Here is a 57,671-nt window from a genome sequence, read left to right on the forward strand (position 1 = left end):
ATCCGGTTCTGGCTATTGAGCTTATTTTGGAACTAAAGCCTCAATTGGTATTTCTTGACATAGCAATGCCGCAGATGAATGGCTTTGAAGTATTAGCTAAAATACCGGAACCTCATTTTGAAATCATTTTTATTACCGCATTCGATAATTATGCCATTGATGCCATAAAGCATTGCGCCATAGGATATATTGTAAAACCCGTGGACAACGAAGAGCTTATTGTGGCTGTAAATAATGCGATGAAAAACATTGAGGCCAAAAGTGCACTTCAAAAAAATCAGCTACTTGTAGAAAATCTGAATCAAACCCATAAAAAGAAAATTGTCGTTCCGACACAGAGCGGCATGGAGTTTATAAGGATTGAAGATATTCTGTACTGCGAAGGCATAAAAGGCTATACCAAAATAAATCTTGTAAACAAGGCTTCTTTGCTAAGTTCACAAAGCATTGGCAATTTTAATAAAATGCTGGAGCGGCATGAGTTTTATCTGATTCATAAATCCTTTCTTGTGAATCTCAATGCTGTGGAAAGCTATCTCAATGAAGGCTATCTGATATTGATTAACAAAGAAAAGATTCCCGTTTCACGCAATCGCAAAACAGAGTTATTAAGTGTTCTGAAGATGGATTAGAATCAGCTTTTATAATTATTCAGCATCTTTATATACAGTTCCCGCCAGCCTTTGCTGGCTTTATCCGTACCCAGAATATAATTATGCCAAATGCTGATAAAAGTTCCATTCACTTTTTTTACAGCGTGCCATAAGCGTTCCCACTCCTGCCAGGCGTTTTCCGGATTTTGTTTCAGATAGAATTTATTGGTTGCTTCCATAAATGCAAAAGGGTGTACGCGCAAAGAAGTTACATTTTCTTCCTTCAGGTTATACCACAAAAACGGATTGGAAGTTCCTGCCCGGAAACCATTGCAGGAAGCATATCCCATAGAATAATCCTCCTGAATACCCTGTGAGATAAGATTCTCATACGTCTCCGGCAAAGAAAATTTTATATAATGCTGGCGGCTTTGTATAATTGGTTTTTGAATATTGCTTTCCAATATTTCAATCTCAGATTTTAATATTCCGGCATTTTTATGCGAACCATAAGAAGGATGAATGCCAACGCTATAATGTTTCCCCAATCTTTTCATCAAATCCTGCATTGCTTCTGAATCAGGATTTGCATTTTTATCAAAAGCGCCTGGTTGCCCCAACAGCATGAAATAGATAGGGTGCAGCTGATATTTTTCGTGAATGTTGTCAAGCCATTCAAAGCAATCAAACGGATCTTTGCTTTTGCCTGCATTTACCGCTATTCTTTCATTTACATCTGCCCATTTTAATAATATTATATCTTTGAAAAGACCACCTGAATGGCGTTTTGAACCTTTATGCAAATATTTCCAGGCAATGTCTATATCATAAGTCGGTATAAATTGAAATTCCTTTTTACGTAAATGCAATTGAAATTGTTGTTCCAGTATTTTTCCGAAATGAAAAATCCATTCATCTGCCACAGGCTGTTGTAAAAAAGAATATTGGGCAGCTACAGACTGTTCCCGCTTATATCTTCCGTGCCTGTCCTTTTCGCTTGGAAGATACTCTTCGTAACGGCTTAATAAATAAAAGGCAGCGGCAAAAATGTCGAACGGAACTTTGGCGCCGGGTTGGGTATAAAAAAGAATGGTGCTGTGTTTCCAGCGATTAATAGAAAGGCTTTGAGGAATGATGTCCGTTTCTTTTAAAATAGAATGCGGAATAATGTGAAGATCTTCCTTTCCTCGCTTATCAGAACTGTAATTGATTTTCGCCCCTTCAAAATCATTCCAATAACTCAAATCTGTTGTCAGTCCGAATGCAATACCAAGTTGTTCTCCGAAAATCCAATTCAGGATATACCGGAGGCGAGGGGAATCAAAATCGGAGTAAAGCAGTAATTCAGGTTTCAAAACTAAAAAGTTCGATAAGAGCCCAAAGATAAGGTTCTGCTTAATATAATAACCTGACATGCCATTGCCTCCTGAAGCGAGCATTTTTGACAATAAGTTTTTATCTTTGCCCAAATTCATGCCGAAATGAAGCAGATAACTACTATCTTATCGACATGCATCGCATTGATGTTTTTAGGTTCATGTGCTGCGCAAAAGACCACCGGTTCAACAGCAAGTAAAAGTAAAACCCCTCAGTTTATTGACGGGATAACACTGGAAGGTGGCAGCAATAATGTAAGACTTACACAAGGTAAACAGCTATATACAAACAATAAGAAGGCTAATAACGATGCTCCCGACATGGAAACGGCGGAGCAGAAGTCAACTGCCTTTAAAAAGATAAGTGAAGGTAAAAAGCATAATATCTCACTTTATTCTTTTATTGAAGACTGGTATGGCACGCCTTATCGTTTTGGCGGAGATAACAGGTTTGGTATTGATTGTTCTGCTTTCACGCGACAGCTTTATAACGACGTTTATAATCTTCCCATTGTCCGTACATCCATTGAGCAATTCACCCAGGTAGAACGTATTGCCACATCAGAATTAAAAGAAGGTGATTTGGTTTTCTTTAAAATACACAGCAAGCGCATTTCGCACGTAGGTGTTTACTTATATGACGGTAAATTTGTACATGCCTCCGTTAGTCAGGGAGTGGTAATCAGTGACCTTGGCGATGCTTACTGGACGCGCTATTACGCAGGTGGCGGGAGAATGAATCATATCTGAAATGAGGAAGAAAGTTTCAAAAATTAGTACCTAAATTTTTGTTGTAATAAAAAAAGACATTACCTTTGCAATCCCAAAGCGGGAAACAGTTCTTTTAATCAATGCAGAAGTAGCTCAGCTGGTAGAGCACAACCTTGCCAAGGTTGGGGTCGCGCGTTCGAATCGCGTCTTCTGCTCACGGAAATTCCAAGCCTTTATGGGTTTGGATTTTTTTTACCTTTTATCATTTTCTTTGAAAATGGTGGATGCCCTGGTGGTGAAATTGGTAGACACGCAGGACTTAAAATCCTGTTTGCAGCAATGCAAGTGCGGGTTCAAGTCCCGCCTGGGGCACACAGAAAAAGGATACAATTTTGTATTCTTTTTCTTTTACCGAAGTTCTTGAAATACAATGCAGAAGTAGCTCAGCTGGTAGAGCACAACCTTGCCAAGGTTGGGGTCGCGCGTTCGAATCGCGTCTTCTGCTCAGACAAAAACCGCATTCAAAAAGAGTGCGGTTTTTTTATTGGATCGAACATCGGTCGAACACTTTCGAATTTAATGTTTTTAAGAACTGAAAATCCTCGTATCACCGGTTGTATCCCGGCTCACACCACCTAACAGTCAAGCCTTTCAGCGATTCAAGCTGAAAGGCTTTTTTCATTCATGCTGATTATAAGTTGAGCAAATTGGCTTTTTTATTCAATATCAGACACAACAATCGGATAGAATTCAATGAAATAACTTTCATATTGAGAAACTAAATGCCTATAAAATAAAATGTATTACATTGTGACAAATATTAATTGTAATTGGGAACAATGCCCAAACACAAAAGAGAAAGCTCAAATTAAAATGAATAGATTGTTTAAAAGAGCTTAAACATTTGCCACATTAAGCACACAAAAGCAGATATAAAGTAATAATACGTTTATGAAAGAAAGAATTCTATTTGTTGTTACATCTAAAAATAACATGGGCGATCTTGCCTTATGCCTTAATTGGATAAAGGACCTTGGCAGGGAAGAATATCATTTTGGATTTGTTTTTGATGCGGAATTCACTAAATACATCAGCGAAGAGGATAGTTATTATATTTTTGAAAAGAGCAAAAATGTCAAGCAAACCATCCTGGATGCAGTTGTTCAATTTTCTGCGGATGCAATCATTTTTGGCACGAATAGTTTTTGGAACTTACCCGGATATACAGGTTGTAAATTCGGCCAATTTATATTGGATGAAGATGATGTAACCATTCCTGTGATGTCATTTGATCCTTTTGAAAGCGGATTTACGCATATAATGCCGCAAACGGGCAGCATTATTTCTTTTTCTGCCGTTCCCGATTGGGTTTACGCGTTGAGATATATGTCCATTGAGCAGCTATCAGCCAATGCACGTCATTTCTACTCTGAGTCCATTTACAATAAATCAACACTTATGGATCCTGCTCAAACTATGTTGAAATGGAAAAGTAAGCCCGGAGCCAAGACAATTTTCTACCCGCTTTCCAAAGATCGTTTCAACTCTATAGAAGTACTCTACCCTGACTATTTCAAATACCTTGCAACAATATTTAATGAATTAGCTGCCGATAACGTACAAATTGTTACGATTTTACCAAGAAAGATTCAGGAATGGCAAAGCCTGAGTAATGTGACAATTCTACCCGCTATGTCATATTCTGAGTTTTTGAGTATGATTAGTTACTCAGATCTGTATCTGACAGATTCGTATATCTCCTGCATTGTAGACGCTATTCAATTGGAAACACCCGCACTGCTTCTTATGAATTCGGAAGAAACCCTTCCTTCATCGGAAATCTCTTTTCTTAAAGGAAAAGTTTTTCCTTTTTGGGTATGGCCATATGGCATGCGACGCGTATGCATGCAACTGGAAAGGCTTTTTGAACTAAAAGAATGTTATGAAAAAGTTGAGATTCTAAACCGGAATGCAGTGCTTCATTCCATCCGTGATTTGCTTTTCAATGAACAGAAACAGAGCGAGCTGATTGGAAGCTGTAGCAAATGGAAAAATAAAAGAAAAGAAATGCTTCCTGCACCGAAATCTGTCATTAAAAATATTATGGATAATCACTTTCGCTTTGTAAGCGATAAGAAAACGTTGAAAAATAATTATTAAAAATTATGTTCTATGTAAAAACTTATATAGATATTTGTTGAAGCGGGTATTGACTTACTAATCCAATATTTAACCTGATTCCTGTTTATTCCGCGTTGGCTTCTTTATTAACCACGTTTTATATCCGTCGTGATGAATTGCATTGCAATTTGAAATAAAACTATAATTCAAATATGATGGACTTGCCGGTAAACGAGTGTATTCACCAGACATTGAGCGACACTGATAAGCTTATCATTGATCTCGAAGTTACTTCGCGATGCAATGCCACATGTGGTTTTTGTCCCCGTTCCGTAATGCCTGATACAAAATCATTCATTTCAATAAATACTGTTGAGAAGCTAGCGGCGAATATTATGGAAGGCCCTCAGCGACAGGTTGTGCTATGTGGTATCGGAGAATCATTATTACATCCTCATATTGATCAAATTGTAGCAATACTGTCTGCCGCAAATGCCGTAGTTGCCATGACCAGTAATGGTGCTTTAATGACGGAGAAAAAATTCAGGCAATTACTAAACGCCGGACTTAAAACAATCAACTTCAGCATCAATGCTGCAACGGCACCCATGCATGAAGTTATAATGGGAATGAAAAATTTCGACAAAGTTATCGCTAACGTTAAAAGTGCACTTCAAATAAAAAAGGATATAAACGCAGATGTTAAAATAAATATCAGTTTCGTTGCATGTGAGCAAAACATACATGAAACGGAAGCATTTGTAGAGAAGTGGCGAAATAGTTCTGTAGATCAGATATGGTTACATCCTGTAAATAACAGAGCCGGCTTGCTTGTATCCGGAATGAATCCGGTAAAAATAGATTCTTTCGCTACAAAGTATCTACACGATAAGCGCATAATCGTAGATCTTTTCAGGTATTCAGACGAAATGTACAACATCTGTAAAATTGCTAAAAATTTAGCATTCATTTCCGCTGACGGTACCATGCGGTTGTGTGCTATGGATTATCAAAGAGTTACTTCTTACGGCAATATTAATAATGAAAGTTTGCAGCAGCTTCAATTTGAAAAATTGTCGGGTTTTTTAAAAGGAGACTATAATAAACTTTGCAAAGATTGTGACTTCTGTCCGTCCGATTTGAAAAACAAGTTAAACCATAGTACAAAAGAAGAGAGTTATAGTTTGTAAAAAGCAGGCATGAAGAACCCAATCCGGATTGCAAAACCTGCTTCCATAGGCAATTGCACATGCCGTGGTTTGCTTATCGTGGCTATTTAATTTTTGGAACAAAACACTTGTACAATTGATGAAAGAACCATATAATCATGTTGAAGAATTCAGGCACCGGTTATTTCAATGGGTAGAGGAACAAGTTCAATTTGCTGATACGGGAAAAAGCAATCTGCCTGTTGTTTCTGTCGAAATCCCGGTTTTTAAAGGAGACTGGCTCATACCATGTATAGAATCAGTGCTTCAACAAACGGTAAACCGATGGGTTTTGTACCTTGTCTGGGATGAAGGTGATGCTTTGTCTCACCACATTCTTCAGATAATACATCAGCTAAACCATCCAAGACTTAAAGCATTTTTTAAGAAAAACCAGGGCATAGCGCGCTCGCGCCACTTCTTAAGTAGTATTGCAACTGAAGATTACATTATTCCGCTTGATGATGATGATGTGCTGGATGCGGCAATTGTAGAAGACCTTACCGGGGAAGCTGTCTTAAAGCCCTGGGCAAGTATTATAAGAGCAAGGCGCAGATTTATAGATGAGAATGGCGGTTTGGTAGATATGCAGGATTGGTTCCCTTTCGAACACAGGAAGTATCAGCAAGGGATGGTGACGGACATTTATAACCATTGCCAACCTACTTTGCTTAGCCGAAAGGCATATAAAGAAACAAGCGGATGGGAAGGTTTTTCTGATTTTTACTATGCGGGCGAAGATTGTGATATTTATTTAAAACTGGAAGAAAAAGGCGCTATTGAGCTATATGACAAGGTTTTGTATTACTACAGGCTCAATTCAAAACGCACCAGCCATTCACTGCGGCCGGAGGGCGCATACGAAATGTGGAGACGCCTCGCCGATAAATCAATTGCGCGAATGGGGTTACCGTTAACGCGAGTCAATATTCAGCCGCCCTTTATTTACGAGCGTAAATCATTGCCTGTTTATACGAAGGATATGATTGATTTCGTAATACCCTTTGTGGAAACAGACGAGAAAGAATCCGGCGATTGCAAAAATGCCCTTAACCGATGTGTCGATTCTCTGAAAAGAATAGGCATAAGCGAAGATGCTATTCATGTAGTTAATAAAAGAAATTCATACTCCGCAAATCGTAATTATGGTTATAGTCTTACAAAGCAACCATTGATTTGTTTTATGGATAGTAAAACGGAGATCATCCAAGAAGCATCTATTGAAGAAATGCTTTCTTTAATGACATCGCATAATGCCGACCTTATCGGTCCAAGAATGATAACTGCTACCAACAACATTTTCAGTGCCGATCCTTATTTTAATGAAAGTCAGTGGCCAATACCTCGCGGCGTTCACGAAAATGATGATGGCAGGTATCAGTATGCCTGTGAAGTGACATGGTTACCCTCCGCTTTTTTAATAGTAAAAAGTGAAGTAATGAAATCCATAAACGGATTTGATGAAACCTATGAGAGTAGCCCGATTGAGGATGCTGACTTCTGCATTAAAGCACGGGCAAGGAATTTTAAATGCATTTATGCCGGTACAACAAGTGTACGAAATCACAATAATGAAAGAAATGATTGCTTGGAGGAAAATTTTAAACGGTTCATTCTTAGATGGGGATCCCGTAAAGAATTGTTCCGGCAGATTAAATCAGAGAGCTTATCAGAGAGCCTGTTGTAAGAGAATATTATGGAAATATCTTCACGAATAGTTGAAGATGTTTTGTCTGACAATGTGAAGCAATATATAGTTCCGGTGCTTTACAGATCAGCCGTCTTGTCGCAAGTAGATATAAAAAACTTATTATGAATCTTGATCTTCCTGTTACAGCTGTTAAGTCGGTTGCTTCTCTTTGGAATGCAAAATTGAAGAGTAAAATAATGGGTACCAATCACGAATTTTATTCAATGATGATCGAAGACAGGCCGGCAATAATGCGACTTACGCCTGTTCATCACAGGAATCTGGAGGCAGTAACAGGGGAAATAAAATTTTTGCTCTATTTACAGGAAAAGGCACCTGTAGTAAAAGTTATAAAATCGCTTGAAAACAAGCTTTCCGTACAGCTGCAGATAAACGGGCAGCAATTAATTGTTTGTGTGTTTGAAATGATTGGCGGGGTTCCTTTATGTAAAGATGAAATGTGGAAAGCCGGGCAAATTCAGCTATGGGGAGAAACTATGGGTTCTTTACACAATCTCAGTCAGCAATATAATACCGGAGATCAATATTACCGCACATTAAACGGGAATGTATTATTGGATCTGGCAGAAGTGCTGCAAATAAAAGAAGTTCACGTTATAGAATCGGTTAAAGAAAAATGGAGCCAAATACAGTCGTGGCCAATCGCAGAAAGCGACAGGGGCATTATACACGGCGATCTTACAAGGTCAAATATTCATCTTTTAGATAATAAGCTGTATGTATTTGATTTTGACAATTGCATGCTGGCGCCTTATTTGTATGACATCGCTATAAGCTTTCATGTAACCCTCCTTAGCTTGGCTGATCAGGATGACTATCAAAAACGCAGCGAACATTTCATACAAAATTTTATGAAAGGCTATAAAAGTCAATGTAAGAGAACTATAGATGCCAAGCTGCTAATCCTTCTTATGGAATACTACAATCTCTTTTTGTATTTCTTATTAAGCGGGAACGACGAGCATCCATACAAGGAATACGTATTGAGTAACATGAAAAATGGCGTTTTAACTGGCTTTAATTTGCAAAAACTGGTAAACTAAATTGAGTTTAAAATGAGAATTGTATCTGCCGGCGGCGACTTTCTGATCGATGAGTCCGGCTTCAAATATTTTGATCTTTGCATGGGATATGGCTCCGTTTGCCTGGGGCATAATTATCCCCCTGTGATCAATGAGCAATTAAAACAACTGCAAACTTATGCTTCACCTGGATTTATTGAGTCTGATATATACGTACAGGCAAAACATCTGTTGGAAAAACATATTCAGGGCTACCATGTACATGGTTTCTATCCTTCCGGCGCAAATGCAGTAGAAATTGCCGTAAAGCTGGCTATGCAATCGAAAGGGTTACCCAAAATCATCAGCTTTGCCAAAAGCATGCATGGCAAGACAATATTTGCCAATAAGCTTGGTTTCGAATCTTATTTGCAGGATGACGATCAAATAATCAGGATTCCCTTTTTGGGTGAAAAAACAGAGCATGATGTATTGAAAAGCTGCGAAGCCCATATGCAATCAGGAAATGTAGCGGCTATTATTATAGAGCCTATTCAGATGAGTGGCGGCGGCTTTAAAGGACATCCGCAGTTTTACCGCAATTTAGAACAATTGGCTGTGCGATTTGGCGTGATTCAGATATATGATGAAATCCTTACGGGATTTTACCGGACAGGGTCACCCTTTTTCTTCAAAACGCAAGGCGTAAAGCCCGATATTGTTTTGGCCGGAAAAGCTATTGGCAGCGGCTTTCCGGTGTCGGCAGTTATGATTGAAAAAACATTTGTCATTTCTGATAAGTTTCGCGGAGGCGGCACATTCTTTAATCATCCGATGGCCTGTGCATCGATCGTTGCAACTATTAATGCCTGTGAACAACTTGATCTTGCTGCACGTACCCATGAAATTGAACTATGTATATTAAAGCATTTACCGGCTCAACATTTGTCCGGCCAGGGCGCTTTATGGAATATTGATCTGGGATCGGTAAGTAATGCAAACGCAGCTGTAAAAGAACTCCTTGCCAACAAAATTATTGTCACTTATTATGATAAATACATCCGGTTTTTCCCCAGCTTCCGGGTTGATCTCTCCCATTTGATAAAAGCTTGCCAAATAGTTAAACGATACTTATGACTATATGTGTTGGAAATACTTCTTTGCAGCGCTTCCTGCCTGAACATACAGATTTACTTTATGACTTGAGCAATCGTCCGGAAGTACGTAAGGGTATGAGTAAAAGTGCTGAAATTCCTTATGAAAGCCATGTTTCCTGGGTTAAAGAGAACCTGATTGAGGGAAACAATGTGCATCTTTTTTTGGTAATTAAAGAAAATCAGGCGCTGGGAGCGGCACTGATTAAAAATATCACACAAGACTCAGCAGAACTCGGTATAATAGTAGGCGACAGCATTGCTGCGGAAAGGATGTTCCTGACCAGCAAATTGCTCGCGGGAATTTTATTCTACACCTTCTATGAAATGAAGTTACAATATCTGAATATACGAATCCTGCTTGAAAACAGTAAATCTATTGCTACAGCTAAAAAAATTGGTGCAGCGTTTCAGGTGCAGGATGAAACCTACAATCATTTTTTATTAGAAAAAACAAAGTATGAAAACTTTCCCTTGAACAAACTGCTTCTTAAGCGCTACCAGCCATTTATGCATAGCAACCTGAACGGATAAAGGCACTCCTTAAAAGCTGCAAATTGGTAATGCATTTAGGGTGAAAGTGGATAGTCATTATATATATGATATTTTTTTCTTCCTTGTCAAAAAACAGGTATAAATACGTGTTTTATTGCTGAACTTTATTATTAATATTGTACCCATCTATTTATTCAAATATTCAAACCAAAAATTATGTCATAGAAATAACCGATGGGGTTTTTCGGATTAATTCTATGATAAATTTTGAAGTCGTCTTGCAGGTTAGCCCTTATGAATTAGAAAATCAATCGTGGCCATTAGCGTATAAATTTTGCTGAGTTTATTGACAGTATCCAATAAAACTCCTTAAAAACCAATTGAATAAGATTTTTAACCAAATCTTATAGAGCTTTTTTTGTCTTTATATTTTTTTAAAAAATAATATTTTATAATTATTCTTAAAAAATATATTTTTTAAAGAAAACTAATATCTTTGTTTCCATTGTTAACCACCAATAACCAACCTTTATGGGACAATTTCAGGATTTATTAAACGCAGTGATAAGCGCAAATTTATCTAACATTAACAGTGCCGCTACTTCGGCAATTCTCTCCAGGGGCCTAGACCCGATGCAGAATGTCACCTCCGGATCGCAGACGATAGGCAGTATCAATTTAGGTATCTGTACTGCCGAGGCCGTAGCAAGTTACGTACTGGAACACCTGACCGGACTTTCAAGCTTCCATATCAATTCGCTGGTTGTTACTTCTGCAAACGCAAGCCCCGATGGAAGTTCCGTTAATGGTGCAATACAATTAGATGCTGTGTTATCGTCCAATATTGGCATCCAGGTGGGTGGCAACTTCAAGGCGGGGTGCCTGTATTTCACTCCATCTGTAGGACTTAGCGGCAACGTTTCCGTTTCCGGTGTTTCCATAAGCGCAACAGGTGATTTTAATGCCACATTGGGAACTCAGCTTTGTCTGACTTCTATGGATGTGATGAACCCCAATTTAAACTATAATAACGTCAATATAAATATCGACGGTCTGGGAATTTTAAATGAACTGTTAGGCCCACTCGAAGACTTTATACTTGGCCTGGTTAAAGGACAGATAATCAGCCTGATAGAAAGTTCCATAACGCCGCCAATTAATAGTGCAATCAGCGGTGCGCTTCCACTATGTACCAGTTTAAGCTAAGATGCATCAATGAAAATATTTATTGATTCAAATGATGCGAGCACATCGGAGATAGGTGCATTTTACAAATTGCCTTGCCTCATTGCAAATGAACACTATTTGGAAATTGAATTAGAACAACAATTAAAATCCAGGTGGTGTTGGGTGTCTTTAGCATGTGCCATTGCAAAGTATTATGAAACAATGAATGTACAACAAGCTCATTTAGCAGATGAACTTGTAAAAAACACAGATACAGGATACGAAATTTATTCCCTTGAAGACCGGCAGGAAAAGAATGTAAATTTCAAACTTGATGTTGCATTGAAATATATCGGCTGCTTCAGTCATTGGTCGGCAGGAAAGCCAAATTTTGACAGGCTTAAGTTTGAAATAAATCAGGGGAGGCCATTATGCGCTCGTCTGGAGTGGCTCAAAGGCGGGGCGCATTACGTTATGATAAAAGGTTATGATTGGGAAAAAGGTACCTTGTTGATAGACGATCCCTTACATGGTTCAGATAGAATAGCTTTTGAAAATTTTCCGGAAAAATACCGGGTATCAGGAGCAATTTGGACAGAAACCTATTGGACAAATATACAAACTATTAAATAGCAATTAAATTAATTTAACATGGCAAATTTTGATGTTGCGGTTGGTTTAACCCAAAGCGGATTAAACTCAACCCTAGCGAGCTTGTTTGGTAACTCAACAGCTCAGAGTAAAATATTTACTCAAAGTTTTTCGCAAACGGTAAGTGGTATACCGGTTGATATAACTTTAAAGATTGACAGTGCTCCGACAATAGCACTTTCTCCACCCTCTACCACTTATTGGCAACAGTCCTATAATGCACAGGGACAAAACCAAACCGGCAATCCCCCATCAGGAAACGTTTTCCAGTTATTGATTTCCAGTTTGAGTGTCAGCGGCACTGTATCAGGCGTGGCTGTATCCGGAAGCACTTCGTTTCAGGTGTACGCACAAGTCTCGTTATCAAACAACAAGCTTTCTTTTGATGCCCTGTCAGTTTGGTTAGATGAAAGCACCTGGAATAAAATGGGATTAACCACCCTTATTGTCAATGCAATTATTATTCCATATGGATTGAATACAGCCAACAACCTTCTTAGCGCGATTTCAATTCCGCAAATCCCTTCTTTTTTGGGTGTTAGTTTTCAGGACCCGATACTTGGCATCACCAATGCTAATGAACTGGTGGTTGCCACTTCTATGACAACCAGTTCAGCAACAAGCCTGGACAGCTATACACCTCCGACGGGACTTGACATTTTTATGCAAGCGGATCTTGACGTGACGAATGCCGTATTGGCGGGGGCAATCAAAAATTATCCTTTTGATGAGTCCACCAAAAGCGGAGGTAGTGCGGCTTATGCAAGTGCGGAAATAAAAGGAACCGTACAGAGCGTTACTGCAAGTATTTCATCCGGAACTACAAATGCAAACATCAGCATTGCAAACATCAGCGGTTATGGAGAACTGGGAGGGACAGCTACGGCAATTGCTAAAACTGTGTTGTGTCCTATAGGCACGGCTATTGATGCCATTTCAAATCCAAGTGATTGGGATAAGATTGTTTCAAGTTTTTCAATAACCTATTCGCCCAATCCTCTTCCCGTACCATTTACATTAAATGTTAACGCTGACGGCGACGTACTTTTAAGTATTGGACAGCTAAGCACCGTAACACTTATTTTTTCACCGCAATGGAGTGGGGTGATCGGTTCAGCATTAGCAGCTGCAGCTGCCGGTTTTGCTGACCTTGTTACTTCAATTTTTAAGGAAAAAGTAGTGAACCCTTTCATCAGCAAGTTTGCGCAAAACATTAATATCTGGTCCAATCCATCAGTAAGTACGCAAGTTGAAGGTATAACTATAACCATTAGCGCAAATACCGGAACAGCCCTTGCAACACAAGGTGACAACTATATTGTAGAAGGCTTTACCGTTTCATTTTCTTAATATAAACATTATAAATTTTATGAAAAATAATAAAAAAGTTAACTGGCAAGCTCTTGAAACCGAAATGCTCAACGGTATCAGGAATAAACAAAATCAGGTATCATTAAAAGACACTCCTTTTTATCCGTTGGCTTTTCATACTGAAATGCCCGAAAATATTGGCTTTGACAATGGCCATGTGTCTTTCCGTTTCCACGATTTTAATATTAACGGACTTGATACACTGGAATTGAATACTGAGTTGTGCAAAACAGATAAAAATAAACTGCGCGTTGCGCTGCGCTGGAAGGACATTTCACTGAAAGCTAAATATGAAGTAAAAGCAACCTATGCCAGCAGGATTAATATTGATACCGGCGGCAACATGCAGGAATTGGATGAAAGTTATGCAAAAGCAGCGGGTGCAGACGGCACAGATAATGGAGTTACCCCGCTTTCGCCTGATGAGATCGATACAATGGTAACACAAGCAAGAGCACAAAAAGATCCCATCAATGGAACATATCATGGGCCTACATTGATGGCTTCCTATTATAAGAATAACGAATCTTATAACACGGTTTTCTGTACCAGCGCAAGATTAAGAGGCCTTTGGAGTAATGGCGGCGTAACGACTCAAATGTCCCGCGATACAAGCAGTGCCTTAAGTAGCAACGCCCCGGTAAATAATAATACTTATTCTAACGGCCTGGATTATAATCATAATTCTTTTCAACAACAGGTAAATGTATCAATAGCACTGTATGTTCTGGCAAATGCATCCCCTAAGGGATCTCCGCAATACCAGCAATATATGACTGCAGCAGGCGATTCTTCCAATTTTTCATCAACTATTCAGACAAACCTTGGCGACAATTCGGCGAATATTCCAACAATGACCGGAACGGACGTTTACAGCACTTTAAACGACAAAACCAAAACTCCGCAGGTAACTAACATGAAGGAGTTTATCAACAGTATGGACCAGGCCAATGGAGATGCAAGCACCAGTGCAGGCGCTGATGAAGAAGCTACGAAGAATGGCTGGAAAATTTTGAGTGAGCAGGAAAGAAGAGATATCAGAGAGCGTATATTTCTGTTTCGCGAAGAATTGATGGCAGACAAAAACACGCATTTCGATCTTTTATGGTCCGGCGATTGCCATACAGAGCTTAAAGGCGCTGAGGCAACAATGACCATAACTTATAATGAGGAAAAAGCAGCCTGGAAAATCACGGAGTCGGATGTTAAATTCCCCGCATTTGCCGTGGAAGTAGATGACTCTATGTGGACGGGCAAAGTTGCTGAAATTGTAAGAGAGCGTCTTGCAAGCATGCATTTTGTAAAAAGCCTGCTGCAAAGCAAGATTCAATCAGGTATTCAAAAAGTAACGGAGAAAGTGATGCTTCATACGCTGGCTACTCCCGGTATTGCACAATAATTAGAAAAACACTTACTGAAAATTGAAAGACTCGCTTTACGAAATCGACGAGCCAAGAGGCCAATGGCTTTATGCCGGAGAAAAATGGAAAGAAAATCCCTTAACGCGGATATATGATAAGTTGGTCGGCAACGATATGGAGAATTTTGAAGCTGCCCTGGCGTTAGCTTTGAAACCACAGGCAAAGTATTTAACAGATACCGAGCTTCAGCTATATGCGCGGGGAAAAAAAATCAGACCAATGATGCTGCTGCTTTCCTCCAGGCTATTTCTTGGCGATGGAGAATTAACGGACAAAGTTGCTAAGGCTTGCGCTTCGCTGGAAATGCTGCATGTTGCCACATTGATACACGACGATATTATTGACGATGCTTTATTAAGACGCGGATTAATGTCAGTGAACGCAAAAAGAGGTACCAATACCGCGATCCTCGTTGGCGACATGCAGTTTGTCCAGGCAATAAGAACCTTTGTTGATGCCATAGACACCCAAAGTGAAATGGGGTTGGTAAAGGTGGTACTGGACACGGCATTTAACATCTGTGCCGGAGAACTGGATGAATTGGAAACAGACCCCAACTGGAGTTATGAGGCTTTGCGGCAACGGTATTTTGAGGTAATTGAACGAAAAACTGCCATCATGTTTGGAATGGCTTGCGAAACCGGAATGTCCCTGGCAAAAGCAGGAAAAACCGAAACCAGGCGTATCGGTTTTTACGGCAGAAGGGTTGGCCGAGCCTTCCAGATTATGGATGATCTGTTTGATTTTTTACAGGACGAAAAAGACTCCGGCAAACAGGTGGGGGTTGACCTCATAAAGCGCCGGGCAACTTTGCCTATTATATATGCAATGGAAGAGCTGGGGGCGGAACACAGTGTCAGCAGAATTATGAGAGGCGAAATACCTGCCCCGATCGATCTGAGTGATGAAATCGATGCAATTATGTCAACTCAGGCCATTGAAAGGTCGTATGCAGACGCCAGACATGAAGCCTTAGACGCTTTGGAATATTTAAAACATTTTAAAAAGAATGCCTACAGAGATGCTTTGGAGGAGATAGCAATGTACACCGTTGACCGCAAAATTTAACCCTTTAAAAAGAAAGCCATGGCTGGTAATTCAAATTTATTTCAATTCATATTCACTACAATCTGCTCTTCCGCAAATAATCCGAAGAGTAACTTTTTTCTGCCTACTGTTTTAGCAGGCATTCAGAGTGGTGGTTCGTCCATTATTCCATTAAAAGAAAAAAACTGGGATATCGGAACATTAACCGGAAGCAATGGTAGCTTTATTGCCCAGCAGATAGCAAATTCGTATTCGCAGATTTCGGTACCTGACCCGAATCAGGAAGCAATACCGTTACCTTCCAACCCCAATCCTACCTTGAATCTGCAGGATCCCGATAATGTGAACATGGTTACCATTAACGGGTTGGAGAATGCATATGTACAGAGTTTTCAGAATTATAATTATAATGATTCGACAGGCTGTATAACTGCCGATATTGTTATGAATTTCAATTACTGGACAAACAATCCGGGAGGCTTGCAGCCCGGGCAGAAAGTTACCCCTTTATCGATTGACACACCATTTGTCCTGACACAAAATTTATGTATAGCTAACCTTTCTGCTCCTACAACCTGTGCTGACCCCAATGCAAGTCCGGTTATTGTACAAGGCGTGGGAGATTTTCAGGCGGGCATCAGTTCTTTGCAGTTCACTGCTTCTATACAAATTTCAGTGTTGAATAACAGAGCAGGGCTGAATTGTCAGGTTACTAACATAAATCTTGTTACCACGGGCTCAGGGGCGCCTCAATTTCAGAATATAAATGTTCAGTTAACAAATTCAGATCCTGCCCTGAGCGGAATAATTAATAATCTGATTACTTCCGCTCTTTCTTCTTCTGATGCAAGCGGCGCTATATTTTCACAAATGCAGCAATCACTCAATACGTCAGGAAACCTTGGTGCATTGTCTGATACGCTGACAAGTCAGATTGCAAGTTTCCTGAATGACCATATGTCGCCGGTAGTGGGCCAGTTGCCTTCCGATAGCGGCCAGCAGGCAGACAATCTGGTGGATCTGTACCTTTTCGACCGTGTGCGTTATTCATTGAATGATTCTACAAGCGGATGGTATGTGCAAACCTTGTTGCAGCAATACCAGAATCCACCGCTTAATCCGTTCAAGCCGAGTGACATTAGTTTGGGAAGCTTTGATTTGTTTGCAGGCTTAACATTGTCGAATGTAACATTGTCAAATATTGTAGTAAACGGATTCCCGAATGCCACTGTTCCGGCAGCCACCATGATATTAGCACCGCCTAACATGAGTTTTGCTATTCTGCTTGGTTCATTAGGGTCCGGTACCAATGCTTCCGCAACATTTTCAGCCAGTTATTCCGGCGGCGCAGGGCAGTTGAATTTTGGTTTAACGGTTGCTATAAACTCCGTTTCCCTTACCTCTACCGTTGCTCCTACAGGTTCCACCGTAAGCCAGTTGAATATTCCGTTCAATTCAATCGTGTTCGCTATTCCTCAGCCTTCAGCTATGGTCATAACACTGGACGATCAGTCCGGCCTGGCCCCTGCTGTACAAAATGTGCTCAATTCACCATCCGTTCAGACTATAATCGTTAATGCCATAAACTCGCAACTGACGGGACACCTTGGCGATATTGGTAATGAAGTTACCAGCATCATTCAGAATCTGGTAAACCAGACCATAGGTTAGTTCTATTGTTTTTTTAAGAATCTTTATTTAAAGTATTATAAAACATTATATCAATGAATATTGATACATGGAAAGCTAATGCTAAGGCACAGAAGGGCGTCCTTGTTGTTTGGGTGGATCAGAGTACGGATTCAGCCCTTAAGGCAATTAATAGCAACGGCGTTTGTTTTGCAATGGCCCGTGATTTTACGTTGAGTTTTCAGGCAGGCGGCACCGCTCCCTTTTATTTTATAAATGGTATTCGTGATGCGGATGTAGCTTCAGGAGGGACAAACAGAATTCCGGCTAAATATATAGCCGACCAGCAATTGTACAAGGCTGAAAATGCATCCTATAATAATACGGTCAAGGTGCTTCGCGCAGAAAGCAAAACGGCTACAAAAGAAGGAAAAGCAGCCATTTTAAAGCAATTAAAAGACATATTGCAGGCCTGGAGAGGTATCTGGTACGGAAAAACAATGAAGTCCTTTGATGAAGCAACAGAGGATATTATTATCTCGGCTTTTGATGATTTTCTGTATCCTAAAATGGACACGCTGGTTCAGCAAAACGGCCCGTCCTATTTTATTGTTTCGATGTCTAAAAAGGGAGGAGGGCATGCTATTGCTTTTGGCCTCCGTCCCGATTTAAGTACGGATACATTTTCGGGTATTTATGAATATTTTGATGCTAATCTGGGCTCATTTACATTTCCTACATTTCAAAATCTTAAAGATTTCTTTGATACGAATGTTCTTTCACTATATATAGATTACAGCAAATTTACCATGGCTTCATTTGTAGCTACCAATAATGACAGGCATATTCCTTAACCCGGATAATAGTTTGCATGTGCACTTTTTGGAATGTGCACATATTGACGTGTTTTTGTATCAAAGCATAATAAGAAAATAGTTATTGTATTTTTAAATAATTTATAAAATGGGTAGTTCAAAATCACCAAACAATGCCCCTTCAGTCGCCACAATAAGAACATTGCTAAATATAGCCGACGACGGGTCGATTGCCGGTGGGATAGTTTCGATTGGTGCTACTACATTACAGTCAATTGATGGGGCCGGTGTAATTCCTCAGTTAATTACATTGGCATACTCCACCAACACTATTGTAATCAACGAAGCAAAGGCAAATCCTGTTTCAGAAGGAACAAATGTTATCATAAACGGGACAGGTACGTTCAATTTTACACCTGACAGTGTAGCGGTAACCATGACCTTGAGCATAGTGAACAATAATGTTCAGGCTTTGCTGCAATATGAAATGATTCCGGCTACGCCGCCCACAACCCCCTGGAAATTTTCCGACAGTTTTCCGAAGCTGCCCACTTTAATGAATGGAACGCTACCCGATGCGGCCGTAATAAGCCCATTGGATCAACTTCAAATGTCGGATGCACAGTTTCTGCTTTCAACTTATGAACAGACTGTAAACGACATTGCCCTCTCGGTTGGCGTTAACTTTTCTGCCGCACTAACACCGACAGGAGTACTTGGGATATTTGAGAATTTAATAGGGACCGGGCAGATGATCATAAGCGGAACGGTAAACTCGCCTGATGCATCACAAAAATCTACCCCGTTAGGTCAGAATGAATTTCCCTGGAACCAGACAGGTATTGTGCCGGGCATTAATTTAATGGCCGATTTAAATGTAGCTGCCTTTCAATTGGGCAGCATGACTTTTTCGGCTGATTATTTCAGGGTTTACAGCCCGGCAAGCACAGATTGGCAGGCAAATAACTCAACCTATAATGTTACAGTGGGTTACACCGGAGCATTTGATATCCCCAGCGCACAGGCCAATATCGGCGTTGCAGTCGTTACACCTCCGGGAACTGATGCCGCACAGCTCGTAGCCGATTTTACAAATTCACCTATCGGCGATTTTAGTAAACTGGTCGATATTTTGGGCATCAACAATGCTTTGAGCCTATTCCCTTCGGAAGTGCAAAGCGGTAATCTGGGCGGGCTTGGGATACAGAACGCGAGTGTAAGTTTAGCATACAATAAGAGCATCGTAGTATCTGCTGTTTCTGTATCTGTGGGGATGCCGCAAATTGACTGGAAAGTCTGGCCGGGTGTATTTGAGGTGATTTCGGTAATGGCTGAATTTGACGTACAAAATCCATTTGACGATACTAACAGAGCAATCGATATCAATGTGACAGGCACGGTAGAAGTTGCAGGTACTACCGTAACCATTAGTGCGGTAAAGTCGAACAACTTTACAGTAACGGCTTCGGTGCCCGATGGATTCAATGTTCCTTTAAGTACTTTAATGGAAAGCTACGCACCGGGTATTCCTCCTGTGAGCGACCTGGCAATCGACACGCTTCAACTTGCCGTATCTCCGGGTAATTTTTATTCCTTCACCCTTGCTATGGCGCAGCAGCCGCAGCCCTGGGTAATACCGCTGGGGGTTACACAACTGGAATTCAGCGATGTGAACTTGTTTTTATTAAAACAAAGTGCAGGCGATCTGAGTGGTAACTTTTCCGCAACGGCTCAGATTGCGGGCGTTACTTTAAATGCAAGCTATGATATACCGGGAACGGTTGTTATCAGGGGCGATTTTCCGTCGGTAACACTAAGTGAAATTGTATCCTTTTTGCTGCAGCAACAATTGCAGTTGCCTGATGGTTTCGATCTCACCTTTACCGATTCCTACATCATATTGCAAAAATCAGGCAGCGATTACCAGTTGCAGCTGGGAACCGTAATTGATAATATAGCAAGCCTGGCTTTCGTGTTGGAAAAAGGCACTACAGGCTGGGGCGTTGCAGTAGGCTTACAGATTGAACTTAGCCAGTTGGGAAATCTGCCGGGAGGCATATCCGGTAGTGTGCAAACATTTGCAGACTGGTTTCCCTTCCAGACTTTCACCCTGGCAATCTCTACCATACAAGACCAGAATTTCAGTTTTCCGGGCTTCCAAACCTTTAATCAGCCATCGTTAGGAACTTCCAAGATTACCCTGCCGGCCATTGCCCAGGGCATTCAGCCGGGCTTCTTCCTGTACACCAGTACTGTTTTCACCAGAAAGAATAATATACTGGGTGCTTTAATTGACCTGATAAAAATTCCGGAAGGAACCCAACTGGATGGTTTCATAGCATACCTTACCGAGAAAAAACAATTTCAATTAGGCATTTCCATATCCACTTTCCTTACTCCGGACAGTGATGTAAGCAAAAGAACATGCACAGGAGATGCAGGGTATCTTAATGGTTGCCTGACAGGCACATTGATGTTTGTCGGAGGAGGTGGAGGCGATTTCGGCGTCAGTTTGATGGCTACCGTCAAGACAATTATCGATAGTAATAATGTTGAGTTTGATCTTATAATCGCAGTCGTGGAGAACGGCGTCTTCATTTCGGGAAGCATGCATGTTCAACAACCCATTTCGTTCGGCCCGTTGCAGCTTGGCGGTCTTGCCATTGAGCTTGGCATTTCGTTTGAAGGGCTGCCAAGCTTTGGCTTCTCGGCCGAATTAGAGGTGGACGATCTTTTCGACAGTTCTCTTTCTGTGCTGATAAATAGTGAGAATCCGTCCGAATGTATGATTGCGGGTGCGTTGAGTAACTTAACCCTCGATGATGTCGTATCAAAATTAGCAGGTACCACAGGAGATTCCGGCTTAGATGATATACTGAAACAAATTTCAATTTCAGGTACTTCTAACGGGGCTTTCCAGGTTCCGGCCGGCTCAGAAGCCAATACATTAATCGACTCCCTGAATAATTTCAATGGACAAAATATCTCCAACGATTTTGTTACCTATGGTAAATTGCCAAGCTTCCCTACTTCCAGTGATGGAATGATGATTTTCAATAATGCGGATAGTGGAAAGTGGTATATCACGGAGCAGGCGGGAGCAGGAAGCAATTCAACTATCACACACTGGCAAGTAATAAAAGACCAGAATACCGGTGCTTTAAATGTGTCAAGAGAAGCGCAGTTCTATTTTGTTCCTGCACCGGCCGGCGTTAATATCGGCACCTTCTTTTATCCGCAGGGAATGAGCATAAGCGGGAATATTAAATTTCTGTTTATAGACATTGATGTCGATATTGATATTGCGCTGAACAAGGGTATATTGGTGGATGCTGAAATGGAACCTATTACCTTTATCAGTACTAATTTATTCAGCATTACTGCCCAAAATGGTTCCGGCGGGCCGCAATTATCTTTATGCACCTATAGTCAACCAAACGCACCTCAGGGTTTTCAGGATCCGCATTTCTTCATAAGCGGGAAAGTTACTGTTCTGGGTGCGGGCAATAGTGTATTTGTCAATATTAATTCAAGTGGGGCTCAGTTCCTATTGTCGGGTTCAACACTTGGCGGATTTTTCAGCGGAACACTTACGGGAACATTCAACGAGAACGATTTACAGGTGGGCGGCCAAATAAACATTGGAATTGGCTCCATCGATTTAGGACCTTTGGGAACCTGGAACATAGATACAGGTGTAAACGCGGGAGCGAATATATATGCACACTTACAAGGCGGAACAGCAGGCGCTGACTTTAGTGCAGGTTTCGAACTTGGCGGCAATCAATATTCTATCGGTACGCTTTCTTTAAATATTAATACCGGTAAACTTTCAGATTTGCCTGCGGCAGTTTTTAATGCTGTCAAAGACTTTTTAGTCAATCTCTTCACTGATCCTAAGAAGTGGGCCGAGATGGCAGCAAAAGTATTGAACTGGGTAGAAGACCAGGTTACATCGGTGCTGGAAAGCGCATTTGGTTTAAGCGAAAGCGATGCAAAAGCTATCCTTTCCGCACTTGGCCTGTTCTGCCCTATCATTACTGCGGTGAATATCCTTGGCAGTTAATATAAGAGCGGGTGAAGAATGACAAATCCGGGCAATTACCAACAGGCAGGTAACAGCAATGTGATTATGAGATATCTTTATGCCCCGGACTTTGAATGGACATGATAACCTTGTAAATGAAACAGCAACAGAACAGAGCCGGGCAAAATTCTTTCGACGTATGAAAAGGACATTATTTATTTTTTCCGATGACTTTGGCGAATTAGTACTTTTAAGATTACTGATGTATAACCAGCCTGTTAACGCTACCGCTTTAATGCCGGAGCACATGCTGCCATACATAACATTACCTAATGTTGAGAAATTTGCGTACCGGAATGCGGATGATTTGAAAAGGTACATAGATGATATCATGCCGGAACAGATACTGTTTTTCAGTGCCTATATATTGGCTACCAATAATCTGATAAGTACTCCTGAGTTTTATAGCTTGATGGATTACCTTGATGAAAAGAAAATAGAAATATCCACCAGCGATCCTTTTATCCGGTATTATGATCAGGTGGATTTTGACCTGCAGGCAAAAGATTTTCTTTCCAATGCCAGAAATGCATTTAAAGAAATCGGCGAAAGGCTGGCCGGCTACAGGCACTTATATCCTATACCGGTACAACCAGGTTCAACACCGCATCAGTCATTTTCAAATCATTTCAGGAAAAATACCCTGAAACAAGCCCATGATAAGAAGCAATGGACTTTTGTTATGGCAATGCATGATTACAGATTGCTGCAGTTTGAAGGACAGTTAATATACCATAAGACCGTAGTTCCGTTATTTACCTCATTGGCCAATGATTATAACATCAGCGTTAACCTCGTATTACCCGAGGAATTCTACAAAATCCTGAAAAGAGAACTTAAGGATGTTTCCGGTATTAACTATATCAATTATTGCAGCATAGATGCCTTTGAAGATTTAATCATTCAATCGGATGTGATGATCTATTGGAACCTGTTTTCCGCTTCAACCTTGTTGTGCAGGCTTTACAACAAGCCGACCGTTTTTCTCAGCAAGGGGCATATGGAAACGATTTTCCCCGGCTTTCTGAATTACATCAGGCCTTCCTGGTTCCCTGAAAAAGAGCCCGGGATAATGAAAATAAATGACTCTTTAATCCCCGATATTATTAAGAAAATTGAAGCGGAGGAAGCCGGAACAAACGAGCCCATGCTATTCCAACCATATTTTGATTTAGACAGCCCGCTGACGGTACTAAACTCGATGTCGTTAAGTTAAGGTGCTTAAATCGAACAAATATAAAGACGCGTTCAATCGGCCTGTTCAGAACCCCGCAGCTTAATGCTGCGGGGTTTTTATTTGAGCAGTTTGTGTATTCGAAAACAGATATGAGACATTTTGAAATGCCCCATGCCTGTACCGAAATAATACCCTTCACTCCTTCTGAACAGATATTGGAAGCAAAAACGTCTGAATATAAGTCCTTCATTTCGGAAACAGCTCCAGAGTCTGCGTTAAGTCTAAGTTCTTGTAGTTAATACTTTCATGATGATGATTGAGTCTCGATCTATCACCCTTTATCTTCTTCAATGAGGAATATTTATCCTTTAAATCAGAATAAGGTACAGTAAATAATTATGCTGTTATAAATAATTGAAAATCACAGGGTTTAAATGACGTATCAGAATAATCGGCATAATATCCCAAACTCCGTAATACATATTTTATCAAAATTTGAAATTTAAAGAGAAAACACTTAATATCAGGAAAGTAGGATATAAAAATATATATGTTTGTGCTTTTGTTTTCCATTATAGTGGAAAATGCTGAATTTCTGCTTTTTGTGCATAAACAATACTTGCATGTTAAAGTGATTTCTCAATCTGTTAAAAAAAATCATAATTCATAAACAATGTCCATATTTGAGCATAAATTATTTAATTACTTAATTAAATTATTATGCGCAAAACAAAACACGCTTTATTAGCAAACATCTGTAAGGCAAAATCCGCTTACGTATTTCTTGCCATTCCTGTAATAGCTCTGATGGTGGCAACAGGTTCCTGTAAAAAGAACACGCCGATGGCATCAGCGCCCACAACATCCGGCGACTCGAAAACAGCATTAATATCAGGCGGAATGACGGAAGAACAGATAGACAGAATGGTAACGCAGTTTTACAGTGATGTTACCGCATTGAAAGACGAACCTGCTTCTGCCGACAATGTTTCCCTACAGCAAGCCGTACTTAACACCGAAGCTGTTTATAACAAGTATGTGGTTGTGAAAGATTATTCCGGCGATATAGCAACCGATGAAATCAGTTTCCAGATTCCCGCTAAAAATGACGGTTCCGGTTCTGTAAATATGAAGGAAGCAGCCAATACTTTCTGGGCCATCAAAGCAGCATTACTGACGAAGCAAAGCAACCTGACGGAAAATAATGTGGTGCCTGTTTTAGAGGCTTTTGACCTTGAAGTGATAACTGATGCTGACGGCAATCCTGCATTGACCGAAGGCAATTATACCCTGAGAGCAGACATAGCTTTTGCGCGTCCTGTTGGCAACAATACTGGCGTTGAACAAGATAACGATATTTTTACGAGTCCGCCTACGCATTCCTGGAGGGCATGGGGTTCAACAGATGGCACCTGGCCAACAAATGGACAAGCCACTATTGACCATACCAATATGACGGTTATTGTGAGTTCCATTGACCTGAGCAAGCGTTCTGCACCTACGGCTTTACGGGCATTGGGCATCCATAACTACCGCCAGACATATGGGCAAACCCCCACAGGTTATGCTTTTGACATCAGCACCGTAGGCGGGAATAGTAACAGCGGCATTGCATTTCCAGTCATGCCTTCAGTCAATTGTGATTATGTGACCAGAGGTATTAATGACTATGCCAATATCCGCTGGTGGGACACAAAAATATATGATGACATTTCTGCAGATCCTTATGTAATTTATAAAGTGTGGCTTACTACTCCTATGATGAATTATTATGTCGCGGCCATTAAAGATGCTATCAACCTAAACCTTGCGCCGGGAAAATATTTCTATGACTTTCATATCAAAACGAATACCGCCTCAGGAGGCCAACAAAGCCCTTATAGCTTTTACTTTCATGTGTATTGTATCTCAAGCAGCAAGCTGATCCGTTATGTTCCTGTGGGACTTCAATTAAACGAGCTATAACAATTTTTACAGATAAAAAGACAATAATTACATTCGGATTGTTTGTATGGCTCTACAATCAATCCGATTCCATCTCTTAAAAACACTACTTATGCTTTCAAAATATTTCAGGCTTGTCCTTTTTTTGATGATGGGAATGTCGTACTCCCACACTTACGCTCAAAGCAATTTGCAGAATTTACTGGATCAGATGCAAGACAAAGAGCACGGGAGAACTCCTTACTGGATCGAGCACGGTAATTATTATTATTTTGTGTCATGCCAAAAGGCAGGGCCTTATAACAGTGCACTGCATGGCTGGGCCAGCCAATACTTCCTGAATAAATATGATAAAAATACCCTGCAAAGACTGGATCAAAAATACTTGTATGGCGATACCCTTAACAGTGACAGCATAACCTTTGGGCCTTACATAGCATTAAAAGACAAGATGTTTTATCTTTTCTATACCTCACAAGCCCAACATGGCAATACGGTTTCGCCTTATTATTATTTCTACCAGCGAATTGATATAAACTTTAATACGCATGTACCGGAGAAAAGGGTAGAAGACAGCGCAAAGATCGATTTTGTTTTCTCTGACTGTTTAAAGCCAATGGATAACGGCAATTTTTTTGTAGGTTATAGACAGATATATAATCCTGCGCTCTTCCCCTGGCGCAACCACCTGATACTGGATTCGATGGGCAATACCATTTCAAATGCAAGGGTTAGTGGTACTGCATTAATGCGGGGTTTTACGCCTTTGGGTAACCATACATACCTTGTATCGGGTGATTATGCTGCGGGATCGGGTAGTGCACCCGGTAGCTTTGGCTGGTGCCTGGTGAACGACAGCATGCAGACGCTCGATACTTTTAATGACAAATACGGAGCGGTGCAGGATCCTGTTGCCTTATCTTATTTTTTCAAACCCGGTACTATTGTACTGCCCGGAGGATCGCTTATTTCTGCAAGTGCAACGCGTTTTGCGCCGGGCTCTTTAGGGGATGAAAGCAATTATCCGTTGATACGCAAACATACAGCCGCTTCTCGTTACGGTATTGATAAATTTGTGGTTTCCGGCCCTCTTGATAATACAGATACCGCACATGAAAGTATCTGGATGCCGGTTTCTGTTGCGTACAATCCATACGATCATACAATATATTATGCTTCAACCACGCATCATATTTTTTTTACCAGCTGTGCCGAGAACAGCGACAAAGGCTATTTGGAGGTAATAAGCCTTGATACCAATTTAAATATAAAATGGAAGAAATATTTTAAAACAAATAGCATTTGTTCTATTGTTAAAGGTATTAATCAGCCTTACGAACGTTCGGGAATAATCCTTACAGGGTATGACTTCCTTTCAGAAGATAACAATTCGATTTATGACTGGACGTATTACATCAATGATGCTACGGAATCAGACACTTTACCATTAGCAGTCACAGAGCCGGAGTCAGCAGTAAAAAACAACTTCAAAGTTTATCCCAATCCGGCCAATGACATTATTCAAATAAGTGTCGAAAACGCTGTTTTAAAATCTGTAACTGTTTATGATATAACAGGGCGAATTTTACTTTCAAAATCATTATCAAAGCAAAAGGAATCAATAAATATCGGACGCTTCGGCAAAGGCATATATTTATTGAAATGTGAAGATAGAAACGGGCAGGCTTTTATGAGTAAAGTGATGAAAGAATAATGATGTTATGACGATTAACCTTGCTGCTATCAGCTCCTCCGCTTCCAGAATGTTGCATCTTTCCAACGCTGCTCTTGGGTGTAGAAAAGATTTTTGTGCTGTATATAACGGTTCCAGATATTATCCATCTGGATTGTATATTCAGCTTGTATCTGTTCTGTTTTTTCAGGATTGTCGAGAGAGGTCTGCTTAAGCAATAGTTCTGCAAGTTGCAACGCGCCTGCCATAGCATTGAACATACCCTGCGAGGAAAGCGGGTCGAAGCTCATGGCGGCATCGCCCACGGCAGCCCATTGTTTACCGGCCACCTGATTCAGCCGTGTTGAATTGGCGGTAACAACACCGCAATAATCAACGTTACCCTCAACTGCATTCATAATTGCAGCCATTTCTTTATTGGCTTTTGCTGCTTCAGTAAACCAGCCGGCATCTTTTAAAGCAGCCGGATCAAGCAAATCAGGATCGGTGTGCATGGCCATAACTCTTTTATTGTCGGGTAATGGCGCGCTGTACCACCATCCTGTTTCCGCCGAAGATATAGTACTCATTCTATTCTCTTCGCGGTCAGGCATCGTTGCCCAATGAGCTATCAATTTGTCAGAATGCATCCTCGCAATTTTCAACTGCTTTGCAAAAACAGATGACCGCCCGCTGGCATCTACAACGAATTTTGAAACGATATCAAAGGGTTCGTTATCCGTAGTGGTTGATTGGAGGCTGAGCCGCCAACGCGCATTTTCATAATGGCTTTTATACAATTTTACACCCCAGTAACATTGCACACCGCTTTCCGATGTTTTTTTTCTGAGGTGCGCTTCAAAGGCATTCCGGTTAAGGTGCCACCCTGGCCCATCGGGATTTCTCAGATTGTCAACTACATGAAGCATTTCGCTTCCCCAATAAGATTTGGTACCCGGATTGGGTAAGTAAAGGTTATCCGTTGAATTTTGCTGAACAATATCGTCGAGCAAATCGAGTTTTCGCAATATCCGGCGCGCTGCGGGGGCAAGGCATTCTCCGACCCGCTCAACAGGTTCCGGCAATTTATCTATAAGCACTACCTTATACGTTGCGGAGAGAGCCATAGCCAGCGTACAGCCGGCTATGCCCCCTCCGACAATCGTAATGTCGGCCTCTGAAAGAAAGTTATGATTCATTAACGCTTGCGCACTATTTCTTCTTTAACAAATGTGTAAGGTACGTACCTGTGGAAACGACTGCCTTTTTCGCCTTCGCCAAGCTCGGTTTTGGTGTATCCCTGCGGCTTCATGGCAAGTGACTTAATGGCCTTATGTGCTTTGGATTCAAGCAGTCTCAACAGCCTTTTGATTACCGGAGATTCTTTAAAATCTTCAGACAATTCATGTTCCAGTAAAGAAGTCAGGTTTGCTTTTGCATCGCTCAGCGAATCGTATTCGTTCAAAAGATTTTCTTTCGATAGGTCTGTCAGAGCGGTGTTCAGCAAAGCTGTCGCTTTTTTATCTGTAATCTTTTTCCTGGCCATGATAGCATCCAGTTCTCCGCGGGCTTCGTTCAGCAATGCTGCTTCCTGCTCGGCGCTTGGAATTAAGCCGACTTGCATAGCGGCGGGGAAGGCGCCATTGTGAGGTGTGCCCGGTCTTAATTGTACCACTGCCAGTTTATCAAAATACTTGATCATGCTGTTGATCTGATTCGTATAGTTTGGAGCCATACCATCAAGCGGTAGATCGTTAAGCCATAGGGCACGGTATGCAAAAGCCTGCTTGCGGGTTTGTTCCGAAAGCTCAGGGTTAATGGCTTCTTTATACCTTTCTTCATTCAGGATATTGTTAGGTACCCGCGCAGGCCAGAACGTCGGCACATACGGATCATATTCCGATGTATAACCATCCCTGCAGCTTGCTGTATCGGTTTGCCATGGAATAGCCATCCACCTTGTAACGCCACCCGCCACTTGTCCGCCTAATAAGGGGCCCTTTGCCAATGTAAATACATCACTATTCATCACAGGACCGTAATAGCAGGAGTCCACAAGCGGCAGCTTCGGAGCGTGCTTTAAACGGAAAGCAGACATATACATACCCGCTGTACGCATCGGCCAGGTCATTTCGCATCCGGGATGGAATGCATCTGCCAGACAGAATTCCATTGCAGCTCTCGTAAGCATTTCCGGTTGTGCTGCAACAGGCAATGTATCAATGGTCATCGGAGGCGGGATATAGGGGCAACCGGTTCTGTCTTTGTAATCTGCATCAAAATCTCCTTTTACCCATTGGTCAAGGAAGGAAAGCTGCAAATCACTCAGGGTTGAATTCTGACGAACGGAACCAGTGCTCGGAATGCTGACAGCATCGCCGTATAACCAGGGCCACAATTGCGGCGCTTCAGCACCTGAAACATCATAGCGACGGAAGTTATTGGAAATCGTCCTGCGCATTTCGAGGTTTGCAGGAGAAGGGTCATTTAGTTTTATTTTCCATTCAGGCGTGGTATAGTCAAACTGACCTCCCCAGCCGAATGCAGATGCAAATCCGGCATTTACCCATTGCAGGTTAGTAAGGCGTTCGAAAATAGGCAGGATGTCTTTTGTAAAAGAAGGTCGTGCGGGTCTTGCCAGCATACCTGCTTTAACCGCTACGTCTCTCATCAGATCCCACATGGTACGCACCGATTTTTGCATAGGCGCATAATCGGGAGGCGCGCAGATTACCCAAGCCGGGTCAACTTTAAGTTTTACGCCGTTGTATTCTACTTCAGCAGTAACAGGCCCGTCTGATATATCATCATACCAGCCTTCATTGTTTGCAAAGGTAATGGCGATATCACCGTTTAAGTTTTCGGAAACACCATGACCGCCAAGCATAATCAGGCGGCCTTTGTCATCTGTATGCATTTCTCCCAGATACACTTTTTTGCCCTGGAATTTTCCGATGAACTTAGGCCCGTCTTCGATGCTTGTACCGCTTATGCTTTGCGCTTTACCGTCAATGATAAGGGAATCGCGATCTTTTACATCGATATTTCTCAAAAGAGAAGGCGGAGCAGTTGCTGCATCGGGAATATCAAGCGCCATCTGGAATTCATACCAGGATGATTTCTGGTTGGCGAGATGTGAATGCCATATAATGTTGGCATTTTCTGCGGTCAGTTCCTTGATGGCTTTACCTGCGGCATTGAATCCGTATATGCGGAATTGTGCAGCCTGACGTTTCAAAGCGCCTGTCTTGTCTCTGTAAGCATACTCATCAACGCGTGGTTCCGGATCTGTAACTTGTGGCCCGATAAAATATTCTTTTTCGCTGTTCCCTACACGCATTACACCGATAGGCGGATAAATACCGGCCGTTACGATACAATCGCTGTCTTCATCGCTGTTTATTGTAAAGTGCGGATTGACCCTGTCCGGTTCCTGAGACGGTTGCCCGTTTGCCTGATGGCGCGTTTGCGCACTGGCTGCGTAAACGGTTTTTCTGGCTTCTGCAATCGAACCTAAGGGTTCATGCGCTGCCAGTGTTCTCCAGATATTGAAGGCCAGCATGTTTCCAAATTCAGGCTGTCCGATAGCACAAATATCCTGCTGCGGGAAATGGAGTTCTGCAATACATACATAAGGACTTTCTTCAGTGCTCCAGACAACCTGTGCATCGTCGAGCGGCATCGTTGCAGGATTGGTGCGGGGTTGTATTTCAAAGCGGAATTTTGCTTCTTTGCTACGCAGGCGTTGCTGAAGGTCAAGCGCAAGATAATCGTTGTCATCAAAGGGTGCGCCGCGATCGGTATCTTCCGGAATAAGACGGTATTTGACAATATTGGTTTCTCCGAGCTTAAATGGAAGAATGGCCCAATAACCTGCACTTAAGCAGCTTGCCTCAACCTTTGACATGGCGTTTAAGATGCTTGCCAGTTCGGGATGCTTGTCTATATAGGCATCATAATCGCCATCTACCACGCCGGCTGTTGTGAAAGCACACATCTGCTGTGCGTCGCGTGCAAAGAAGCGGTCGATATTCTGGAAGATAAAATCGGCATTATTACCTTCGCCGAAAAGCTTGGGTCCTTCAACGCCGAAAAGTTTCAATCCGAGGCCAAGCGTGGAATGTAAATCGGGAGAGGTTGGTCCGGTATCACTGGAAAACCTTGCAGCGCATTCATATTCATTGCCTGCGAAGATGCCTTTTTTATATTCCTTTGGAATGTCTTTTTTGATAATGAATTTGCCGTAGGCTATGCCATGTTGTTTGCGGAAAACGGCGCGTTCAGCAGGCATCTGTCCTCTTTCGATTCTGGTCTTCTGCCCCATTTCAACGAACATTTCCTTAAGACGTTGTGTGACGATTCTGATATCGCCATCACTATCCCAACAAGCGACCTTATTGGCAGAAGCTTGTCCTTTGGGCATGGATTGCCCTTGTTTTTTTGATTCTTTACTCATGCGTTTTGCTTTAAATTGTGGTGATTCAATACGCACAAAATGAGAAGATTTTGAATTTTATGCAACGCGTATTTCTACCTGATTTATAAGTTAACGAAGGGTTGCACCCAATTCTCTATGTATCTATCCCGCCGCCGGGAAAAGGTGTGGTTTAAATGAAACACATATATATAGGATAAAGGTTATAGAAAGAAACCAGTAGTTCCGCATAGCAAAGCGAAGCTTTGAAGATTAAGTTAATGACACTGGGTTTGCACCCATCGCTTTTAGATTTCACTTTCAGCGTTTTCTGAAACTACTTACACAAAAACCGCACTCAGAAGAGTGCGGTTTTCTTATTTTTTTACTGCAACATCACAAAAAAAGCGCTCCGAAATGAGAGCGCATTCTTTGTTGAATCAAATGTAATTAACTACCAAAAACTTTCTGAATAATGCTGCTGGCTTGTCCCAGCGGATTTGCCCTGATCTTGGCTTCTTCGCTGCCTATTGTTGTAAATAATCCGCTTAATGCTCTTTCGGTTACATAACCTGTCAAATCAGGATTGACTTTTTTTATTGAGATTTTGTTGTAAGCGCTGAATACGGATTTCCATAATGCAGGTGCGCCGACTTTATCTAAAGATGTTTTAATAACAGGGCTGAAAGCTGCTGTCAATGAACTGGTGGTCTTGCCCATCAGGTAATTGGTTGCAGCATTGTTACCGCCTCTCAGTATGTTCAATCCGTCTTCAATAGAAATGCTTGTAATGGCATTAATGAAAATAGGCGCAGCTTTCTTAGATGCATCCTCCGCCGCTCTGTTCATGGAAAGGATTGCTTTGTCAACCAAAGAACCCATGCCAACGGAACGCAAGGTTCTTTCTACTTGCTGTGCTTCGGGAGGTAATAAAATTTTAATAGCCTGATTTGCAAAAAAACCATTGGTTGCCGATAGTTTGGTTGTTGCGTTTTGTGCGCCCACTTTAAGCGCTTCTTTCAATCCGCTTGCTATATCAGTATTGCTTAATCCGCTTCCTAAAAGACCATTATTTTTGGAATTGCTGTTAGAATTTTGGGTGCCGGATTTGGTGTTTGAACTGCCACCGGAAACTTTATTGAAGATATCGCCGATGCTTTGTGCATTAACTGACTGAAAGCCTAAACTTATGATGCCAGATAAGACTAAGGGCAAAAATATTTTTTTCATAACAAAATGTATTTTTCAAACTGCATTTAAATAACAATGTCTTTTGACCATATTTTATTCGCAAGGTTTGATTTGATGGTCGTTAAAATTTTACTTAAATAAATCCAGAATCTGGGAGGCATGCATTTTACTTTTCACTTTCTCAATGACGTGTCTGATAATGCCTTTTTCATCAATCAAAAATGTGGTGCGGTGCGTACCGTCAAATTCACGGCCCATAAATTTCTTTAATCCCCAAACGCCATAAGCTTCCACAATCTTCATTTCAGGATCGGCAATTAACGTAAATGGTAACTGATGCTTTGTTTCAAACTTTTTATGACTTTTTTCATCGTCGGTACTTACTCCGATAACTTCAATACCTGCTTTCTTCAGTAAAGAATAATTATCTCTTAAATTACAGGCTTCGTCAGTACAGGTAGGCGTATTATCATGCGGATAAAAAAACAAAGCAACTTTCTTCCCTGCGAAATCTTTTAATGAAATAACGTCGCCATTTTGATCTTTTGCTTTAAATAATGGTGCCTTTGTTCCCGGCTGTAATGGTGCTGCGGTCATTTGTATATTTTAGTTCAAACAATTTATCCGAAAATGAGTTCGGCATTTCGGGTGGTCATTTCTGCTACTTCGGCAATACTGCATTTCTTTATCTCTGCAATTTTCGTGCCAATTATTGGAATGTAGCTGCTTTCGTTTCTTTTACCTCTGTATGGAACAGGTGCCAGATAGGGCGCATCTGTCTCTAATACAATGTGTTGCAAGGAAACTTCCTGCAATACTTCGGGCAAAATATTTTTTTTAAAAGTGCAGACACCGCCGATGCCTAAATAGAATCCGAGGTCAATTATTTGCCTCGCTTCTTCCGGTGTTCCGCCAAAACAATGAAAAATGCCCTTTAGTTTTCCATTTTGTTTATTACGCACCATGTCAATACCATCCTGCAAAGAATCGCGTGTATGAATAACAATGGGTAAATTCAAATCCAATGCCCAATCCATCTGAAGATTGAATGCCTCTTTTTGTTCCTTTATAAACGTTTTGTCCCAATAATAATCAAGGCCTATTTCGCCAATGGCGCTAAAACTCGTTTTGCCAAGCCATTCTTCCGCAATTTTTAATTCTTCTTTATAGTTTTCCTTGATATAACAAGGATGTACGCCCATCATCGGAAAACAATGCTGCGGCCATTTTTCAACCATTGCCATCATAGGCTCAATGGTTGTACGGTCACAATTTGGCAAATACATCTTGTTCACGCCTGATTCAATTGCCTTATCGATTATTGTACTTCTGTCGGCATCAAACTGGTCGTCGTAAAGATGCGTATGTGTATCTATAAAATTTACTGTCATTATTGAATGTATTTGCTATCCGGGACTGATTAGTCATTGCCCAGGTTATCAAGCCAATCATTGTTTTTTTCATTAATGTCGGGTAGTGCATCGGCACGATTAAAAACAAACAAAGCAACTCCTCCTGCACATAAGTAACCGCTAATCAATGCAATCATTGTATCTGAACGAAAGAGGAGAAGGGATATCAGCATACCAAAAATTTCAGCGCCAATCCAGGATAAAACTAAATAAGCCTGCCATTTGCCGGCTTTGTAACCTTTAGGTTCAACTTTGGCTTTTATTTTTCTTGCAAGGAAAATAAGTAAAATGATTTCTAACATAAGTAGCAATGCTGTTTTTTTAAGTATAAAGACCACCGTTTATAGAAATAACCTGTCCTGTTATATAACCGGCATTTTTAGAAGCTAAAAACCCCACCAGTTCAGCTACTTCTTCGGCCTCTCCAAAACGTTTCATCGGAATCAATCCTGCCAGTTCTTTTTCGTTCAGGTCTTCCGTCATATCTGTTTTTATGAATCCGGGAGCAATGGCGTTTACGGTAATATTTCGTTTAGCCACTTCCTGTGCAAGTGCTTTGGTAGCGCCAATCATACCTGCTTTTGCCGCAGAATAATTCACCTGACCAGGCATGCCCTTTATGCCGCTTAGGGAAACGATATTGATAATGCGTCCGTAGCGGTTCATCAGCATCGGGCTCATAATTTGTTTTGTTACCTGATACATACCTTTCAGGCTTGTATCTAAAACGGAATGCCATTGTTCGTCATTCATAAAAGCGAGCAGCGCATCTTGGCGGACGCCGGCATTATTGATTAATATTTCAATAACGGCATCTTTATTTGCTTCCTGCCACTGACTTAATGCTGTTTCGGTTTCAGATTTATTGGAAACATCGAAGGGCATTAAAACGGCTTCCTGTCCCGCTTTGCGAACAAGGGCGGCTGTTTGTTCCGCAGCTTCTTTATTACCTTTATAATTAATAATAACAGGATAACCCATCAAAGCCAGCTTATGGCAGATTGCTCTGCCTATGCCTCTTGAACCTCCTGTTACGAGTGCGTATGATTGCATGATTTCTGATTAAATAACGAATGCAAAATTACCCTTTTACCGACAAACGGGAAATAAATAAAAACGCTCCGGAATCTTATAAATCCGGAGCGTTTTTTATCCTTGCCAACAAGGATTTTTGTTATTTAGCGCCTTTTGCTTTATTGGCTTTTTGATAATAATCCCTGATTTGAATTGCAAAATTATTGGTTGGTTCAAGTTCTAAAATTTTATTGATCCATTCCATTGCATTTTTCTGGTCATCATGGTTGTAATAGTAATATGCCAGATATTGATAAGCATTCATTAGATCCGCAGATTTTGGTGTATAACCTTCTTTCTTAACATCTAACCAATCTTTGTAAAACTGAACGGCACCACCTGTTTTGCTTTCACTGTCGATTGCTGCTGCAGTACGTGCCTGCCAGTAAATTGCTGACGGCTCATCAGGATATTTTGCTCTCATGGCAGCAAAAGCTTTTGTTGCTTCATCATAATTCTTGCCATAATAGTTATATAGACCCCAATAGAAATAATCTTCAGAAGTTGCATCAGGATTGTCGGAAACAATCTTTCCATACCAATAACCTACTTTTCCGTAAGATTTAGATTCTTTAAATGCTTCGGTAATTTGCAGGTATAAAGCTCTTTTGTCTTTTGATGTATCGGCAGTTATCACTTTGTTGAAATAGTAATCAGCACTGTCATTATATTTTGTAGCATTTACTGAATCGTTTACAGCCAATGCACTGTAAATTTTACCACTGTAGATATAATCATCGGGTATGATACGGTCGGCAGGTTGTTTGCTATAGAACAAGCCCATGTTCTCCAAAGCCTTGTTATAATCTTTGGTTTCATAAGCGCTGTACGCAACCAGACGGTATAAATATGGTTTGGAAATACCTTTGCTTTGTAATTCCTGAATCTTTACCTGAGCTTCATCATATTTTTTAGATAAGAACAACAGATTGGCATAAGTAATCTGATCATCAATTGATTTATCAGAAAGCTCTAAAAACTTTTTAATGTTTTCCAATGCTTTTTCATAACGGCCCGCACGTTGATAAGCATCTGCCAGTGCTTTATAAGGCAAAGGATTAGTAGGATCTGCCTGTTTTGCAGATTCATAATTAGTCAATGCTTTATCATATTGCTGTGCTCTGTACCATAGATCGCCGATTTTTGAATAACCTAATGAATTATTAGTTCCTTTTTCTACAGCGTTTTCATATTTTGTCATCGCCTGCCCGCCGCCGCCGGAAGTTTTAAGATAAGCATCGCCCAGATTAATAAGGGTATTTGCATCTGTTCCGCCATTAATTTCGTTTGCTTTTTCATACCAGGCTATAGCATCCTGAATATTACCGCCCTTGCTGAAATTAATTGCGTCGGCAGCAATTTTATATTTTTCCCATTCTTTCTTTTTGGCTTTGTCGATTATACCTGCAAGCATTTTACCTGCAGCATCCTTTTGATTTTGTGCAAATAAAACTCTTGCTGTACCGGCTTGGTTATAATAGCTGTCCGGGAATCTAGCAAAAGTTGCTTTGGCTGCATCAACATTTTCCAGTTCAAGATCCGCAATACCATAATAATAGTTTGCTAATTCATCTTTGGCGGCTAAAGGTTCTAAAACCTTCTTCGCGCTTTCATAACGACCATAATTGATCATTTTTTGGCCTTCCTGAACGGACTGAGCACTTACATTAAAGGCAAAAGCAGAAGCCATTACCGTAACAATTACTTTGTTCATTTTTGTTTTTCTATTTAATGTGGTGTAGATTTTTACTGATAAGGATAAATGTTTTTAGTTAGACTTTAAAACGTTCAGGAGTTTAAAATGTTTATTTGATTTCCGCCGGACGCAAATTTAACGGAACTCTTAAAGGTACTAAACGTGCTTTATTAAAGATTAATTGTCCTTGCTGGGATGTTAAAAAGTTGGCAAGGCCGCTTCCTAATCCATTATAGGTATCGCGTGTGATAAAATACATGGTTCTTGACAATGGATATTGTTTCAATGCGATCCATGCCTGATAAGGTTGATAAAAATCATTTACGGTTGTGTCATTTTCATCTTTTAATGAAACTACCTGAATTTGTTTTTTAAAGCTTCCTTCGGGTACCGTGCTTTCCGGATCGTAAACATGCGTAACACCAATAAATCCTATTGCATGCTCGTTTTTAGAAACATAATCGATCAGAGAATCATTGTTGTTTATTGCAAAAGTTTGTTTTGATAATTTTTGTCCCGGAATCAAAGAATCCAGCATATATCTTACTGTGCTTGACTTTTCATTTTCAAATACAACGGTATATTGTCTTGCAAATTTTCCAAGCAGGATTTGTTTCAATTGACCAATCGTCATAAAGCTATCAACCGAACCGGGATGTACAATTACTGCAATGGCGTCTTTTGCTATGCTCAATGATCTTATCCTGATGTCATTTTTCTCAAATGCATCTTTTTCTGCCTTGGTAAAATCCCTGGTAACTACAATTAAACGGGCGCTGTCTTTAAATAAATCAGCAAAACATTGTTGTTCTGAAGTATAAACCGGATGAATATGGCCTTCGGGATAAGAAGAATCAAAAACCGTTAATTGCTGCGCAATAACGGGCATTAAACTTTCGTCAACCGAAACTTTGATGTTGCCTTTTGTCGTCGTTTCAACCGGCAGTTCCTTTTCACCTTTAGGCGAATCACAGGAAGGCATTGCCAGGCTGATGGAAAGACCTGCAATTCCCGTAGCCAATATTGATTTAAACCGCATCATGCAATAATACAAGTTATTTGAAAAGATATAATGAATTTATTGACATGTGTAACAATAAATTAACATTGATTATTAAGGGGTTGTAAAATTACTTAATTAATGACGGGCAGGCAAAAGTTTTCCATAAAAACACAGAATCATGACAGAAGCTTAACTTTTATTCTTGATTTTTCTCATGGAATGTAAGAATCTTAATGACGGGCACAAGTAATTAAATGGTCATTTACCATTCCGGCGGCCTGCATGAAAGCATAACAAATGGTACTTCCTACAAATTTGAAACCACGTTTTTTTAAATCCTTGCTCATTGCGTCTGATTCAGGGCTTGTGGCAGGAATTTCATAGGTGTCTTTTCTTTTGCCGTCAATAGTTTTACCACCTGTAAACTGCCAGATGTATTTATCAAAACTCCCGAATTCTTTTTGTACTTCCATAAAAAGCCTGGCATTGATAACAGTGCCTTTTACTTTAAGTTTATTACGGATAATACCTTCATCCTGTAATAATTCCTGTTCCCTTGCTTCGTCGAATTTAGCAACCTTTTTATAGTCAAAATTGGCGAAAGCTTTCGCAAAATTCTTGCGGCGGTGTAAAATTGTTTTCCAGCTGAGTCCTGCCTGAAAGGCATCCAAGACTAAAAACTCAAACAATTTACGATCGTCATGAACAGGTACGCCCCATTCTTCGTCATGATATTGAATCATGAGTGCATCTTCGCCCGGCCAGGTACATTGTTTTTTTGCCATAGGAATTTCTTTGATGGAATATAATAAAAAAATCCCAAATTCCGGAAATAAAATTCGGCATTTGGGATTTTCAATTTCGATTATTTACTTTTTATAAACCTTCAACGCTGCTTCCAGGCAATCCATTGCTTTATTGATGGCATCGGTATTCAAAACATAAGCCATCCGAACTTCATCTTTCCCTAAGCCCGGCGTTGCATAAAAACCGCTTGCCGGAGCCATCATAACTGTTGCGCCTTCATGCTCAAATTCTTCCAGCAACCATTGACAAAATTCTTCACTGCTTTCAATCGGCAATTTTGCCATGGCATAAAAAGCGCCTCCCGGATTAGGACAGGTAACGCCTTCCATTGCACGTAAACGAGTTACCAATAAATCTCTGCGGGAACAATATTCAGCCAGAACATCATCAAAATAATCAGCCGGCAAATCGCAGGCAGCTTCTCCCAGAATTTGTTCAAAAGTCGGAGGAGAAAGACGTGCCTGAGCAAATTTTAAAACTGCGTTCAATACAGCTTCATTTTTTGTAACCAATGCTCCGATACGCGCACCACAAGCGCTATAGCGTTTTGAAATGGTGTCCAGCAAAATGGCATGTTGTTCCAATCCTTCTAATTGTAAAGCGGAGGTATGCGTTTGTCCGTCATAACAGAATTCTCTGTAAGCCTCATCGCTAAACAGAAACAAATCGTGTTTCAGACAGATGTCGCGTAAAACGCCTAATTCTTCTTTACTGTATAAATAACCGGTAGGATTGTTGGGGTTGCAAATCATAATAGCTTTTGTGCGGGGCGTAACAGCCTTTTCAAAAGCTTCGATTGGAGGCAATGCAAAATTATCTTCGATAGAAGAATTGATGGGTATTACTTTAATAGCAGCAGAAACGGCAAAACCATTATAGTTAGCGTAAAAGGGTTCGGGAATAATGATTTCGTCGCCGGGATTCAGGCAACTCATCAAGCCAAAAGAAATTGCTTCGGAACCACCTGTAGTAACGATGATTTGATTGGAATTTACATGGATGCCACGGCCTTCGTAATACGTAACCAGTTTTTTTCTGTAACTTTCAAATCCCTGGCTGGGACTATATTCCAGCACTTTCACATCTGCCTGATGTACCGCTTCTATAATGGAAGGCGGCGTTTCAATATCGGGCTGGCCGATATTAAGATGATAAACTTTAAGGCCTTTCTTTTTAGCTGCATCAGCATAAGGCGTCAGTTTGCGTATGGGCGAAGGTGGCATCAGCACACCGCGTTCGGATATATTTGGCATGGCGCAAAAGTAGGAATTTTTTTGAGCGATGGCATGGTTTTAAGCTTTTGGTTGTAATCGGGAGAAAATTATAATGTGTAAAAATAAAAAAGACCTATCCGTCAATACAAGATTGACGGATAGGTCTTTAATCTTAATCCCAAATTATTAAGGGTTAGTAAGAGAATAGTGGAGCAGGAAGTAGATATCTTCCAGATCGCATTCGTGAATAGGATCTGAGTCTGTCAGATTAATAGTCAAATCATTACTCAGGTCATTTTCCAAAATTGAAAAACTATCGGTATCAGGTGTCAATTCATAGTTTGATGATTTTCCGATTGCTTTAAACGAAATGCCGGATACATTAATTTCTTTACCCTTGGCATATTCAGGGAACTGGCTACGTAAAAGTGTAAGGTTAAACGCCTTATCATTCGCCGTGCCATTCTCAAATGCTTTATACCATTCATTACTGAACTCATGCTTGAGGCTGAAGTAACGCACAAGCGGTACATCAGTTGTTGTATCTGAGACAAATTCATCTAATGCGTCATTGGCTGTAGTTGCTAACTTACCATCATACTTGGCAGTATAATGAATATGGATGATAACATCGCTGATGCTGCTGCGGTCAAAAGAAGCATATTGGGATGGAAGCTCCAATACCCAGTTACTGATAACACCTGCGCCTTCAAAAGGAAGATAACGCTCATCACGGAAATTCATCTCAAACATACCACTATCATTTTGTGCCGTGCTGGTGGCAATAGATTGCCCGCCACCTGCAATAATGCTATAGTTGCTTTCGCTGCCATAGTCGCCTGAAACAATCGCTATATCCCTGTATCTGCTGCTATTCAGAGTCAGTTTAGCGCTTACGGTACTGTATGGCCCTGCCACGCATGGAATGCTGATGCTTACGGCTTTGATACGACGGAAATAATGCCCCGGATAATCCATATCGAAAAGCCATTCAGGAATATCAATATAAGCCTTTTCGCCTGATCTTAATTTAAGTAACTGATCCGGATCCAACATGGCAAGGGAAATATTTTTGGTAAGTTCATGCTGCCTTTTGTTTACATCCAGATAAGATGCATCCATGCGTTTAAGATCATAACTTAATCCTTCACCGGCAAGCAAGCCCTTTTTCAGACTGTTCCAATAACCAAATTGAATAAATGAAGTGTTGATGCCTAATTCGAAATTGTAACATCTTTCAGCACGCTTGGCCAGATCAAATGCAAGTTTATAGCAATTGAAATACGTAAGCGAAACTTCACCAATCATCCAGTCATACAATTCTTCATTGCTGTACTTATCGTGCATGGCAGCATCCATATCAATAGCGTTATTGAATTGCAATTCCTGAATCTCTGTTTCCTTACCGGCAATGGATGCCCTTATCTCTGCAGCGACCAATTGTTTTTCTATCTGCTTCAATTCCATATTCGCCAGTTTCAGTTGCAAGTCCCAATCTGCTTTTCTGCGCTCGTAGCCGCCTTTGATGCCTGCCATAGAACCTTTGATGTCATTGACTATAGAAGCGATACCGATAGCAGATGCAGCAGCGTTTGCTACGTTTCCTAAATTACTTCCACCTAAAGTTGTTCCAAGAGTAAATGGACCTCCGAGTTTAATCTCAGGAATTATATAAGCAACACTTGCTGAAGTCCTTGCAACACCTTCAGCCACTTTCAAAGGAATGCTTAACTTAATGCTGTCCAGTTGCGATTGTTCTTGTTCATTTAATCCGTTTTCTACAAGCCCGGTGTAATAATCCCTGCGGATAGTAGTGCTGTCAAATTGATCCTGCAGCACAGATATCTGTGTCTGGGCTTCCTGTAATTGCATCTGCTTTATTTCGCGCATTTTGTCCATTACATTCATTTCCTGACTGCTGCGTAACAAAGCTATTTGTTCGGCATCTTTTTTCTCAATGGCTGATAACAAACTGCCGCCCAAACCTTTAACTTCCTGAACCATTTCTGATGCTTTCTGCTGCAAAACAGTGAAACGGTATTGCGGCAACGGGGCAAACAATTCATTTACTGCATCGCTCAAAGATACACCTGCTGCTGCTGCCCGTACTAACAAGGCCGGATCGATTGGTGGTTCAAATAATGCCAACTGGCGTTCAACACCGTCGATGTTCTGACTATTACGGATTTTGAATAAGCGATCCGCTACCAAATCCCAGTAGGACAACAATTTGCTGTTAGGAGGAATGGCAAAATAGCGCATTGGTGCACCGCCTCCGGAACCGGCAGGTAAAGTCACATTCGCATTCATACCTGTCGGTGCCATGATAGTTTGCACCTGTACGGCTGCATTTGAAAATGCATTCATTGGGTTCAGGATCAATTGTGCATAGCTCATAGGAGTGGAAGCAAAACGACGCGGAACGCTGACCGGAGGTTTACCTAAAATTTGTGCAGCAAGTATATACAATAAAGTGGCTTCATTGATGGATTCCATAGTATCTCTCCGAAACAACTGATCACCCCAATTAATAAGATTATCAAGGTATTTCATCACTACTGTTCTCATATAAGCGCTTGTACGAGTGCGTGCCACAAGGTGCGGTTTAAACGGATCGGCAGCCCATTGATTTACAGCGTTAGCCAGATCAGTACCTTCCATTATCTGTTCAATGGAACGGATACCTGCAATAGATTCCTTATAAAAAGGGAGAAATTGCCAAAATCTTTCACGGCCATTACCATGAGGCGTTCCTGATTGGTTGGTCGGATTAAAAATATAGTGGAACCATTTCAATGCCTCATCAAACTGTTGATCCTGCATCAGCTTATTTGCAATCAACAATGGAATATGAAAGAATAATTCCCAGTTATAAATGGCAGTAGGCGCATCGCGGCGGAAGTCCAGCTTGGATGTCGGATAGGCATAAGTTTCAACATTGGCGGGAGTAGCAGGCGAATATTGCACTACATTGGCCGTAGGCTGATAAGCGGTAGGAAAATCCAGAAGATCCTGTTGCATAGATTGTATAAAATCCCATTCAAAAAGACCTTCAGCTCCATTTATATCCAATTGCCTCATCAGATCTTCTACCTTGTAGTAATTAAAAGCATAGAAGCGATATTTAGGTTGTACGGCAGCAACCGAAGTCACGTTTTCGGAGATGGAATCAACGGGAGAAGAAGTATAACGCGATGCCACACCATTTCTGCTTTGATAGGAAACGTTACCTAAAAGCGCTGTCGAATAATCATTCTGAAAATTAGCATTGCTTACCTCAACCTCAGTACCTCTTCCTAATGGGGTTGAACCTCCTGAAGATGACAAACTTAAGGTCAGGTAATCAAATCCGCCGGATGTCCTTTCAACAAAAAAAGAGCTGTTGTAATCGTTATAAAAGAAACGGGGAAACGAAACACTTGTGCCCATACCGGACAATACAACCATCTTATCAGCAACAGGCGCATTAGGAAAGGCCGGCGCCTGCTTCAGAAGTTTGTAAGAATCAGTATGTGTATATCCTTCCGCCTTAGGTTTATTATAGCGATATTGACTTTCAGAAGCAAAATAAGTATTGCCAGCCATAAAGTTACTATAAGTAGATGCTATATTACTACGGGAGCTTTTCGCAAGAACTTTATTCTGCTTTACGGTAAAAACACCTGCAGAAAGTTGTTCATATTCATAACCACCATTAAAATAGAACTGATTAAATCTGTTTTCTGTATCGTTCAGTCTGCCGTCATCTGTAAAACGATCCCATGCCAGGACAGAATCGTTATTGGCAGCTGATAAATATCCAGGGAATTGATTCCTGTAATCCATCATTTTCTGATCACTGAACGATTTCAATTTGACATATCTTCTTCTACCCAGCACAGCTATTTCCAAATCGCCATCTGCGTTCGTTTTGCAATAAGGGATAAGACTGCTGATATAATTGTTCAGACTATCATCCAGTGTTTGTGGAGTGTAAAGGCGGCTGTTATCTACCATCCATTGTGATAAAACAACACTATTATAAAGCAGGCCGGATATTTCAGTAGGTGCCCATGGAAGCTCTCCGCTCTTTGTAAGGGTATCTATCCATTCTTTACCTACTTTTTTAGCTTGCCATTTACCATTGTTTAACTCCGTCCAGCATAGCTTAATTTCCAGGTATCTTTCAGGAGTTGCAGCAGCTTCTTTGCCCGGATTTAATCTTGGTTGACGTCGTTGTGCTGTCTTTTGAACGACATTTAACCAGTAAAGACGTAAGCGTCCTCTCCATTTTACAGCCACAAAATTGTCTCCGTCAACCTGTGTATCCATCTTTTCCCAGGCAGTCCAGATATTTTGAACACGTTTACGGTAATAATAAATATGCGGGTCTGATTTGGTTCGCCCCCATACGTGCACTACATAATCGTTTGTAACCTTTTCAGCATAATAACCTACTATGTCCATATGCGAAACCTCTTCCAGGTTCTCCAGATAGTTGCGATAAGCTTCAGCCATTGTATCCGCATTCACTTCGTTCTGTTTGATGAATTTTTCCACATCTTTAAAGAATGGAGATTTATCATCACGCAACTCTGGTTCAATCCAATTTTCCGGATAAACAAATATCCTTCTGTTTGCTTCCCAGATACGGTACCATTTTCGCCACAGGTTCCATTGTGTCTGTGTTTCAGCAGTAAGCATAATATAATCCGTTCCGTTCAGGATTTTCTCTTCATTCAAGAGACATCTGTCTACGAACAACTGCACAGTACTTATTGCTTGCTTGATCCTTGATGTCTTAACAATTGGCATCATTTGGGTATCAATAAGCAATGTCTCAAAAATATCATTTGCTGTAATCCATTCATTTCGGTACTTGTTTGGCGGATAAGCCAGCAAATAGGCTACCATAGCATCTCTCCTTCCTATTCTCAAACGATCACTTGCCGGTTTGATTTGGTCTAACCAGTCTGTGCTTCCAAAGCGCGATTTAATGGCTTGCACCACTACGTCTGCTTCTGTCTGTGTTTCGGAGACGCAGACTGCTTCTGCCATATCATTGCATGTCTGCATGTTTACTTCCAATTCTGATTGCATATCAAAACAATCCAGTATTTTTTTATAATTTGCCGGGATGAGATAAGCAGGATCAGAAGTGCCAGTAAAATTAAAATCTGTTAATATTCCCAGGTTCGAAGCATTATTATAATTTCCTACCAACACTTCCAGATCGGAAATGCCAATCTGTACAGCTAAGGCAAATGCATTGACCCATGTTTCTTTCTTTTCATTATTTGTAGCGGAACCATCCAACTCAAGAACAGATTTCAATAGCTGGAAAATGCCTGTCGGAGAAGGATTGATTTTTTTTCTTACATCCATCCAGTCAATCAAATTAGTACAATGTTGATAATCAGATGTACCGGATGATGTGCCAGCCCATGCCATACCCACCGGAAGATTAACAATATCCGGAATTGATAACTCTTCTTTGTAGTTCAGTAAAATAGCAGCTTCTTCTAAGGAGAGTTTATATGCCAGCACAATAGAGGCTGCTTTACTGATTTTTTCAATAACCTTTAATGCATTGGCTTGCACTGTTACCGAAGGATTTATATCTCCTGTACTGTCAATGAAATCTTGCTGCAATAAAATAGGGTAGCTTTCATTGATTGCAGATAATAACGATGTTGTAATGTCCAGATCTATTTTGTTAGCCACACTCAGGCTGCTTCTTATCTGTGGCTTAAGCACTGTATCGATGTAAACATCATTATATATGCTATTAATATCCAATAGTCTTTGGTTAATGATAGCAGATGTTGGTTGAGTGCTAAACGAACCGGAAATAAGTGCGGTAACGATAGTGCTCAATCCAGGAGAGAGGTCTGACGGCAATAAGCCTTCAAATCTCGTTTCGTCTGCACTACTAAAGTTATAAGGTGCTGATTCCAAGTCAAACTCAGTAATATTGCCTATAACATTTACCAGAAAGTCGGCATCTTCTGCGTCCACAATCTTTTCAAGCTTAGATTGAAGTGTCTTACTATCAACGTTTCCGCCTTCGTCAAGAATATTAATGGTTAATTTGGATAAAGCAGCACGTAGGTTTTGAGCCTGATTGAACAGTGTTTTTCTTGTTGCTTCTTTGCCGGCATCAGAGATGAACGTATCTTCAAAAACATAGTGAAGTACTTCTGATGATAATACTGAACCTTTAAGTATGTTTACTTTATCGAGGAATGCAAAAACTTCATCCAATAATACCGGCGATGAAATATTTACACTTATAAAAGGATTATTGTTGTCAAGATTTGCAATCCAGCTTCTGAAAATGCACCAATTTTTTACACTCAGCTTTAATAAACGACATAATGTGAACTCTTTATATAAACGGAGTACGTTTGAATAGGAGAATTTAAAGTTGCCGGAAATGGTTTGGAAAATTGTATTCAGGTTGTTGTCTGCATTATAAAAAGCAAATAAAGTATCAAAATCTTTTTCAGAAATCTGCAATGCACCCAACATGTATTTGATACTATCAACTCCCGTAGCCGGCATAGGTAAGAGTGTTTCATCTCTCCATTCAATCATCTCTTCATTGACAGGAAACGGATAATCGGTTATCTGATCTATAACTGCAGGATCCCTGAACATCTGCTCATACTGCGTAAGTAAAAGTTGTTGCGGTATATCAGCATCTGTGTATTTACTGTAAGGAAGATGGCCAAAGTCGCCCCAGAAAGGCAGGACATCAAGTAAGTTGCACTTCAGGATATCCGTAAGTCTTTTAATTTGCGCAACAGCAATAATAATTTCATGGGTAATTGTACTATTGGCATTAACTCCTAAAGTTGTAAATGCCTGATCCAGCTCATATTTGTTCCAACCGGTTTTGCGTTGCAAACGAATGAAGCGATGAATGGATTTAAGATGATTTTCGGTCAGGCCTGTAACGGTCAGCTTAGAAGTGTCACAAGTAGTTTGAGGGTCACCATCTATTCTCAATGCCCGGTTCCCGGCTATTATTGGATTGATATAGTAGCAATCCAGCAATTCAAGAATATCTATGATGGTAAGCTCTGTTTGCTGCATCAGAATATCTACCCTCTTCATAAAAGGAATATTACCACTCACTCCAACTATTGTTGTGTTTCCTACTAATGCACCTGCTGTGCCACTATTGGGTACATTAATCAACTGGCTTCTATTAGCGGGATTCACAATAGTTCCTGACGATACAAGGCCATAATATGCATAAAGATTATTTGTGCTGAATGTATCTGTGATAATAGCATATTCTTCAGAAAAATTCCCCGTTTCTGTATTGCCACTTATATTCAGATAAGCACAGGCTGTTTTTATATCAAGAGAATCAATCCATCTTGACTTGCTCACAAAAGCCTGTGGCAACTTATAAGGATTGATGTCGATAAGATTCAGATGTTCTTTAACCTGCTCATGGAAATAGTTATAAGGGGCTGTCCAGGGATATTTTGCTGTTCTGAGCTTTTGATAGGCAGAAGGAGTAATCTCATCAATATGTTCAGGAACGGCATCGAGTGTTTTTTCATTGATGCCCGGAATATCAGTTCCGTTGTCATCCGCTCCTGTATTATAACCTTTTATAAAATAGTTGTATGGATTAGAAGATGGGTTGGCATTTGTTTGAGAAACTCTTACCATATCTTCCAATACTTCATTTGCCAGATCTATGTAAGGAAGTGTTGTATTGGTATTTTTACAAGTCAGTTTGACATCCCATAAATCCGGACGGCGTGCATGGAGTTGGTTATAGGACTGAAGATTGGATTGACGAAGTAATTCAAGCGAATCTACCAGATAAGCAGCCGGACTGAATATAGAAGAGCACTCGCTGCACGTACAAAAATCCAAAGTTCCGAAAAGACCTCTCAAGTCGGCTTCCGCAACAGGGTTAGGAGGATAGATAGATGGTATAGATAAGTCTACCATAGCATAAGCTGCAAGTGCTACGGTTTGCGACACTACTACCGTATTAATCGCATTGGTATAGGAGACAGCAGCCGTAGCTGCGTTCATAACATTTGCCGTAACCATCGCGTTTACATAAACATCTTTTGGCATTTGTATGACATCTGTTGCTGAATTGGCTCCCAGTTGCTTAATAGCAAGTACTGCTTCATGAGATGGAGCAATTACATTAAGACGCTGAATAGTTGCAACTTCTGCTACAAAAGTTTCTGTTACATATTCCGAAGGGAAAATTTCCGCTATTTTGTAAGATGGAGTACGTAAAATATCAAATGAGGGATTATCTGCAACAAAGCTGTCAAGATTTTCTTTCAACTCGGGAAAGTTATCCTCGGTGTCAGATATAACAGCTTGTTTAACAGCCAGAGAACGATATGAACCGGTAAAATTGTTTTTCAGGTTTTCTGCATAATTAGTAATCTTTTCTTCATCTGTATCATAACCGGAAATGTTGTCCGGAAATACGAAATCAGTGTCATCCTTAATGTCTGTAATTAAATTGCTCCATTCAATGTTAGATTTTAAAACTATATCCTCCAGGCTTTCTGCGACAAGTGTGTTTACCATAGCCGGATTATTACCTGTAAGAACAGCATAAATTGTAGCCGCTTTTAGCTTGTCAATTTCTTCAATTGTAATACCGGAAACAGCAGATTGGATATTAAGCGTGTCCCAGAATTCAGGTGCCGAAATATCATTTGCATAATAGTAATCTAAAAAGCCTGAAAGTTTTGCACCTGATATGGCTGTACTTAAAATCCTTACGCCCTTTGATTCATTTGCAGGCAAACTATCGGTACTTAAAATAAGCTGCTTTGCGCTATTTTTAATTTCAACAACATAACCTTGGATTGTTGAATCATCGTAATGTGGAATGATATTAAGACTAACAGCAAGCTTTAATGCATTAGTGAGATCTTCTGTCGGCATGTTTATTAGTACTTCCAGAGATGACTGCATTGTTGTTCTCATCAGACCATAAAAGGCTTCAATGAGAACAGAGGTCTGAATGCTAAACAACATAGCTGACAATAATGTTTTCACCAACATCTCATTTTCTCCTGTTGTGCCCGCCAGAAATTTGCTGACATTATCATCGGCCAGTTGTTCTTGTGACATATCTTCTGTATAATCACTTACGGCGGAAAACAGTAATTCAAATTCCGAAGAAATAACTGATGAGCCTTTAACAGGAATGATAAGATCAACATTTACTAAACCATTAGCATTATAAATAGTGTCTGAGTTTACAGGGTCGATGCCAGTTCTTGTAAACTCTACCTTTAGTGCTTTTGAATCAGCAGTGGTGAAAGAGAATTCATAATAACCTTCATCATTTGTCATTGTTGAACCTAAAAAAGTATTGCCGGACAAAGCTACTTTGTAAATAGTAATAGTTCCCGAAACAGGAAATCCATTTAGGTTAACAACTGTACCAACTAATTTATTTTCATCCGAATCATCATTTGAATCGAAAGGCCTCAGTAATTCCTGATAAGTGGCATCATCGATTGCAACTTCCGTTTCGAAGTTTGTAATTATTACATTTCCTTCTGTAATAAGCTGCGCATCTTTAAAAATTTTATAGCCGACCGACTCTACAACAGGTAAGTCATAGGTGGTAAATAAATCGAACTGGCCGGAAGTTTTTATAGGTGCCGACCCTATCCATCCACCGGGATTATCCGAATCCAATTCCCGGGTAAATTCAATAGTAATGCCAAAGGGAAATTGACCCAGTGCATTGTTGCTTGTATCGGTCAACTGACCTGATATTTTTTTCATTAGTTCCGAAGACATAAGAAAGAATATTTTAAAATGAATAAAATTTTATAGTGCCGGCATCCTACGCTACAGAAGCTGCAGCATGATGCCGGATAAATATGAATAAGTAATAGAAGGGCATAACCTGAAAAGGTTATCCACGAGAATCTACTTAATGGAGCAGAACTTAAACGAAACACTGCTGCAGGTCTTGACCGAAAAACATTCTTACTTATCTTTCAGCACCTGATAAATATTGAATAAATAAGAGTACGACTGTAGAAAGAGGAAGAGTTTACTCTATATCGTGAAAAGAATCTTCACAAACCAGATCAAATTGCTTGCCAATCATAAGCGCATTTCCACTTAAATCCCACTCCATTGCCAAAGGTATGTCTGGGCTTTTATTGCTTGCTTCGATAAATATTTTTCCTGTTGCTTTCATATTGGCCTCATTGCCCTGTGCTAATTGAAAAGATTCAAAAACGAAAGTTGTGCCACTTCTGGTTTGAGCATCTTTAATAAAAGCCATGAAAGTCTGCATAAGTTCCAAATCTTTCGGTAACATTTTTAAAATTGATTTGAGTTTAAAAAAGTACACAGTTATACTGCCATCAGAGATTATCTCTAATGAAAAAACCATCAATGACAAGTATAACTGTTGTAAACTTTGCGCAGATGCGACTATTTTTCTGCCTGAACAATAGGTGCATCGTCTGCCACCTCTTCAAAAGCTTCTCCGACAACCAGATCAAATTGCTCACCTATTAGCATAGCTTGCCCTTTTAGGTTCCATAACATTTCTTGCGGCACAGATTCTCTCTGTTCATTAAGAAGAAAAACCTGACCTTTTACGGCTGTAATGATACCGTCCATGTTTTTTTGAACGGTTTTTAATTCGAAAGAAACACCACATCTTGTTTCTGCATTTTTAGTGAACTCTTTAAATTCTTTGAACGACATAGTTTTTTGTGTTTTAAATATTTGAGAATTGATTATTGTTTTTATTGATTTTATCCGGGAATAAATATGCTTTAATTTTCGGGTTGTAGGAGTGTCGAAGCATCTTCTTCAACCGCTTCGACAAGTAGTTCCTTTATCAAATCAAACTGTTCGCCTACCAGCATAGCCTGCCCTTTAAGGTTCCATAGCATTTCAAGTGATGCGGATTTTCCGTCTTCATTAGGAACATAAACTACTCCTTTTACTGCAGTGATAACACCATCATAGTTTTGTTGCGCAGTTTTGATTTCGAAGGCAACACCACAGCGTGTTTGTGCCTGTTCTGTAAATTCTTTAAATTTTTTGAATGACATTTTAATTGATTTTTAATTTTTATGTTTTTTTAGTTTTTTAAAACCCTGTTTTCCTTCCTGCTTTAATTACCATCCAGTAATAATCAGGATTACCACCAACAGTTGTCTGAATTGACATTACCTGAATCCATTGAGGTAATGTGATATCTCCTTTTACAGATGAGAGATAATCTGTGACGGTACCAATCTCTGTATTCATTGGCATATAAAGGCCATCCAGTATAATTCCTGCGTCGGTATCAGTTGAAAAGTTAGTGATATTAAGCACTCTGTTAGGGAATACTGAGGGATCTGGTAATGATAATGTGCAATCTGAATTAGCCTGATCAATTCTATATATAAATTCTACATTATCCTCAACGTTATTAGGATTTTGCACAATTAATTCCTGATAATTAGAAGCATAACCGCCATTAGAATAGATGCCCTTGCCACCGCCGATATTAGGATCATTTGCTGAAAGGTAATTGTATGTGGTAACAGTATTATCCACCCATTGTGATACAAGGCTTCCAATTGGCTGAGTCGATAAAACTCCGTCTGCATCGGCAACTACCATTCTCGTGCCGGAACCATTAAGGCTGTTCAATTGAAGGTTTCCTTTTACAAACAATCCATTTGAAGGAGCAGAATCTGAATAAGAATCGGATATAGTTAATCCTCCGGTCTTTAAGCTCTGTGCGGCACTACCTGCAGTATATAGGGCGATAAATGCTGTGCTCGAATCAAGTTTAATAGTAGAACCATCTAGCCAGGCAAAATGATCAGCCACAACTCGGCCGTCAATCCACATATTTCCTGATTGAGAAGATGCATTTTGATTTATAATGAAAGAGTTTGTGCTTGGAAAATCTGCTGAAGTCCAAATCTTATGCCAAGCCCCATAAGAACCATTAGATATTTCTCGCCAACCTAAGTATGGGTTGGGACTTGTTCCCATTGTGCTAATTATATCAGCGCCATAATTATTATTTGTGTCAACATGCCTCATGTGTAACAGCACTTCCCACTCATTAATTGCCGTTCCCGTTGCCTGAAAAGCATTATAAACCCCACTTGGTAAAGCCTGATTAAAATTTGAAACTTGATTTGTTTTCGTTGTATTTTCGCCCGACCAGATTTTTGACTTATCAGCTGTATAAATCGGGTCTGTTTCATCTGTCAAATAATTTGAGGTAAAGAACTCGTATGCTGTGTTACTTGCATTCCTTCTTAATAACTGACCTGCTGTACCCGTTAATCCTGTCATTGCAGAGGTGCCATTGCCGATTGTAACACCGGTTAATGCAGTAACACCAGTTCCTCCTTTATTAACAGCAATGGTTGTACCATTCCAGGTACCGGTTGAAATTGTACCTAATGTTGTAATAGATGTTTGACCGACATAAGTGGATGCTATATCTACAGTTGTTCCTGTTACTACTATACGATTTGTTGTCCCTGATATCGAAGTTAAAAAGTTGTTTGTAATTGACGAAAGATTACCTAATGAATCGGCCACAACTATACGAGTACCAGTCCCAATTAAATTTGGTATTCCGATAACACCTTGGTAATCTATGGTAAATATGTTAGTAGTATAATTTTGAAATACAAATGCTTTACCGCCTGTTAGTCCACCGGTGCCGGCAGCATTATAGGTTCTGAAAACCGCGGCCCCTGTACTATAACTATCTATTGTACCTCTAAATAATTGATAGGCTCCAACAGTAGTTGTACCAGATGTAAATGTAATAGTTGGTGCAGCAGTAGTAGTTGTACCTGAGTTTCCAAATTGTAAACTACCACCTGCTACCGAAAAATTAGCGAACACACCAGTTGTCGCTCCGGCATTTACATCTAACTTATAGGATGGAGATACGCCTATTCCCAATGAATTGGCTGCTTTTACATTTCCATTGTTAAGAATTTGCATTACAGGACTAACGCTATTAAGGATATAGAAATTCATGTCAGGGGCATTGGAAAAAGTGTTAGAAGTTCCCACTGTTATTGCTGCTCCGTGCGATGATGCCCCTGATGTTAACTCATCTCCTAATTTCAAAAATAATCCAACTTCTCTATTTCCCGGATTTGCACCCCCTGAAGATGTATGTCTTACAACTATACCTTCTGCGTATGGAACGGCACTAGTTATCCCGGTTACAATTTCCATTTTAGGTACAAGTGCAGGGAAAGCAATGGCGTCAGCGGCAAAGGGTGTAGGTTTTGTTATTCCTATGCCTAAACTACCAGCCATATAATTATCTGCACTGCCAGATAGATATAAGTTCCATTTATTGGTTCCTGATGATAAATTACTTACAATTCCACAATTATTGCTTCCTATAGTCAAGTCGTCTATATAAATACCATACTGATTATTAACTGTATTAGAGCCGCCTAATGTGCCTTGTGATAATCTTAGGTAATGAATACTTGCCGGGCTGGCTGACGCTGCTAAGGCCATATATATACGTTGCCCGTAAGCAATAGTCGTAACATCAGTCTGGACTTCATGTAAATTGTAAGTACCATAGGAAGTTGTTCCTCCCGTAATATTACCTCTATTATATAATTTTACAGTTGAAGTACCTGTACCGCCAATCGCAAACCAATTATCAATGCGACCTGTACCGGCAATTCTAAAATCGGCCGTTTGAGATGCAGTATTTTGATTCTGAATAAAATTTGTACTGCCATTAATAGTTGTATTAACCCAGCTCTGAGTTGCCATTACATCTATTGGAATATTGACAATACCAGTATAAGCAGATAAATCATTTTCTGTGGTAACTGACCACCCGGATTCCCAGGCAAGTGTGTTCCAATTACTATGAGAAAGTATCAGTTGTTCTACTGTAACTCTTAAATATGTTGACCAGGATGTAGATACATCTGCAATCATTATTGATAAATTACCAGATGCGTCAAATCCAACATTAATATTTTCAAATCCTGCCGGCATTGATGAACTCGCAATGATATAAGATTTTTTACCCGATGCGGAAATTATACCTGTACTTTGTAAGTAGAATGTTATTCTTATTTCTGCTAATCTTGCTAATGCATAACTCCAAATCTTAATTTTAAAATCCTGCATTAAATTGGCTGCTGAAAATGCGTGTTTAATTACAATACATCCTGTTGTTGCTGTTGCTGCTGTAATTAATTCAGCAACATTATTAATTATTTTAGTTGATTGAGAACTTTGTTTAATAAAACTGCCGGAATTAACCAACTTGAAATTACCCAAGTAATCTATAGAGGCAAATTTGGTGGTGTAATTTTGCACTTCTACTACATTGCCAACATTGAGTGTACTTGTACCTGCTGCATTTGCACCTCTTAATACTACTGCTGCACTTGTAAATGTATCAGACCCTTGGCCAAGTAATGCTAATCCATAAGCAGGATTTGTACCTGCAAATGTTCCTTTAATAATAGGATTAAAATCTGCAGTTCCTGAACTAGCATTTTGTATAGAAATTGAACCTCCGTTTTGAGAAAAATTTGCTATAGGTTGGGTATAGTTAATTGTCGCGATATTTATATCTAATGGATATAAGGGTGCAATTGTAGAACCTAATTTTATACCTATTCCCGTAGAATTCCATTTTAAAATCGAATTATTATAGTCAGTCCCTGCCCAACCATAGGTTAAAGTGTTAGGGCTTCCTGAATAAAACCCAATACCACCAAGCTTCGTTGTGCCATTGCTGTCATACAATAGCACGCCACGTGCATATCCGTTTGCAGATGAAGTATTGATGTTGTAAGTCGAATTAGTACCATCTATTTTCAAGGATGATCCATTAGTGCCGCCAGTTAATAAAATGCTATTTGTGATGGAATTACCTGCAGTTGTTACCTGTTGTAAAGTTGGTATGGACGTAAGAAATGATGGTGCATTTGAAATATTGTTCCAATGAACAGTTCCGCCAGCTCCTGATGTGTTTAGCTGTGTTTTGGTATATACATCACGTAATAAGCCTACTTCATTCCAGCTATCCCATCCACTTCCTCCGTTCCAATTATATAAGGAACGGATCCATTTTCTCGTCAGGTTCGAAGATGATTCCTGCATAGATACAGCTTCTTGCGTTACACTATATCCGAATGAAACACCATGGAACTTCTTTCTGACGGTTAACATCAACGGCAAGTCGGAGCTCTGCGGAGGATATCCTGCCGCAGTAATTGATGTCAGGTTTCCTACTATCATATAGTCTCCTGCAATCATCAGATCATTTGCTATTACTACTTTTGCAGGATCGTTTGTTTTTATCTCCAGTACACCATTTTTATAACTCCATGGATCTGAAGTGGTTTTACGATACCAAAAGCCGCCACTTCTATCTAAAGAGCCTGTTTCATTATCTGGATAAAAATATTGTACTGCAGATGAGCCACTATTGTAAACTACAAGCAGGCCACCCGTTGCTCCATTATTGTTGTTGCCAATGTGCGGATAATTAGTAACAGAGGTTAAGCCCGAACTTATAGTATAAATACCTGATGTCGTGATGGTATTAAAATTTGTAACTACAGTATCTCTCTTTACCAGAGCTTTATCTGTGGTTGCCACTTCATTTCCGCCGTAAGTCAACAAGCCTCCCAATGGCTGCAGGTTTAAAGCGGTATAACTATCTGTATCGCCGGACTGTATTGCGCCACCATCGGCGTTAGTATAAAATGCAGTAGTAACATTATTCCCGGCTGCACTTCTGAGATAGAAATGCGCATCTTCATAGCTTCCTTCATTCATGGAGATATTACGGTTCATATCTCTTACCTGTTGTAATGTCGGGACAGAAGATAATCCTATATTCAGCGGCACCCAATCCGGATTGCCGCCATATTGTGCATACACACCGATATAGCTGCTGTCCGATGAAGGCACGAAGCTGAGTGCTCTTACCGGCGTACCATTTGATGACAGGATATAGCCGGATAGTTGTGATTGATTAATCATAAATAAAAATATTTTAGTTTCCAGAAACTGGTTATGTAGTGTTACAGGTGGAGCAATTTTGTTATAATTCTTATCGATTCATGTTGATGAGTCTTATTAAATGATGACGCTACAGCTTATTGGCATAATAATTTCTGAGCGGCCTTACAATATTTTTCTCTTTCGGCAAGCCCGTTTATACCACCATTAATTCTTTTCGTTAGACCCGTAAAATCATTCTTGTCCACATATCTATTGAGACGGTTGCTGCTCCAAAACCAGGCAGCACTATAAACGGCATATTGTGGTGTTTCCAATAATTCAGGAGTGGTCAATAACCTTTCATCATTAAACAAAGCCAACGAACAGACGCTATAATTATTTTTTCCTGTAATCTGAATCAGGCCTCTGCCTTTATAGCGTTGTCCGTCTCCGTCAGCCTCAGGCGTATTGCCTAAAGCTTTAGCCTTACTTCCGGTGTCATATGCTTTGCCTGATGCTATCTCCTTTACATAACGGAAAGCACCGCTTTCATGCGCAATTTGTGCAATAAATGCTGCCTGATATTGTGGCGTATCAATACCAAAGTTTTCAAATGCCTGATTTAAAAAGGGTACGTACTCGCCAAGGGTTTTAGGGGCGGTGGGTACTATTGCCCTCAATATTTTTTCGTCTATCATCAGAATCTTATTAAGTTATAATTCAAACCGAAGCCAAATGAAGGGTGCCATTGGTTATTGACAGGATTAAAGCTATATCCGGCGTGTAATCCTATTCCAAACTTTTTAGGTTTAGGCTCGGCGATGGTATATCGTTTTATGTTGTCGATTTTTATTCTCGGATCATCCGAAAATATATCAAGGTAATATTGCTTAGATCCCAGGATCCAACTGCGTTTCCAGTACCTTACTGTATTAAGTGAGACATCATAATGAAGATTGAACTTATTGCTGTCAGGATAATAAGATAAGCTCAGCCATTTGTCATGATGTTCATACAGTTTATTGTCTGTGGATTGTTTCAGTGTAATGCTCTCTGCTGCGAGGCTTGCGTTTATTTTCGTTACCTGGTCCATTTGTTTTTCTGCGATGTTGATAGCTCTCTTCAGTGTATCAATATATGCTGATCCTATTGTCCCGCTTTTATCTTCATTAGAAGCAATCATTATTTCTTTTACAACCAAATGCTCGATGCTGTCGTGTATATATCTGGTAACAACCGGAGCATAATGTGTTGTTTGTTGTGCTGCTAATGCAGATATTTTTATGGCGTCTGCTTTGGTGCGTATAAATTGTTTCAGGTTGAGGAAAAGACTTACCCCTAATAAGACTGCAAAGAGTAATAGTAATATGCCTGTTCTGATTTTCATGTTTGAGGTATTGTCTTATGCAAAAGTCAAAAGATATTTTGCCTGCGTCAAATAGTTGTGCAATCCTTGCCCGGTTATTTCAAGAAGCATAGCCGTCTTTCTCTTTCTACTATAATTAAATCTGATTTTGCA

Annotated in this window: 38 protein-coding genes and 3 tRNA genes (1 of these 41 cut by a window edge); 22 read left to right on the top strand and 19 right to left on the bottom strand. The window is 40.2% G+C overall.

Annotation, left to right across the window (positions count from 1 at the left end; translation table 11 throughout):
- Positions 1-632: the 3' portion of a LytR/AlgR family response regulator transcription factor gene (locus tag F0919_RS14285; protein ID WP_150033446.1), read on the top strand. 109 nt of this gene lie to the left of the window's left edge; only the last 632 of its 741 coding nucleotides appear in the window; its start codon lies beyond the left edge, outside the window; the stop codon is at positions 630-632.
- 2 nt (positions 633-634) lie between these two features.
- Here F0919_RS14285 and F0919_RS14290 read toward each other — a convergent pair whose 3' ends face one another.
- A complete protein-coding gene (locus F0919_RS14290; RefSeq protein WP_150033447.1) occupies positions 635-2,032 on the bottom strand; it encodes a polysaccharide deacetylase family protein in 1,398 nt (465 codons plus the stop codon).
- A gap of 42 nt (positions 2,033-2,074) precedes the next feature.
- Here F0919_RS14290 and F0919_RS14295 point away from each other — a divergent pair, with 42 nt between their 5' ends.
- From F0919_RS14295 to F0919_RS14395, 21 genes are all read left to right on the top strand, one after another.
- Positions 2,075-2,719 carry a C40 family peptidase gene (locus F0919_RS14295; RefSeq protein WP_216629427.1) on the top strand — a complete coding sequence of 215 codons (645 nt, stop codon included), beginning with the start codon at positions 2,075-2,077 and terminating at the stop codon, positions 2,717-2,719.
- A 103-nt stretch (positions 2,720-2,822) separates the two neighbouring features.
- Positions 2,823-2,895: transfer RNA gene (locus F0919_RS14300), tRNA-Gly, on the top strand.
- 71 nt (positions 2,896-2,966) lie between these two features.
- Positions 2,967-3,052: transfer RNA gene (locus tag F0919_RS14305), tRNA-Leu, on the top strand.
- Positions 3,053-3,112: 60 nt separating this feature from the next.
- A tRNA-Gly gene (locus F0919_RS14310) sits at positions 3,113-3,185 on the top strand.
- Positions 3,186-3,631: 446 nt separating this feature from the next.
- The gene (locus tag F0919_RS14315; RefSeq protein ID WP_150033448.1) at positions 3,632-4,840 is read left to right on the top strand and encodes a DUF6365 family protein; all 1,209 of its coding nucleotides are present in this window, start codon (positions 3,632-3,634) and stop codon (positions 4,838-4,840) included.
- A 173-nt stretch (positions 4,841-5,013) separates the two neighbouring features.
- Positions 5,014-5,991 carry a radical SAM protein gene (locus F0919_RS14320; RefSeq protein ID WP_150033449.1) on the top strand — a complete coding sequence of 326 codons (978 nt, stop codon included), beginning with the start codon at positions 5,014-5,016 and terminating at the stop codon, positions 5,989-5,991.
- A 118-nt stretch (positions 5,992-6,109) separates the two neighbouring features.
- Positions 6,110-7,696, top strand: coding sequence for a glycosyltransferase (locus F0919_RS14325; RefSeq protein ID WP_150033450.1), 1,587 nt, complete (start codon positions 6,110-6,112; stop codon positions 7,694-7,696).
- A 125-nt stretch (positions 7,697-7,821) separates the two neighbouring features.
- Positions 7,822-8,763 (top strand): phosphotransferase, encoded by a 942-nt coding sequence (locus F0919_RS14330; protein ID WP_150033451.1) that lies wholly within the window; start codon positions 7,822-7,824, stop codon positions 8,761-8,763.
- A gap of 12 nt (positions 8,764-8,775) precedes the next feature.
- Positions 8,776-9,858: an aminotransferase class III-fold pyridoxal phosphate-dependent enzyme gene (locus tag F0919_RS14335; protein WP_150033452.1), complete on the top strand. Its 1,083-nt coding sequence runs from the start codon at positions 8,776-8,778 to the stop codon at positions 9,856-9,858.
- Complete coding sequence (locus F0919_RS14340) at positions 9,855-10,409, top strand: GNAT family N-acetyltransferase (protein WP_150033453.1); 555 nt, start codon at positions 9,855-9,857, stop codon at positions 10,407-10,409. Before F0919_RS14335 ends, F0919_RS14340 begins: the two co-directional genes overlap by 4 nt.
- A gap of 492 nt (positions 10,410-10,901) precedes the next feature.
- Positions 10,902-11,576: a hypothetical protein gene (locus F0919_RS14345; RefSeq protein ID WP_150033454.1), complete on the top strand. Its 675-nt coding sequence runs from the start codon at positions 10,902-10,904 to the stop codon at positions 11,574-11,576.
- A gap of 9 nt (positions 11,577-11,585) precedes the next feature.
- Entirely contained in the window at positions 11,586-12,170 is a 585-nt protein-coding gene (locus F0919_RS14350) for a papain-like cysteine protease family protein (protein ID WP_150033455.1), read from the top strand.
- 18 nt (positions 12,171-12,188) lie between these two features.
- Positions 12,189-13,538, top strand: a complete 1,350-nt coding sequence (locus F0919_RS14355; RefSeq protein ID WP_150033456.1) for a hypothetical protein — start codon at positions 12,189-12,191, stop codon at positions 13,536-13,538.
- A gap of 19 nt (positions 13,539-13,557) precedes the next feature.
- Complete coding sequence (locus tag F0919_RS14360; RefSeq protein ID WP_150033457.1) at positions 13,558-14,958, top strand: hypothetical protein; 1,401 nt, start codon at positions 13,558-13,560, stop codon at positions 14,956-14,958.
- Between the two features lie 22 nt (positions 14,959-14,980).
- Positions 14,981-16,048: a polyprenyl synthetase family protein gene (locus tag F0919_RS14365; protein ID WP_150033458.1), complete on the top strand. Its 1,068-nt coding sequence runs from the start codon at positions 14,981-14,983 to the stop codon at positions 16,046-16,048.
- A gap of 18 nt (positions 16,049-16,066) precedes the next feature.
- A complete protein-coding gene (locus F0919_RS14370; protein WP_150033459.1) occupies positions 16,067-17,698 on the top strand; it encodes a hypothetical protein in 1,632 nt (543 codons plus the stop codon).
- A 53-nt stretch (positions 17,699-17,751) separates the two neighbouring features.
- Positions 17,752-18,510 (top strand): hypothetical protein, encoded by a 759-nt coding sequence (locus F0919_RS14375; protein ID WP_150033460.1) that lies wholly within the window; start codon positions 17,752-17,754, stop codon positions 18,508-18,510.
- Positions 18,511-18,619: 109 nt separating this feature from the next.
- Complete coding sequence (locus F0919_RS14380) at positions 18,620-22,537, top strand: hypothetical protein (RefSeq protein WP_150033461.1); 3,918 nt, start codon at positions 18,620-18,622, stop codon at positions 22,535-22,537.
- Between the two features lie 160 nt (positions 22,538-22,697).
- A complete protein-coding gene (locus F0919_RS14385) occupies positions 22,698-23,774 on the top strand; it encodes a hypothetical protein (RefSeq protein ID WP_150033462.1) in 1,077 nt (358 codons plus the stop codon).
- A 681-nt stretch (positions 23,775-24,455) separates the two neighbouring features.
- The gene (locus tag F0919_RS14390; protein WP_150033463.1) at positions 24,456-25,700 is read left to right on the top strand and encodes a hypothetical protein; all 1,245 of its coding nucleotides are present in this window, start codon (positions 24,456-24,458) and stop codon (positions 25,698-25,700) included.
- Between the two features lie 91 nt (positions 25,701-25,791).
- The gene (locus tag F0919_RS14395; RefSeq protein ID WP_190277398.1) at positions 25,792-27,393 is read left to right on the top strand and encodes a T9SS type A sorting domain-containing protein; all 1,602 of its coding nucleotides are present in this window, start codon (positions 25,792-25,794) and stop codon (positions 27,391-27,393) included.
- A gap of 29 nt (positions 27,394-27,422) precedes the next feature.
- On the opposite strand, the gene F0919_RS14400 is transcribed toward F0919_RS14395, so the two are convergent.
- The 18 genes from F0919_RS14400 to F0919_RS14485 all read right to left on the bottom strand — a co-directional run bounded on the left by F0919_RS14400 (position 27,423) and on the right by F0919_RS14485 (position 57,539).
- Positions 27,423-28,550, bottom strand: coding sequence for a tryptophan 7-halogenase (locus F0919_RS14400; protein ID WP_150033465.1), 1,128 nt, complete (start codon positions 28,548-28,550; stop codon positions 27,423-27,425).
- Positions 28,550-31,807 carry a LodA/GoxA family CTQ-dependent oxidase gene (locus F0919_RS14405; RefSeq protein WP_216629428.1) on the bottom strand — a complete coding sequence of 1,086 codons (3,258 nt, stop codon included), beginning with the start codon at positions 31,805-31,807 and terminating at the stop codon, positions 28,550-28,552. The genes F0919_RS14400 and F0919_RS14405 overlap by 1 nt, the downstream gene beginning before the upstream one ends.
- A gap of 408 nt (positions 31,808-32,215) precedes the next feature.
- Entirely contained in the window at positions 32,216-32,995 is a 780-nt protein-coding gene (locus F0919_RS14410; RefSeq protein ID WP_150033466.1) for a DUF4197 domain-containing protein, read from the bottom strand.
- A gap of 90 nt (positions 32,996-33,085) precedes the next feature.
- The gene (gene bcp, locus F0919_RS14415; RefSeq protein ID WP_150033467.1) at positions 33,086-33,553 is read right to left on the bottom strand and encodes a thioredoxin-dependent thiol peroxidase; all 468 of its coding nucleotides are present in this window, start codon (positions 33,551-33,553) and stop codon (positions 33,086-33,088) included.
- Positions 33,554-33,576: 23 nt separating this feature from the next.
- Positions 33,577-34,347: a TatD family hydrolase gene (locus F0919_RS14420; RefSeq protein WP_150033468.1), complete on the bottom strand. Its 771-nt coding sequence runs from the start codon at positions 34,345-34,347 to the stop codon at positions 33,577-33,579.
- Between the two features lie 29 nt (positions 34,348-34,376).
- A complete protein-coding gene (locus tag F0919_RS14425) occupies positions 34,377-34,670 on the bottom strand; it encodes a hypothetical protein (RefSeq protein WP_150033469.1) in 294 nt (97 codons plus the stop codon).
- Between the two features lie 19 nt (positions 34,671-34,689).
- A complete protein-coding gene (gene fabG / locus F0919_RS14430) occupies positions 34,690-35,421 on the bottom strand; it encodes a 3-oxoacyl-ACP reductase FabG (protein ID WP_150033470.1) in 732 nt (243 codons plus the stop codon).
- Between the two features lie 121 nt (positions 35,422-35,542).
- Positions 35,543-37,156 (bottom strand): tetratricopeptide repeat protein, encoded by a 1,614-nt coding sequence (locus F0919_RS14435; protein ID WP_150033471.1) that lies wholly within the window; start codon positions 37,154-37,156, stop codon positions 35,543-35,545.
- Between the two features lie 91 nt (positions 37,157-37,247).
- Positions 37,248-38,180: a PstS family phosphate ABC transporter substrate-binding protein gene (locus F0919_RS14440; RefSeq protein ID WP_150033472.1), complete on the bottom strand. Its 933-nt coding sequence runs from the start codon at positions 38,178-38,180 to the stop codon at positions 37,248-37,250.
- A gap of 191 nt (positions 38,181-38,371) precedes the next feature.
- Positions 38,372-38,926 carry a DNA-3-methyladenine glycosylase I gene (locus F0919_RS14445; protein ID WP_150033473.1) on the bottom strand — a complete coding sequence of 185 codons (555 nt, stop codon included), beginning with the start codon at positions 38,924-38,926 and terminating at the stop codon, positions 38,372-38,374.
- 84 nt (positions 38,927-39,010) lie between these two features.
- Positions 39,011-40,201: a pyridoxal phosphate-dependent aminotransferase gene (locus F0919_RS14450; protein ID WP_150033474.1), complete on the bottom strand. Its 1,191-nt coding sequence runs from the start codon at positions 40,199-40,201 to the stop codon at positions 39,011-39,013.
- Positions 40,202-40,348: 147 nt separating this feature from the next.
- A complete protein-coding gene (locus F0919_RS14455; protein WP_150033475.1) occupies positions 40,349-49,957 on the bottom strand; it encodes a Tc toxin subunit A-related protein in 9,609 nt (3,202 codons plus the stop codon).
- A gap of 259 nt (positions 49,958-50,216) precedes the next feature.
- Positions 50,217-50,489 carry a hypothetical protein gene (locus F0919_RS14460; protein WP_150033476.1) on the bottom strand — a complete coding sequence of 91 codons (273 nt, stop codon included), beginning with the start codon at positions 50,487-50,489 and terminating at the stop codon, positions 50,217-50,219.
- A 116-nt stretch (positions 50,490-50,605) separates the two neighbouring features.
- Positions 50,606-50,884 carry a hypothetical protein gene (locus tag F0919_RS14465; RefSeq protein WP_150033477.1) on the bottom strand — a complete coding sequence of 93 codons (279 nt, stop codon included), beginning with the start codon at positions 50,882-50,884 and terminating at the stop codon, positions 50,606-50,608.
- A 71-nt stretch (positions 50,885-50,955) separates the two neighbouring features.
- A complete protein-coding gene (locus F0919_RS14470) occupies positions 50,956-51,237 on the bottom strand; it encodes a hypothetical protein (protein ID WP_150033478.1) in 282 nt (93 codons plus the stop codon).
- A gap of 37 nt (positions 51,238-51,274) precedes the next feature.
- Positions 51,275-56,191, bottom strand: a complete 4,917-nt coding sequence (locus F0919_RS14475; RefSeq protein WP_150033479.1) for a pyocin knob domain-containing protein — start codon at positions 56,189-56,191, stop codon at positions 51,275-51,277.
- A 116-nt stretch (positions 56,192-56,307) separates the two neighbouring features.
- Positions 56,308-56,850, bottom strand: coding sequence for a glycoside hydrolase family 19 protein (locus F0919_RS14480; protein ID WP_150033480.1), 543 nt, complete (start codon positions 56,848-56,850; stop codon positions 56,308-56,310).
- A complete protein-coding gene (locus F0919_RS14485) occupies positions 56,850-57,539 on the bottom strand; it encodes a DUF6808 domain-containing protein (protein ID WP_150033481.1) in 690 nt (229 codons plus the stop codon). Before F0919_RS14485 ends, F0919_RS14480 begins: the two co-directional genes overlap by 1 nt.
- Between the last annotated feature and the right edge of the window lie 132 nt (positions 57,540-57,671).

The sequence above is a fragment of the Taibaiella lutea genome (assembly GCF_008629695.1).
Taxonomy (GTDB): Bacteria; Bacteroidota; Bacteroidia; order Chitinophagales; family Chitinophagaceae; genus Taibaiella; species Taibaiella lutea.

What these genes read in the sequence shown, in the direction of transcription:
- F0919_RS14315 (WP_150033448.1), top strand. Translation starts at nt 3,632, where the DNA reads ATGAAAGAAAGAATTCTATTTGTTGTTACATCTAAAAATAACATGGGC.
- F0919_RS14470 (WP_150033478.1), bottom strand. Translation starts at nt 51,237, where the DNA reads ATGTCATTCAAAAAATTTAAAGAATTTACAGAACAGGCACAAACACGC.
- F0919_RS14295 (WP_216629427.1), top strand. Translation starts at nt 2,075, where the DNA reads ATGAAGCAGATAACTACTATCTTATCGACATGCATCGCATTGATGTTT.
- F0919_RS14475 (WP_150033479.1), bottom strand. Translation starts at nt 56,191, where the DNA reads ATGATTAATCAATCACAACTATCCGGCTATATCCTGTCATCAAATGGT.
- F0919_RS14485 (WP_150033481.1), bottom strand. Translation starts at nt 57,539, where the DNA reads ATGAAAATCAGAACAGGCATATTACTATTACTCTTTGCAGTCTTATTA.
- F0919_RS14345 (WP_150033454.1), top strand. Translation starts at nt 10,902, where the DNA reads ATGGGACAATTTCAGGATTTATTAAACGCAGTGATAAGCGCAAATTTA.
- F0919_RS14460 (WP_150033476.1), bottom strand. Translation starts at nt 50,489, where the DNA reads ATGTTACCGAAAGATTTGGAACTTATGCAGACTTTCATGGCTTTTATT.
- F0919_RS14340 (WP_150033453.1), top strand. Translation starts at nt 9,855, where the DNA reads ATGACTATATGTGTTGGAAATACTTCTTTGCAGCGCTTCCTGCCTGAA.
- F0919_RS14360 (WP_150033457.1), top strand. Translation starts at nt 13,558, where the DNA reads ATGAAAAATAATAAAAAAGTTAACTGGCAAGCTCTTGAAACCGAAATG.
- F0919_RS14480 (WP_150033480.1), bottom strand. Translation starts at nt 56,850, where the DNA reads ATGATAGACGAAAAAATATTGAGGGCAATAGTACCCACCGCCCCTAAA.
- F0919_RS14400 (WP_150033465.1), bottom strand. Translation starts at nt 28,550, where the DNA reads ATGAATCATAACTTTCTTTCAGAGGCCGACATTACGATTGTCGGAGGG.
- fabG (WP_150033470.1), bottom strand. Translation starts at nt 35,421, where the DNA reads ATGCAATCATACGCACTCGTAACAGGAGGTTCAAGAGGCATAGGCAGA.
- F0919_RS14395 (WP_190277398.1), top strand. Translation starts at nt 25,792, where the DNA reads ATGCTTTCAAAATATTTCAGGCTTGTCCTTTTTTTGATGATGGGAATG.
- F0919_RS14390 (WP_150033463.1), top strand. Translation starts at nt 24,456, where the DNA reads ATGCGCAAAACAAAACACGCTTTATTAGCAAACATCTGTAAGGCAAAA.
- F0919_RS14330 (WP_150033451.1), top strand. Translation starts at nt 7,822, where the DNA reads ATGAATCTTGATCTTCCTGTTACAGCTGTTAAGTCGGTTGCTTCTCTT.
- F0919_RS14320 (WP_150033449.1), top strand. Translation starts at nt 5,014, where the DNA reads ATGATGGACTTGCCGGTAAACGAGTGTATTCACCAGACATTGAGCGAC.
- F0919_RS14455 (WP_150033475.1), bottom strand. Translation starts at nt 49,957, where the DNA reads ATGTCTTCGGAACTAATGAAAAAAATATCAGGTCAGTTGACCGATACA.
- F0919_RS14375 (WP_150033460.1), top strand. Translation starts at nt 17,752, where the DNA reads ATGAATATTGATACATGGAAAGCTAATGCTAAGGCACAGAAGGGCGTC.
- F0919_RS14465 (WP_150033477.1), bottom strand. Translation starts at nt 50,884, where the DNA reads ATGTCGTTCAAAGAATTTAAAGAGTTCACTAAAAATGCAGAAACAAGA.
- F0919_RS14425 (WP_150033469.1), bottom strand. Translation starts at nt 34,670, where the DNA reads ATGTTAGAAATCATTTTACTTATTTTCCTTGCAAGAAAAATAAAAGCC.
- F0919_RS14380 (WP_150033461.1), top strand. Translation starts at nt 18,620, where the DNA reads ATGGGTAGTTCAAAATCACCAAACAATGCCCCTTCAGTCGCCACAATA.
- F0919_RS14370 (WP_150033459.1), top strand. Translation starts at nt 16,067, where the DNA reads ATGGCTGGTAATTCAAATTTATTTCAATTCATATTCACTACAATCTGC.
- F0919_RS14420 (WP_150033468.1), bottom strand. Translation starts at nt 34,347, where the DNA reads ATGACAGTAAATTTTATAGATACACATACGCATCTTTACGACGACCAG.
- F0919_RS14335 (WP_150033452.1), top strand. Translation starts at nt 8,776, where the DNA reads ATGAGAATTGTATCTGCCGGCGGCGACTTTCTGATCGATGAGTCCGGC.
- F0919_RS14350 (WP_150033455.1), top strand. Translation starts at nt 11,586, where the DNA reads ATGAAAATATTTATTGATTCAAATGATGCGAGCACATCGGAGATAGGT.
- F0919_RS14445 (WP_150033473.1), bottom strand. Translation starts at nt 38,926, where the DNA reads ATGGCAAAAAAACAATGTACCTGGCCGGGCGAAGATGCACTCATGATT.
- F0919_RS14325 (WP_150033450.1), top strand. Translation starts at nt 6,110, where the DNA reads ATGAAAGAACCATATAATCATGTTGAAGAATTCAGGCACCGGTTATTT.
- F0919_RS14355 (WP_150033456.1), top strand. Translation starts at nt 12,189, where the DNA reads ATGGCAAATTTTGATGTTGCGGTTGGTTTAACCCAAAGCGGATTAAAC.
- F0919_RS14440 (WP_150033472.1), bottom strand. Translation starts at nt 38,180, where the DNA reads ATGATGCGGTTTAAATCAATATTGGCTACGGGAATTGCAGGTCTTTCC.
- F0919_RS14450 (WP_150033474.1), bottom strand. Translation starts at nt 40,201, where the DNA reads ATGCCAAATATATCCGAACGCGGTGTGCTGATGCCACCTTCGCCCATA.
- F0919_RS14405 (WP_216629428.1), bottom strand. Translation starts at nt 31,807, where the DNA reads ATGAGTAAAGAATCAAAAAAACAAGGGCAATCCATGCCCAAAGGACAA.
- F0919_RS14435 (WP_150033471.1), bottom strand. Translation starts at nt 37,156, where the DNA reads ATGAACAAAGTAATTGTTACGGTAATGGCTTCTGCTTTTGCCTTTAAT.
- F0919_RS14290 (WP_150033447.1), bottom strand. Translation starts at nt 2,032, where the DNA reads ATGCTCGCTTCAGGAGGCAATGGCATGTCAGGTTATTATATTAAGCAG.
- F0919_RS14385 (WP_150033462.1), top strand. Translation starts at nt 22,698, where the DNA reads ATGAAAAGGACATTATTTATTTTTTCCGATGACTTTGGCGAATTAGTA.
- F0919_RS14410 (WP_150033466.1), bottom strand. Translation starts at nt 32,995, where the DNA reads ATGAAAAAAATATTTTTGCCCTTAGTCTTATCTGGCATCATAAGTTTA.
- bcp (WP_150033467.1), bottom strand. Translation starts at nt 33,553, where the DNA reads ATGACCGCAGCACCATTACAGCCGGGAACAAAGGCACCATTATTTAAA.